Origin of the sequence: Paenibacillus sp. 7541 (assembly GCF_002276395.1) — a bacterium.
Classification (GTDB): domain Bacteria; phylum Bacillota; class Bacilli; order Paenibacillales; family Paenibacillaceae; genus Paenibacillus_AQ; species Paenibacillus_AQ campinasensis.
The window spans coordinates 115,344-173,014 of the sequence record NZ_NQLZ01000022.1; the positions used below are offsets into that span (position 1 = coordinate 115,344).

At 53.8% G+C, this 57,671-nt stretch carries 55 protein-coding genes (1 of these 55 only partly in view); 5 read left to right on the forward strand and 50 right to left on the reverse strand.

Going from position 1 to position 57,671, the window contains the following annotated elements; all coding sequences use genetic code 11:
• Positions 1 to 243: 243 nt before the first annotated feature.
• Positions 244 to 708, reverse strand: coding sequence for a low molecular weight protein-tyrosine-phosphatase (locus tag CHH75_RS14095; protein WP_095263684.1), 465 nt, complete (start codon positions 706 to 708; stop codon positions 244 to 246).
• Positions 709 to 728: 20 nt separating this feature from the next.
• Positions 729 to 1,376: a trimeric intracellular cation channel family protein gene (locus tag CHH75_RS14100; RefSeq protein ID WP_095263766.1), complete on the reverse strand. Its 648-nt coding sequence runs from the start codon at positions 1,374 to 1,376 to the stop codon at positions 729 to 731.
• A 141-nt stretch (positions 1,377 to 1,517) separates the two neighbouring features.
• Here CHH75_RS14100 and CHH75_RS14105 point away from each other — a divergent pair, with 141 nt between their 5' ends.
• Both CHH75_RS14105 and CHH75_RS14110 read left to right on the forward strand, forming a co-directional pair.
• A complete protein-coding gene (locus CHH75_RS14105; protein ID WP_095263683.1) occupies positions 1,518 to 2,162 on the forward strand; it encodes a thiamine diphosphokinase in 645 nt (214 codons plus the stop codon).
• A gap of 269 nt (positions 2,163 to 2,431) precedes the next feature.
• On the forward strand, positions 2,432 to 2,929 hold the full coding sequence (locus CHH75_RS14110; protein ID WP_095263682.1) for a C40 family peptidase: 498 nt from the start codon (positions 2,432 to 2,434) through the stop codon (positions 2,927 to 2,929).
• A 61-nt stretch (positions 2,930 to 2,990) separates the two neighbouring features.
• Here CHH75_RS14110 and CHH75_RS14115 read toward each other — a convergent pair whose 3' ends face one another.
• The 23 genes from CHH75_RS14115 to metH all read right to left on the reverse strand — a co-directional run bounded on the left by CHH75_RS14115 (position 2,991) and on the right by metH (position 27,746).
• Positions 2,991 to 3,701 (reverse strand): response regulator transcription factor, encoded by a 711-nt coding sequence (locus CHH75_RS14115; protein WP_244908075.1) that lies wholly within the window; start codon positions 3,699 to 3,701, stop codon positions 2,991 to 2,993.
• 186 nt (positions 3,702 to 3,887) lie between these two features.
• A complete protein-coding gene (locus CHH75_RS14120; protein ID WP_095263765.1) occupies positions 3,888 to 4,952 on the reverse strand; it encodes a ThiF family adenylyltransferase in 1,065 nt (354 codons plus the stop codon).
• Between the two features lie 277 nt (positions 4,953 to 5,229).
• Complete coding sequence (locus tag CHH75_RS14125; RefSeq protein ID WP_095263680.1) at positions 5,230 to 6,795, reverse strand: ABC-F family ATP-binding cassette domain-containing protein; 1,566 nt, start codon at positions 6,793 to 6,795, stop codon at positions 5,230 to 5,232.
• Positions 6,796 to 6,928: 133 nt separating this feature from the next.
• Entirely contained in the window at positions 6,929 to 7,921 is a 993-nt protein-coding gene (locus tag CHH75_RS14130; protein WP_095263679.1) for a hypothetical protein, read from the reverse strand.
• Entirely contained in the window at positions 7,908 to 8,462 is a 555-nt protein-coding gene (locus CHH75_RS14135; protein ID WP_095263678.1) for a hypothetical protein, read from the reverse strand. Before CHH75_RS14135 ends, CHH75_RS14130 begins: the two co-directional genes overlap by 14 nt.
• A 4-nt stretch (positions 8,463 to 8,466) precedes the next feature.
• On the reverse strand, positions 8,467 to 8,862 hold the full coding sequence (locus CHH75_RS14140; protein WP_095263677.1) for a hypothetical protein: 396 nt from the start codon (positions 8,860 to 8,862) through the stop codon (positions 8,467 to 8,469).
• 27 nt (positions 8,863 to 8,889) lie between these two features.
• Complete coding sequence (locus CHH75_RS14145) at positions 8,890 to 9,348, reverse strand: ABC transporter permease (protein WP_095263676.1); 459 nt, start codon at positions 9,346 to 9,348, stop codon at positions 8,890 to 8,892.
• Positions 9,349 to 9,400: 52 nt separating this feature from the next.
• Positions 9,401 to 11,476 (reverse strand): hypothetical protein, encoded by a 2,076-nt coding sequence (locus CHH75_RS14150; RefSeq protein ID WP_095398496.1) that lies wholly within the window; start codon positions 11,474 to 11,476, stop codon positions 9,401 to 9,403.
• Entirely contained in the window at positions 11,473 to 13,347 is a 1,875-nt protein-coding gene (locus CHH75_RS14155; RefSeq protein WP_095398497.1) for an ATPase, T2SS/T4P/T4SS family, read from the reverse strand. The genes CHH75_RS14150 and CHH75_RS14155 overlap by 4 nt, the downstream gene beginning before the upstream one ends.
• Complete coding sequence (locus CHH75_RS14160; protein WP_095398498.1) at positions 13,334 to 14,185, reverse strand: CpaE/TadZ family protein; 852 nt, start codon at positions 14,183 to 14,185, stop codon at positions 13,334 to 13,336. The genes CHH75_RS14155 and CHH75_RS14160 overlap by 14 nt, the downstream gene beginning before the upstream one ends.
• The gene (locus tag CHH75_RS14165) at positions 14,182 to 14,889 is read right to left on the reverse strand and encodes a hypothetical protein (RefSeq protein ID WP_095398499.1); all 708 of its coding nucleotides are present in this window, start codon (positions 14,887 to 14,889) and stop codon (positions 14,182 to 14,184) included. Before CHH75_RS14165 ends, CHH75_RS14160 begins: the two co-directional genes overlap by 4 nt.
• Before the next feature lie 62 nt (positions 14,890 to 14,951).
• Positions 14,952 to 16,073, reverse strand: coding sequence for an SAF domain-containing protein (locus CHH75_RS14170; protein WP_095263671.1), 1,122 nt, complete (start codon positions 16,071 to 16,073; stop codon positions 14,952 to 14,954).
• A 31-nt stretch (positions 16,074 to 16,104) separates the two neighbouring features.
• Entirely contained in the window at positions 16,105 to 17,580 is a 1,476-nt protein-coding gene (locus tag CHH75_RS14175; protein WP_095263670.1) for a serine/threonine protein kinase, read from the reverse strand.
• A 161-nt stretch (positions 17,581 to 17,741) separates the two neighbouring features.
• Positions 17,742 to 18,809, reverse strand: coding sequence for an SAM-dependent methyltransferase (locus tag CHH75_RS14180; RefSeq protein WP_155617818.1), 1,068 nt, complete (start codon positions 18,807 to 18,809; stop codon positions 17,742 to 17,744).
• Positions 18,810 to 18,814: 5 nt separating this feature from the next.
• Entirely contained in the window at positions 18,815 to 19,588 is a 774-nt protein-coding gene (locus tag CHH75_RS14185; protein ID WP_095263668.1) for an ABC transporter ATP-binding protein, read from the reverse strand.
• Positions 19,585 to 19,932 (reverse strand): thioredoxin family protein, encoded by a 348-nt coding sequence (locus tag CHH75_RS14190; protein WP_095263667.1) that lies wholly within the window; start codon positions 19,930 to 19,932, stop codon positions 19,585 to 19,587. Before CHH75_RS14190 ends, CHH75_RS14185 begins: the two co-directional genes overlap by 4 nt.
• Positions 19,929 to 20,267 carry a cyclic-phosphate processing receiver domain-containing protein gene (locus CHH75_RS14195; protein ID WP_095263666.1) on the reverse strand — a complete coding sequence of 113 codons (339 nt, stop codon included), beginning with the start codon at positions 20,265 to 20,267 and terminating at the stop codon, positions 19,929 to 19,931. Before CHH75_RS14195 ends, CHH75_RS14190 begins: the two co-directional genes overlap by 4 nt.
• A gap of 4 nt (positions 20,268 to 20,271) precedes the next feature.
• Positions 20,272 to 21,135 (reverse strand): deoxyribonuclease IV, encoded by an 864-nt coding sequence (locus tag CHH75_RS14200; RefSeq protein ID WP_095263665.1) that lies wholly within the window; start codon positions 21,133 to 21,135, stop codon positions 20,272 to 20,274.
• Positions 21,125 to 21,943, reverse strand: a complete 819-nt coding sequence (locus CHH75_RS14205; RefSeq protein WP_095263664.1) for an Fpg/Nei family DNA glycosylase — start codon at positions 21,941 to 21,943, stop codon at positions 21,125 to 21,127. Before CHH75_RS14205 ends, CHH75_RS14200 begins: the two co-directional genes overlap by 11 nt.
• Before the next feature lie 54 nt (positions 21,944 to 21,997).
• Positions 21,998 to 22,813, reverse strand: a complete 816-nt coding sequence (locus CHH75_RS14210) for a TIGR01457 family HAD-type hydrolase (protein ID WP_095263663.1) — start codon at positions 22,811 to 22,813, stop codon at positions 21,998 to 22,000.
• A 28-nt stretch (positions 22,814 to 22,841) separates the two neighbouring features.
• Positions 22,842 to 23,066, reverse strand: coding sequence for a hypothetical protein (locus CHH75_RS24655; RefSeq protein ID WP_141235846.1), 225 nt, complete (start codon positions 23,064 to 23,066; stop codon positions 22,842 to 22,844).
• 203 nt (positions 23,067 to 23,269) lie between these two features.
• Positions 23,270 to 24,217, reverse strand: coding sequence for a ribonuclease Z (gene rnz, locus CHH75_RS14215; RefSeq protein WP_095398500.1), 948 nt, complete (start codon positions 24,215 to 24,217; stop codon positions 23,270 to 23,272).
• Positions 24,218 to 24,305: 88 nt separating this feature from the next.
• The gene (metH, locus tag CHH75_RS14220) at positions 24,306 to 27,746 is read right to left on the reverse strand and encodes a methionine synthase (RefSeq protein ID WP_095398501.1); all 3,441 of its coding nucleotides are present in this window, start codon (positions 27,744 to 27,746) and stop codon (positions 24,306 to 24,308) included.
• Between the two features lie 179 nt (positions 27,747 to 27,925).
• On the opposite strand from metH, the gene CHH75_RS14225 reads away from it, so the two are divergent.
• On the forward strand, positions 27,926 to 28,462 hold the full coding sequence (locus CHH75_RS14225; protein WP_095263662.1) for a 1,2-dihydroxy-3-keto-5-methylthiopentene dioxygenase: 537 nt from the start codon (positions 27,926 to 27,928) through the stop codon (positions 28,460 to 28,462).
• A gap of 123 nt (positions 28,463 to 28,585) precedes the next feature.
• Here the strand turns inward: CHH75_RS14225 and CHH75_RS14230 are convergent, their stop codons facing one another.
• From CHH75_RS14230 to CHH75_RS14250, 5 genes are all read right to left on the reverse strand, one after another.
• Positions 28,586 to 29,002, reverse strand: a complete 417-nt coding sequence (locus tag CHH75_RS14230) for a FixH family protein (protein ID WP_095263656.1) — start codon at positions 29,000 to 29,002, stop codon at positions 28,586 to 28,588.
• A 252-nt stretch (positions 29,003 to 29,254) separates the two neighbouring features.
• A complete protein-coding gene (locus CHH75_RS14235) occupies positions 29,255 to 30,046 on the reverse strand; it encodes an HAD family hydrolase (protein ID WP_095263655.1) in 792 nt (263 codons plus the stop codon).
• Between the two features lie 43 nt (positions 30,047 to 30,089).
• Positions 30,090 to 30,611 carry a hypothetical protein gene (locus CHH75_RS14240; RefSeq protein ID WP_095398502.1) on the reverse strand — a complete coding sequence of 174 codons (522 nt, stop codon included), beginning with the start codon at positions 30,609 to 30,611 and terminating at the stop codon, positions 30,090 to 30,092.
• A 163-nt stretch (positions 30,612 to 30,774) separates the two neighbouring features.
• Positions 30,775 to 30,981 (reverse strand): DUF896 domain-containing protein, encoded by a 207-nt coding sequence (locus CHH75_RS14245; RefSeq protein WP_095263653.1) that lies wholly within the window; start codon positions 30,979 to 30,981, stop codon positions 30,775 to 30,777.
• A 293-nt stretch (positions 30,982 to 31,274) separates the two neighbouring features.
• On the reverse strand, positions 31,275 to 31,646 hold the full coding sequence (locus CHH75_RS14250) for a LysM peptidoglycan-binding domain-containing protein (RefSeq protein WP_095263652.1): 372 nt from the start codon (positions 31,644 to 31,646) through the stop codon (positions 31,275 to 31,277).
• 178 nt (positions 31,647 to 31,824) lie between these two features.
• Between CHH75_RS14250 and lexA the strand changes: the two genes are divergently transcribed.
• Positions 31,825 to 32,451, forward strand: a complete 627-nt coding sequence (gene lexA / locus CHH75_RS14255; protein WP_095263651.1) for a transcriptional repressor LexA — start codon at positions 31,825 to 31,827, stop codon at positions 32,449 to 32,451.
• Between the two features lie 312 nt (positions 32,452 to 32,763).
• On the opposite strand, the gene glnA is transcribed toward lexA, so the two are convergent.
• The 20 genes from glnA to CHH75_RS14355 all read right to left on the reverse strand — a co-directional run bounded on the left by glnA (position 32,764) and on the right by CHH75_RS14355 (position 57,318).
• The gene (gene glnA, locus CHH75_RS14260; protein WP_095263650.1) at positions 32,764 to 34,092 is read right to left on the reverse strand and encodes a type I glutamate--ammonia ligase; all 1,329 of its coding nucleotides are present in this window, start codon (positions 34,090 to 34,092) and stop codon (positions 32,764 to 32,766) included.
• 54 nt (positions 34,093 to 34,146) lie between these two features.
• Positions 34,147 to 34,557, reverse strand: coding sequence for a MerR family transcriptional regulator (locus CHH75_RS14265; RefSeq protein WP_095263649.1), 411 nt, complete (start codon positions 34,555 to 34,557; stop codon positions 34,147 to 34,149).
• Between the two features lie 82 nt (positions 34,558 to 34,639).
• A complete protein-coding gene (locus CHH75_RS14270; protein WP_095263648.1) occupies positions 34,640 to 35,893 on the reverse strand; it encodes a methionine gamma-lyase family protein in 1,254 nt (417 codons plus the stop codon).
• A 98-nt stretch (positions 35,894 to 35,991) separates the two neighbouring features.
• Entirely contained in the window at positions 35,992 to 37,278 is a 1,287-nt protein-coding gene (gene hflX / locus CHH75_RS14275; RefSeq protein ID WP_095398503.1) for a GTPase HflX, read from the reverse strand.
• Positions 37,279 to 37,444: 166 nt separating this feature from the next.
• On the reverse strand, positions 37,445 to 38,428 hold the full coding sequence (locus CHH75_RS14280; RefSeq protein ID WP_095398504.1) for an AAA family ATPase: 984 nt from the start codon (positions 38,426 to 38,428) through the stop codon (positions 37,445 to 37,447).
• An 80-nt stretch (positions 38,429 to 38,508) separates the two neighbouring features.
• Entirely contained in the window at positions 38,509 to 39,192 is a 684-nt protein-coding gene (locus CHH75_RS14285; protein ID WP_095398505.1) for a YdcF family protein, read from the reverse strand.
• Entirely contained in the window at positions 39,192 to 39,749 is a 558-nt protein-coding gene (locus tag CHH75_RS14290) for a ribonuclease FAU-1 family protein (protein ID WP_095398506.1), read from the reverse strand. The genes CHH75_RS14285 and CHH75_RS14290 overlap by 1 nt, the downstream gene beginning before the upstream one ends.
• 187 nt (positions 39,750 to 39,936) lie before the next feature.
• Positions 39,937 to 42,582 (reverse strand): transglycosylase domain-containing protein, encoded by a 2,646-nt coding sequence (locus CHH75_RS14295; RefSeq protein ID WP_095398507.1) that lies wholly within the window; start codon positions 42,580 to 42,582, stop codon positions 39,937 to 39,939.
• Positions 42,583 to 42,775: 193 nt separating this feature from the next.
• The gene (gene hfq / locus CHH75_RS14300; protein WP_095263642.1) at positions 42,776 to 43,015 is read right to left on the reverse strand and encodes an RNA chaperone Hfq; all 240 of its coding nucleotides are present in this window, start codon (positions 43,013 to 43,015) and stop codon (positions 42,776 to 42,778) included.
• A gap of 19 nt (positions 43,016 to 43,034) precedes the next feature.
• Entirely contained in the window at positions 43,035 to 44,015 is a 981-nt protein-coding gene (gene miaA, locus CHH75_RS14305; protein WP_095263641.1) for a tRNA (adenosine(37)-N6)-dimethylallyltransferase MiaA, read from the reverse strand.
• Positions 44,005 to 44,784, reverse strand: a complete 780-nt coding sequence (locus CHH75_RS14310) for a class I SAM-dependent methyltransferase (protein ID WP_095263640.1) — start codon at positions 44,782 to 44,784, stop codon at positions 44,005 to 44,007. The genes miaA and CHH75_RS14310 overlap by 11 nt, the downstream gene beginning before the upstream one ends.
• A gap of 18 nt (positions 44,785 to 44,802) precedes the next feature.
• Positions 44,803 to 46,824 (reverse strand): DNA mismatch repair endonuclease MutL, encoded by a 2,022-nt coding sequence (mutL, locus tag CHH75_RS14315; protein WP_095263639.1) that lies wholly within the window; start codon positions 46,822 to 46,824, stop codon positions 44,803 to 44,805.
• Between the two features lie 61 nt (positions 46,825 to 46,885).
• Entirely contained in the window at positions 46,886 to 49,699 is a 2,814-nt protein-coding gene (gene mutS, locus CHH75_RS14320; protein WP_095398508.1) for a DNA mismatch repair protein MutS, read from the reverse strand.
• Between the two features lie 60 nt (positions 49,700 to 49,759).
• On the reverse strand, positions 49,760 to 51,013 hold the full coding sequence (locus CHH75_RS14325) for a putative amidoligase domain-containing protein (protein WP_095263637.1): 1,254 nt from the start codon (positions 51,011 to 51,013) through the stop codon (positions 49,760 to 49,762).
• A 101-nt stretch (positions 51,014 to 51,114) separates the two neighbouring features.
• On the reverse strand, positions 51,115 to 51,681 hold the full coding sequence (locus CHH75_RS14330) for an outer spore coat protein CotE (RefSeq protein WP_095263636.1): 567 nt from the start codon (positions 51,679 to 51,681) through the stop codon (positions 51,115 to 51,117).
• 128 nt (positions 51,682 to 51,809) lie between these two features.
• Positions 51,810 to 52,790, reverse strand: coding sequence for an aromatic acid exporter family protein (locus CHH75_RS14335; protein ID WP_095263635.1), 981 nt, complete (start codon positions 52,788 to 52,790; stop codon positions 51,810 to 51,812).
• 89 nt (positions 52,791 to 52,879) lie between these two features.
• Positions 52,880 to 53,644, reverse strand: a complete 765-nt coding sequence (locus CHH75_RS14340) for an ABC transporter permease (protein WP_425320428.1) — start codon at positions 53,642 to 53,644, stop codon at positions 52,880 to 52,882.
• A 94-nt stretch (positions 53,645 to 53,738) separates the two neighbouring features.
• On the reverse strand, positions 53,739 to 54,521 hold the full coding sequence (locus tag CHH75_RS14345; protein ID WP_095263633.1) for an ABC transporter ATP-binding protein: 783 nt from the start codon (positions 54,519 to 54,521) through the stop codon (positions 53,739 to 53,741).
• Between the two features lie 38 nt (positions 54,522 to 54,559).
• A complete protein-coding gene (locus CHH75_RS14350; RefSeq protein WP_095263632.1) occupies positions 54,560 to 55,576 on the reverse strand; it encodes an ABC transporter substrate-binding protein in 1,017 nt (338 codons plus the stop codon).
• Positions 55,577 to 55,800: 224 nt separating this feature from the next.
• A complete protein-coding gene (locus CHH75_RS14355; RefSeq protein WP_095263661.1) occupies positions 55,801 to 57,318 on the reverse strand; it encodes a carboxypeptidase M32 in 1,518 nt (505 codons plus the stop codon).
• A gap of 128 nt (positions 57,319 to 57,446) precedes the next feature.
• Here CHH75_RS14355 and CHH75_RS14360 point away from each other — a divergent pair, with 128 nt between their 5' ends.
• Positions 57,447 to 57,671 carry the 5' portion of an iron-sulfur cluster biosynthesis family protein gene (locus CHH75_RS14360; protein ID WP_095263631.1) on the forward strand. 105 nt of this gene lie beyond the right edge of the window, so the window shows 225 of its 330 coding nt (coding positions 1-225); the start codon lies at positions 57,447 to 57,449; its stop codon lies off the right edge, out of view.

The window sequence follows — 57,671 nt, forward strand, 5'->3', positions numbered from 1 at the left end:
CCCTGTCTCATACCTGACCGAGAAGCCTCCCATATGATCACAAGACTTGTCCGCTCCAATGGTTCGCCCCTATGGATAGAACTTGCCCCCTTCGGAAGAACCGCCAGCTACATAGGATAAGCGCTTACAATTTGCTGTGATGAAAAAAGCTTGTCCTCTGCTCCTGCATAGAGCAGCCCAGCTTTCTTCATACCCGATTCGGGGAACGAGTCCCTTTAAGCATACATCTTATATTCGAAACGATTATAGCTTTTCCGCAACGATTTTGTCCAGCAGGATGTCACATCCGGCATCAATCAGTCGATACACCTCATCAAAATTGCCGGTGAAATACGGATCGGGCACCTCGCGCAGCCGTTCCTCCGGAAGCAAATCCATGAATTTCATAATTTCCGCCTCCGCTCCGCCAGTCAGCTTGCGCAGGTTACTGATGTTGGAATCATCCATCCCGATAATATAGTCGAAATCGACCAAGTCCGACTCCTTCACTTTTCTGGCGACCATGCCTTCATAGCTGATTCCCCAGCGATCGAGCAGCTTTCGCGTACCCTCATGAGGCACATTGCCGATATGCCAATCGCCGGTCCCGGCCGAATCCACCTTCACCGCCCCCGACAGTCCCCGCTGTTCAATTTTGTGCCTCAACACCGCTTCAGCCATCGGCGACCGACATATATTCCCCAGACATACAAACAATACCGACACCAATTCCCTCTCTCCTTTCAGCATTACAGATTCAATTTACTGTTGGCGCTATCCGTCACGCTTCCCTGAGCCTGAAGGGACCGCCGCGGAAGCCTCCATTTATAATGAACCGACAGCATCCGAAACATAATGACCACGATAAAAAGCGTCAGCAGCTGCCATGTGGAGCTCGCGATTCCAAGTCCGATAACAGCGCCGCCGAGCATCGCCCATACCGCATAGATTTCATCCCGAAGCACCAGCGGTTTACGCCCAGCCAGCAGATCACGGACGATTCCCCCGCCGCTTCCCGTCAGGACAGCCGCCACAAGGACAGCGCTGAGCGGATGATTCATCTGGGCCGCATACAGCGCCCCCTGGATCGCAAACGCCGACAAGCCGATCGCGTCAAACAGCACCTCGGTTTTCTTCCAGTGCTGAATCCAGGCCAGCGGAAGGATAAAAGCAACCATAACAGAAACTAGCGCCAGCAGGATCAGATTCCCCTGACTCCATAAAGTTGTAACCGGAACGCCGATCAGCACATTGCGGATAATTCCTCCGCCAAAAGCGGTCACCATCCCGAGCACGATAACGCCCAGAATGTCATACTCTTCTTCCATGGCAACGAATGCCCCGGACATGGCAAACGCAATCGTGCCGATGATGCTGAAAAGGTCAAACACATGCAAGTCCAAAATTGATAGTTCCTTTCACTGCATAAAGATATACTTCTACCATTTTAGCCGCGCCTGCTGAAATTGTGCAAGCGTAGAATCTCTACTATACTATAGTACAATGGCAATTCCTACAACAAAGGAGGAATTCTAATCATGGACTGCACACGTGTTCTTATATTTACCGGTGGAGAATTGTCACCAACGTTTATTGATGAGATTAAACCCGATGATTACATCATCGGTGCCGACCGAGGCGCCCTGTTTCTTATTGAACACGGGGTGACGCCGCATCTGGCCGTCGGCGACTTTGATTCCATTACCCCCGAGCAGCTTGAGCTGGTCCGCAAGCAGAGCGGACAGGTGATCGAATGCGATCCGGTGGATAAAAACTCGTCCGATACGGAGATGGCCTTCGACCATGCGCTCGACCAATCTCCCGAATCGATTCTGATTCTGGGCGGGACAGGCTCAAGGCTCGATCATACCCTTGTCAACATTCATATGCTGATCCGAGGGCTTCAGCATCATGTGAAATGTTCCATATTGGACAGCTCCAATTATATTACCCTGACCGGCTCCAGCTGTATCGTGAAAGAGAGAGGCTATACTTATGTGTCGCTGCTGCCGCTCACACCCGAAGTGACCGGCATCGAACTGACCGGCTTTGAATACCCGCTGCACAACGCTACGCTGCGAATGGGACAGTCCCTTGGCGTCAGCAACCGGCTGCTCGGCGATGAAGGAACGGTTCAGATCGAAGGCGGATTGCTGCTCATTATTCAGAGTAAAGACAAGTAATCATTACTTTTTTGTCATCAAAAAATCCGCTCGTATCCACAGCTCTATTCATGACCAAAACCCTTGGCTCCCAAGGGTTTTTCTATTTTCATCAAATCTGAAAATGAACGAATTCTTAATATTTTGTAACTTTTAATGAGATTTTAATATTCCGCTTTCATTCCTTGCCGCCCAAGGGTTTGCGCGTTTTATCCAAATTATAGATGATTTCAAATCTGATATACTCGGTTCAGCGCAAAAGAAAACAACCAATATGGAGGTATTACATCATGACTCGACACAATTGGGCGAAGAAAGCTGTAGTCATCAGCCTGAGCGCAGCAATGGGATTCGGAGCCCTGCTGACCGTGGCTCCGGCAACCCCGGTAGAAGCCGCATCAACTAGCAAAGGAAGCCAAGTTGTTAACTTTGGCAAAAAATATATGGGAACGCCGTACAAATTCGGTGCGTCCACCAGCACAACCAAAGTGTTTGACTGCTCTTCATTCATGAAGCATATCTTTAAAAAATACGGTGTGGATCTACCCCGTACATCTGCGGCACAATCCAAAGTCGGCAAAGCCGTATCCAGAAGCAATCTTAGAACGGGCGACCTGGTGTTCTTCTCCAGCGGCAGCCGTTCAAACGGATCGAACGTCACACACGTGGCCGTATACATGGGCAATGGCAAAATTCTGCATACCTATGGCAAACCGGGCGTAACGATTTCCAACCTGAACTCGGGCACCTGGAACAAAACGTACGTGAAAGCACGCCGCGTACTGTAAGTCAAAGTCAGCAAAGACCGTCTTCCTGTTAGGAGGGCGGCCTTTTTCATGTTTCTTTCGATTATGTTCCGGCCTGCGCATCGGATGGCAGCGGTGTTTTCAACATATAACCCGCTCCGCGAACCGTGCTGAGCAGCTTCGTTTTATGACCTTTATCCAGCTTCTCCCGCAAATGCAAGATGTACACATCCACCACATTCGTTCCGGTATGAAAATCAAAATCCCACACATGCTTCAGTATTTCCTCCCGGGTGCAGACTTGATTCGCCCGCTTGGCCAAATAGAGCAGCAGCTTATATTCCCTCTGGGTCAGATGAATAAGCTCACCGCTCCGCACAACCTCGCGGCTTGACGGATCAATCCTTAAATCACCGATCTGGATCGTCCGCTCCTGTTCCTTCTGCCGCGCGTAAAAAAGCTTGAACACATTGGCAACCCGGGCCAGAAATTCGCGTTTATCCCCATGATCGGGAATATAATCATTGGCTCCCGCCTCCAAGGCATGGACCGCTTCGTCTGCGCCGTCATGACCGATGACGACGACCGGAAGCTGCTCCGCCCGGGCCTCCAGTCTGCGAACAAGGTCAAAATCGTTCATCCCCGGCAGGCCGCTGTCAATCAGCAGCAGCTCGGCCCCGCCGCTTTCGAGCAGCGTCAGCACCTCCGTCTGGTCGTAAGCCGTCACAACGCTGTATCCCGCTTCTGCCAATTCCTTGACATACCTGTCCGTTTTTTCACCTTGACCTGCAGCTACCATAATTCGTCTTTCCACAGGTCTTCGCCCCGCTTTCACCCTGATGTAGTACCGCTATAATACAGCTCTGGACTGTTTCATTGATCTAAGGTTGCACTTTTCTTGATTCCAACCCTTAGATTGCCGCAATACGAAAACATCCATTCCTCATAAATGAGAAATGGATGTGTTATACGGATGTGTACAGGCCCACCCTTTTGTCAGCTATCCTCCAATATACCGGTGGTAGATCGTGCGCGCCTCTGCGAGATCGGAAGTGCCGTGTATCAGCGCCCGGCCATCAGCAAAAACAACGATCCGCTTGTCTCCCAGTGAATACATGACCATGAACGGATTGGCGGCCGCCTTCCCTTCCCCCAGCGCGTTCAATCGTTCGGACAGCTGGCTCAGGTTCAGCGCTACCCGGCGTGCCGGGCGGATCTGCACCGTATCGCGTCCGCAGAGCACTTCGCTCTTCTCTGTATTGACCGCCATCAGGTATGGATGGCTCGGATTGTCACCACAAGTCGGGCAGTCCTCCTTCCTCGCTTGCTCCACCCCGAACACCAGGGTTTCATTCCGCCACAGATCGAATGATACCATCTTGCCTCGTAACGTTTCCGGATGACCAGACAACAGCTTCATCGCCTCCATCGTCTGGTGGGCGGCTACCATCTGTACCGCTTGCGGCAAAATGCCAGCCGTATCGCATGTGTCCCCCCCGAACGGGACAGCCCCCAGCAGACAGTTCAGACACGGGGTTGCTCCAGGGCGAAAGGTGAAACTCATGCCGGTGCTGCCGACACAGCCGCCGTAGATCCAGGGGATGCTCTGCTGATAGCAATAATCATTGATGATCAGCCGAGTGTCAAAATTATCGGTCGCATCCAGAATGACGTCCACACCACGAGCCAGCTCTGTCAGCTCTCCTGCCCGCACATCCAGCACCCTGGCTTCAACTGTAACCTCGGAGTTAATCATGCAAAGTCTGCGCTTCGCGGCAACCGCCTTCGGTAACCGCTCCCCGGCATCCTGTTCGGTGAACAGCTGCTGCCGCTGCAGATTGCTCCACTCCACATAATCCCGATCCGCCAGCGTCACCTTGCCTACCCCGGCCCGGACCAGCGTCTCTGCGATCGCGCTTCCGAGCGCTCCGGCGCCGACAATGAGCGCATGGCTCTGCTTTAACCGCTGCTGCCCCTCCTTGCCAAACGGAGCGAAGCGCTCTTGTCTGGAATAACGGTTCAAGCGCTCTTCATCGCTGGGACCATAGGCTCGCGAATATAGCATTTGCTGCTGTTCATCACCATTTGCAAAAGGTTTGCTTTCGTCACGGTTTTCGTCATGGCTTTCGATTTGCATTCGTTTCGTTCCCTTCTCCCAGGCTTCCTTATATCCTATTAGGATACCACAGTTGCAACAGCGGTCACACCGTGCTTGCGCATAGACATGAATTGCCCTCTCTGTCAGCACATCGCTAACGGAGAGGGCAATCTTCAGTTATTGCTTATGGGATGTAAGGTGCGTGTCCGGACGATTCCCCCCTGACCTTGCACCGGTTAACCCGTTACTCTGTTTTCACCTGTTTGCTCGTAGACCAGTCTTCCACATTCCAGGTTTTTGTCACCCAATCCTCATAAAAATCAGGTTCATGGGATACGAGCAAAATGGTGCCTTTGTATTCCTTAAGTGCCCGTTTCAGCTCTTCCTTGGCCACAACATCAAGGTGGTTGGTAGGCTCGTCAAACAGAATCCAGTTGCTTTCACGCATCAGCAGCTTGCACAGGCGCACCTTCGCCTGCTCACCACCGCTCAGCGCTTTAAGCGGACGGGTAATATGTTCGTTCTTCAAGCCGCAGCGGGCCAGATGAGCACGCACCTCATGCTGGTTCAGATGCGGGAACTCATTCCACACATCGTCAATCGGCGTAATATTTCCAGGTCTGACCTCCTGCTCGAAATAAGCAGGGAACAGGAAATCCCCTTGATACACCTTGCCGCTTATCGGCGGGATTTTGCCGAGAATCGTCTTCAGCAGCGTCGATTTACCCACACCGTTGCAGCCGACAATGGCAATCTTCTCGCCGCGCTCAATCGTCATGCTCATCTTCGGCAGAAGCGGCCGATCGTAACCAATCTCAAAGTCAATCCCTTCAAACACCGTCTTGCCGCTGGCACGGGATTCCTTGAAATTAAACACCGGCTTGGCTGCTTCTTCCGGACGATCGATCCGCTCCAGACGCTCAAGCTGCTTCTCGCGGCTTTTGGCCCGGCCGGAGGTGGAATAGCGCGCCTTGTTTCGCTGGATGAAATCCTCCTGCTTCTTGATGAACTCCTGCTGCTTCTCGTAAGCTTCGATATGCTGGTTCTTGTTGATATCGGCCATCTCCAGAAACTTCTCATAGTTGGCCGTATACCGGGTCAGCTTGGCAAACTCGAGGTGATAGATAATATCGACCACCTGATTCATAAACTCCGTATCATGGGAGATCAGAATGAACGCATACGGATAAGACTTCAAATATTGCGTCAGCCACTCGATATGCTCCACGTCCAAATAGTTCGTAGGCTCGTCAAGCAGCAGCACGTTCGGCTTCTCCAGCAGCAGCTTGGCCAGCAGCACCTTGGTCCGCTGTCCCCCGCTCAAGGTTGCAACATCCCGGTCAAGACCGATGACAGACAATCCGAGACCGTTGGCCATCTCTTCAACCTTCACGTCAATGAGATAGAAGTCACCGATCTCCAGCTGCTCCTGAATTTCACCCATCTGCTCCAGCAGCAGCTCCAGCTCTTCCGGAGAAGCATCGGCCATTTTCTCGGTAATCTCCATCATTTCCTTCTCCAGCTCCAGCAACGGCAGGAACGCATCTTTCAAGACGTCGCGCACCGTTTTACCAGGCGTCAGCTTGGTGTGCTGGTCCAGATAGCCGTAGCGGACCTTGGGCGTCCACTCCACCTTACCGCTGTCCTTCAGCTGCTGTCCGGTCAGAATATTCATCAATGTCGACTTGCCGACACCGTTTGCTCCGACCAGCCCGACATGCTCGCCAGCCAGAAGGCGGAAGGAAACATTCTTAAATAGAACGCGATCCCCGAAGTTATGGGATACGTTCTCTACTGTCAATAAACTCATGGCGTATGATAGCTCCTTATATAAAATAAACTCATGATGTATTCATGATGTTTCTGCTTGACACATACACATTCACACTCAAGAGTTTATTGTAGCATAGAAAGAACCGTCGCCGAAACTACCATTTTTCGAGTTATATCACCCCGGGATTCGAACAGCTTCTTTCCATGTAGCCTGCGGCAGCTGCCGCTTTCGGTCCCGGGAACACCTCCATCGCTTCGAACGTATATGGACAAAAGCTGCGATAGTAATATTTCAGCCCGCTGACCGGATCAACGCCGCCGACATAGACAGGCGACTTCACCAGCCTTCCGCCACCCAATGCATAGTTATTGTAGTGCTGTTCTCCTATCGGCAGCCCTTGGATGAAAGCCATCATCCCCACATCATCCACCGTATTCATCCACTCTTCCTGCGGTATGACAGGCAGCGCAAACCGGTACGAAACGCCGTTTCGCAGCGCCAGCTCATTATGGCGGCTAATATAGTACGCAAGGTCTTCCTGCACGGCATTTACAATCGCCCTTCTCCGCACCTGATCAAACCTATCCTTATCACCGAGCAGCGTAACAGATGTATCGTGTGCAAGCTCTGACCTGAAACCCGAAAGCCATCTTCCCGAGCCGGACTCGTACACCTCTACATATTCGTCCAGCGAAAAATGAACGCTGCTTCCCTCGCCATCCGTCCAGGCAAACGGGATTTTCGGTGTCCATTGATGCTGAAGCAGCGATTCCCCGCCGGGGCCCTCGTAATCCTGAAGCGCATAGACATAATACCCGTCATAATCGATAACCGCTACTGCCGGAATGTACCACCACAATGCTTCCTGGGCCACGGGATCCTCCCCGATGCCCATATTGTGATACAGCGTTCGAGAGAATGCCTCCAGCGCCTGTTCTTTATCAACTCTCGTGTATTTAAGCGAAGCATAGGCAGCCTCATACTGCTGCGCCTCGTTCACATTCAGCACCGCCGCCCCATCCTGGACAGCGGTTCTGAGTGCCGAGGTATACGTCATCTCCACGTACCGAACCTGCTCCAGACTGTCTGATCGCATGCCAAGAATGAGAAACACAGGGAAAAAAATCGCTGTAAACGCAATGGCCAGATCAGTAATCTTCATTGAGCACCAGCCCCCCATATGGAAAAACGATCGCTGCCTTGTCACCGGAATAGGAGCCTGTCAGAGCGTCCATAAAAATTTTGCCCGGCGTGCGATTGATGCTGCGGACCTGGATTTGAAACATATCGCCCGCCGTCAGATGGTACACCCTGCTGCTGTCATCCAGCGGCGCGGTGGATTCGGGAAACAGATAACGGATCAGGTCAGCATGATAGTAATGATCATACACCACCATATAGCTGTTCCGGAACGAGCCCGGATTGGCTGGATCATCATACACCGGATGATACTTCTTGTGCTGATGCTCCATCTCGATGTCATATACATTCCCCGTGGCTTCAAGCTCCCTTAGAAAGTCATTGTACATCGTCGGCGTAATATACCCCTTCGTGCGGACGCTGTCCACAAATTTGGTTGTCGACTGATACACCACCATTCGGGACAAATCATCCTGTCGCCTGGCCAGCTCTGCCGAGGGCACCACATACATCAGAAGCAGCGCCAAAAAAGCGGCGAACAGTTTCGATACGCTATTGGACATGCCTTTACCTCACTTTTTCGAAACGAATACTCTCGATAAGACCATCTGCTCCCAGCCTGTAGGCCGCACTGTACTCGGCAGCCATATCGATGATCGAGACGTCCGCAGTTTCCGGGTTGCTTCCGGCTGGAAACCGGACGCTCCCAACCTCGATATCGAAGTGCCCTTTCTCCACATCCCGAAGCGTGAACAATACTTCGCTTCCTCCGTAGATCATCGCTCTGCCGCGCTCCGCTCCGGGCACGGTGATGACTCCCGAATGCTGATCCTCGGTCAAGGCCAGACCTTTCTCTACACCCGAGCGGATACCCGACTGAATTTCGAGTGAGAACCAGCAGGCCGACAGGAACAGCATCGCCGAAACCGCGAACCCGATCATGCTTATCGTTTGTTCACGCATGGACATACTCCTTTACGATCAACGGTTCTACTGAACAAAGATGATGCCGCGGATCACGTTCGAATCATCCTTCACAATCGTCGCCTTGAATTTCCCGCTCGGATTGACATATTCCGGACTCTTCTCGTTCATCGTCATCGTAATATCACCCTGTCTGGAATCCGGATTGTTGACGCCGCCGCGGTCATTCAGCACGTTGCCATACCATTGTCCGTTCGGGTTTTTGCCTGTGCGGATGTAGATGCCAAACTGGTCCTTGTCTTTGTACTTCCTAAGCGCATTGGTTACCTGGGAACCGCTGATGGTTGTTCCGTCATACACCGTGAATGCAGCCTGGGAAAGCTCGGTTTGAATGTCCGAGAAATTGTTTTGTGCCGTCTTGGTCGCTTCCTGTGCCGAAATAAACAAAATAACAACAATCGTAATCAATGCAATCGTCAGAAAAATACCTGCTGCCACCTTTAATGCGGAAGATGCGTTATTCATGGATAAATGCCTCCTATACAATTCATTTGGTTATATGGGGAAATGATCTTATTTATAATCGCTGAATCTGCTCGTAATAAATGCTCATTTGCGTAAAACTCATGCCGATGAGCGGGATCACGAGGTACAGAAAAATCAATGCATACATCGGGGCGAACCCGATCATCCGACCCCACCCGGCCTTCGTGTCGATCAACGCTTCATATTCCTGCCTTCGCTGCTCAAAGCTGAACGCCATCTCGCCATCCAGATCCTCATCGAACACTTCCCGGATCGGCACTTTGTCCACCGCCAGCAGCAGCTTGTCCACCAGCCTCTGGAAGTCCGGGAACCAGACATCCTCCTTAAGCTCCGTCAAGGCCAGCTGCGCACCGTGTTCATAATGCAGCAGGCACTTCTGGATCGGCACCTTGAAGATGACGGCGAAACGGTTCAACCATTCGAGAATCCCCTCCACCGATATACGTTCCATGCCCCTTAGGATAGAGATCACCGTCATGAACTGATACACTTCATGCCGCATCTCCATGTTCCGTACCTTTCGGTGAAAATACAGCATCCACAACGGGAATGCATAGGCGATGAGACCGGCAGCGATCGCCAGCACGAGCTCCCACCATCTCAGATACTCCCCGTCAAACTGCCGCAGCTTCTCAAGGACGCGGTCGGCAGCAGCCTTAATCTGCTCTTGGGTCATCCCCTGAGCACCGTTCTCTTCAATCAGCTTCTCCGCTTGTCCTTGATCCACAGCAGGCGACATCCCCAGCTGCTCCATCCACTGCCGATCCTGTTCCGCCCGCCGCTTGGCAGCTTGAAGCTGGACTTCATTCATCTGACCGAAGAGGGACTGCTGCTCAGGTACCGGCGCGTAGAGCAGCTGATGTCTGGCCTGGACATGGAGGAACACCGCGGTCGATAGCGAAAGGGCAAATGCCAGCGTAAACAGCGTCAATCGCCGGACGACAAACCATTCCAGTTTCAAACGCGTATTGCTCTCCCTCAGCAAGCGGAGCAGTCTGGCAAATGCCGGCGTACCCTGCCGGGGAGCCATAATCAGCGCCAAATTGCGCACCATCGGAATCCGGCACAACCGCTCCTCCCATGACGGTTTGTCGAGGCCCGCCCGATAATCGGTCTCCCGATGCTGCTGCAATTTTTGAAGCAGGACGTAAGCCACGACAATGATGACATAGATGGATATTTTCGTAATGAAGCCGAGCTTGCTCGTATAAAACTGATCCATCGCCGGGAAATTCCCTCTCGCCCACCGTTCAATCGGCTTGGCAAAAAAGACCGGGGCAAGCGCAATGACATTCAAGCCCTTGAGCAAATAATCCAGCTTGTCCCTGCGCAATATCTCCAGCTGAATTTCTCTGGTGAGGCCGCTCAAACCAAGAAGATAAATGGAGCTTTTCTTTCGCGCGTAATCCCCGAATTCCATCACCAGCCTTGATATGCCGGCAAATGCCTTCAAATAGCGGTTCGGCGCCGATTCGTAATACTTCTCCAGTTCCTCCTCCGGGTCCTTGGAGACAAGCGCATGATAGATGCGGTGGGTATGAAGCGCAATTTCCGGACCGGCGGATTCCGCCCCCTCATAGATCGCCTCGTCCACCATCCCGTGCTGCTGATAGTGATGTCTAACCTGAGAGAACAGTTCCACCGACTGGATCAGCAGTTTTCGTTCCAGCCGATTGACATACATCTCAATCAGCAGATCATGAATGACGATGCAGGCCAGCATAATCAGCACTATGAACCCGATGGTTGGATTGCTCCAGATCAACAGAAGCGCGGTGATCCCCATAGTTCCGGTAATGACCGCTGCCAGCTTCATCGTCTCCAGACGAAGCGATATTTCATCGTACGGGTGTACAACGGATATCCGCTGTCTAAGGCGCATAACATACCCTTTGACAAGCGGGACATGCAGGCAGAAACGATAGGCCAGCTGCAGCCATTGCCTGTATAAATTCCGGACTGACCTCCCTTCTCCCCGGCTAATGTCCTGAAGCGGAACATACACGCCCCGGCTTCGCCGGGTCAGCCACAGATGGACTGCATAGATCAGCGCGCAGGCAAGCAGGGAGAACAGCAGCACACCAAAGAGAATCTGTCGGGTTGTCATCCGGCTGTCCCCCACCCTGATGCCAGAAACGCCTGGAATTCCAGCGCGTCCTCCGGCTGCATCTGCTCGCTCATCTCCGCAATGCTCCGCTCCGACAACCGGTGCACCGTCACATAGGCGCCATCCCGGTATTCCACTACATTGCGCGAGATGAAGGAATGTCTCTCTGCCGCGTCACGATCAGGCCATGGACCTGATCCATTCTCATCCGCTGCGTCTGGCAAACTCGCTTCCCCGGTGATCCGATGATCATCACAAGGAATACACTCGGTTATCCGTTCAATGAATCGATTGCCATAGGCGTCGCGCTTCAAATGAATATCAAAATTAATGACACTGACCACCTGCTGCTCGGCAATAAACTCCTGGCGAAACATGCCGCTCTTGAGCAAGGAATTGCGAAGGGATTGAATCAAGTCCTTGAATGTTTTGGCATGGTGAGTGAATACCGTGAACAAGCTGGCCACCTGCGACATCTGAATCATCCAGGATGCCACTTCGTCGCTGGCAACCTCGCCCAGAATGTTCACCGTGCCGTCCGTTTTCTTCTGCAAATCAAGGCCGGCCTGACCGCTAATAAACTCCGTCTCGCGAAAGCTGAGAATGTTTCTGCGGCTGTATATTTTCCGCAAATGCAGCTCAAACGCCATCTCCTGCACCCTGAGCGTATAGGATGCGTAAATGTACTCCACCATCGCCATCAGAAGCGTTGTCTTGCCCGAGCCTTGCGCGCCGGTAATAGCGGTAATCCGGCTGCCTCTCATCAAATATTTGAGCAGTTTAATGACAAGGTCTGCCCCGCTTCCGGTGATCAGCTGATTCAAGCTTGCATTCGGGAGGTCGAATTTGCGGACAAAGAATGCCCATGACTCCGCAAACGGCGGCCTGACCACCACGACCCGCGAACCGTCCTTCATCTCATTCACCTTGTAGCCGCTCGCCTCCGACAACTGTCCGGGATGATTGTATTTATAGATGTTCTGGCACACCCGCTTCAGCTCCAGCAGGCTACCGAACGAGAGGAATTCCAGATGAAGCGATATCCCTTTGTAAAAAATCCAGACACTTTCACATCCCGAAGCGGGCCGGCTGTCGGACGACGACTCCGGCAGAAGCCAATCAGGCCCGGGGGCGGGGCGACCCGCATCATCAAGCACGCCGCTGACGCCGCCGCTAACTCCGTCAATCCGCTGATCCCGGATCTCGTCAACGACGGAGAAGCCTTTATACTGCTGATATATTCGCTGCACGACAATATCGAGCTTCTCCTGAAACGCAAGCGGTCTCCACTCCGAATCAAACATGTGCTCAATATCCTCGGCCGTAACCGCATAGACAGCCCCCTGACCGTAACGCGGCAGCACCCGCGGCTGTGCAAGATCATAGGTATCTATCATGGCTGACAATGCGTCCTGCCCGTATTTCTGCTTGTACGAATACAGCAAAATTTCAAATTTATCCTGAGCTGTTAACGCTTGCGGCTGCTCAAACGGGATGGCCGACTCGATATTGCCTTCATTCAAGCCCAGATCGTTTACGAGAAGCCCCTTCATAAAATCCTTCACATAATTCTTGTCCAGCACATCCCCAGATACACAGCCCTTCAAGGCGCGTCTCAGTTCGCTTCGTTTGTTCAGCCTTCGCCGGTACTCCTCTTCATGCAGGCCCAAATCGGAAAGCTGGCTGTGGGTCAGCTGATGTAGCGTCTCCTTCATATACTCCGTCATCGAAGACAAGGAATAGGGATCAGCTGCAGGCGGCTGGTCATACTTGGGCCTTCTCGAATCGATATAGCGAAGATAGCCAAGGAGAAAGGCCAGCAGTACGATAATAAGGATCCAAGCGCTGTTCATGAAGCTACCCGTAAACATACGCGCCCCTCGCTTTCACACTACCACCGCTCGGAAGACCGAGCCGCTCGGCCGCCAAATCGGCCATCTGGCGCAATGCCCGGTAGGCGGCGTTCTCCCGGCTGCGGTTCAGCCCGCCGCGGCTGCGCTGGACATAGGCCATGACGGAGCGCATATTCCAGGCATCCGCCAGAGATGAGCAGTAAGGAATGCCGTACATTTCGGACTTTAGCCGGAAACGTCGCTTGATGTTTTTCAACGTGCAGCTGATCTCCGGATCGTATCTGCCCAGCGCGTAAACACAGTTTTTGTCCATCAGCATGTCCGGCATGCTGCTTCGCTCCCACACATCCTCCAAAGAACGGAGATTCTGATTCAAGGCGACGACGACCAGATCTGCAGTCCGGATCAGCTCCATGTCCGCTCCTTGCGGACGCCCGTTGCCTGCATCGGCAACGATGACGTCATAGCTTCGCTTCGCTGTATCGAGCACCTGACCCGCGAACTTCCCATATGCCACATCATCCAAGGCATGTCTGGCATCCCGGCTGCCTGTCAACAGGTCGAGCCTTTCCGAAAGGACCGGTATCGTGTAATCCCTGATCGTCTCCGGCAGCAATCTTCCGCTCCCGGCCATTCTCGCCAGTGCATCCATGCCATGATCCTGGAATGCCGCCATCGTATCGAGTGATTCATGCCTGAAAGTGAAAGCCTGCTCGATGCGCTCCCCGGCGTTTCCGCCATGGGTCAGCAGCGTTCTTACCCTGTATTCCATTGCCAGCACAACCGGAAGTGCAGATGCCAGCACGGTGGCGCCGCTGCCGCTTGGCAGCGGACTCCAAACTGCAATCAGCCTCATGCGTGTCTCCTTTCCGCCAATCGGAGCGCTCGACGGATGTGACGGCTCTCCAGCTCTGTCAGCCGGCGAATAAGCTCCATCAAGGAGCGTTTATAGTGTCTGGACAGCGGCTTTAACCGAAGGCGGCCAGCATGTTCATTCTCCACCTTGAGCGCATAGGCCAGCTCATCCCACGGCATCCGGATCGGCTCGTCCAGCCAGTGAACTCCGCTGTGATCCAGATAGCTTTCGATATAGGAATCATCCGTCAGATCCTCAATGACATTCATATAAATGCGATGAAATGAAGGCGGGGAATCTCCGAAAGCTTCCTCTGCGATACGCTTCAGCCATTCCGCGCCTTGAATGAGCCCCATAAGCTCGAAACCGCTCACCCATATCCGCGCGTCCGCACCATGCCAGTGTTCCGGCCTTAGATATTCGGGCTGCTCCACATCGAGAATCATATAGTCGTAGCTGGCGCCTTCCTGCTTCTCAATGTATTCCAGCAGCGAATCGTAATTCGCAAAGCGGGTCGCGATATCGAAGCCGCCAAACTCCGCCAGATCAAGCGAAGCATCCACTCTTGAGATATAATGCGTGTATTTAGCATGATGGGCGGCATCTGCAAGCAGCACTTTGCTGCCCCCGTTCGCCAATATTTTGCACAGGTACATCAGCAGATCGCTCTTGTCGCACATGCCTGCAAAGATCCAGGTTCTCAAGCTATACGCCTCCTTTTTTGTCCGTAATTCAGGTTATTTACTGGCACCTGTCCGTTTCCCTATCACGGCTGCGTGAAGATGAGCTCTGCATTCGCAGTCTCCGTATCCTCGCCTTCCATCAGCCGCTTATCACTGCTGCTTGGACCAAGAATTTGGTCAGCCTCGGAGCTTTGGTCCTGCCGAGCCGAGCTGCTCATGATCATTTCCGGCTCCAGAACGGTGCCGCTCGTTGATACGGAGCTCGGAGCTTCAACTGTGTACGGAGCGCTTGTATAGGATTCAGACCCGCTTGCATTGCCTGAAGTACTCGCTCCGAACGCACTCGCTCCAAACGTCGGACTTGCCTGATATTCGGATACATGCACCTGACCACCAGCCCTCCGTTTCCCCAAATCCTCCTCCAGCGTGCTGCGCAGGGTAATCTCCAGGTGCTTCTCCGCCTTGTTCACGATGTTCGGGTCGCGAGCGATGAGTTTAGCCACTTCTTCATTCGGCGGATAAGTCGGAACCGCCTTGTCCTGAAGCTCGGGCTCTACGTAGGTGAGCGCATACAGCGTCGCCTCATGCAGATAAGCATCCACGATCGCGCTTGAGAGCAACAGAATCTCCTTCTCATCCAGCGTGGTCCAGAATGCCGGACTTTCCAGCCTGTCAATCTTCTTCTTGGATAAGATGATGTAGTCCTGTCCTGTCGGGAACTGCACACGAATATCCACGACATCGTCCTTGCGCAGATTGCTAGGCAGCCATACCGATTTCATCTCCCGATGCCGGAGATCGGCGGGGGTTGGTTCTTCCTCGAACAGCATCGCCTGCGTGATCAGCGTTCCTTTGCGGACCTCGATCTTGGTTCCCATACCGGCGATCTGGTCTTTCCCGGGCAGATGATCCGGCGCGGCTTCCGCCGGCAGCTTCACCTCCTTGATGTCCTGTTCCCGAATGAAACTGCCCGAAGGGATGTCCCGGATCGGAACCCAGGCCGATTTCATCGCTTTCAATTCACGAATCCGCTCCTCTTCAACTTGGGCAATCCGCTCATCATACCGCTGCTGCTGCATGCTCAGCTGCTCCTTATGCCCCAGATGAATATAGAGGATCACCCCAGAGCAGATCAGCCCAACGATGCCTGCGCCTGCAAGTCCGGCATACATCAGCTTCCGGCTGCGGCTCTTGATTATCGGCATATCAACATCATCTCCTTTCTGATCATTAAATTCATTGTCTCAAGAATCTGAATCTTCGCTTGCGCGGCTCCGGCTCGGCAATGATATGCCGGAACATGTGCCGGAACGCCTGCTCGCTTGGCGAGGTCAGCTCAAAAGGGTCAAGCTGAAGCGGCAACGTATACACCTTATCGGTATCCAGCAGCTTACGCACCCGCTCCAGCGCATCCGGCCCCGCTAGCGGGAGGGCATACAGCCGGTGCGGCTGATGATGATCAGCCAGCAGCCGGGACAAGGCCAGCAGCTCGTGCTGGCGCCATTCCGCGCCCGAACCGACGATCAGCGGCACATCCGCCCTCAGAAACTCCTCCAGCCGCTCGCTGTTGCGATATACGCCCAGATCCAGCACAACTGCATCGTAGCTTCCGCCGAGCAGCGAGATCACTTCCGCCCGCCCGGTCTGACGCCAGAAGTGAATGCCGTCGATCTCAAATTTGCGGCCGCTCCCAGCCGAAGCCCGGCCCCCTTCTGCAATTTCCTGAATCCGGCTGAACGCAGAGGACTGCGAACCCATCTCCGCAACAGCCACCCTTCGGTAATGCTTGGCCAGGAAGTAGGCCAGGGCGATGCAGCTGTGCGTGGTTCCCACACCGGCGGATGCCCCTAGGGCAGCAGCTACGAGCGTTCCAGCCATCATCGACCGACTTGCAGACGGGGCCGGAAGTGCCGGCCTGGCCGCCTTGTCAACCGCCTGTCTGGCTTCCTTCGCCGACGGGTATCGATCCTCCGGCGCATACTGGAGCAGCTTGCGGATGATCGGGACCAGCCCTCGCGGCAAATCGCCGCGAATATGACGCTCCACACCGGGAATCCATTCGGTGAAGTTCCCTCCTGTGCATAAATACAAGAGCAGCGCCCCGAGACCATACAGATCGGACCTGGCATCGCTCTGCCTGCCCCCATACTGTTCCGGCGCGGCGAAACCGACCGTGCCCAGCTTGACGGTGTCCTCGCCCGACTCCTGCTTGAAACTGCGGGCGATGCCAAAATCGATCAGCCTGACCTCCAATTGCTCGGTGAGCATAATGTTCGAAGGCTTCAAATCCCTGAAGATGACCTGCGGGTCATGCTCATGCAGATAACCGAGCACCTCCAGCAGCTGATCGGCCAGCCTGACAATAAAATCAGCGCCGATCTTGGAGCGTGATGTCCTGAAATACCTCTCAAGGGTCATCCCTTCGATGTAGTCCATCACCAGATAGGTGTATCCATCCGGATCCGGCTTGAAAAAATCAACAATGCGCGGAAGACGGGGGTGGCTCAGCTTGATCAGCAGACTCGCTTCATCCTCCACCGTCCGGTGCATGCCCAGCTCCGATACGCTTTCCTTCACCGCCCATTTCTGACCCGGCAGCTTCAGGTCGCCGGCCAGATACACACAGCTCATGCCGCCTTCGCCAATTTTCCGCTCGATCACATACCGTCCTCCGAGCACGTCCCCGTATTCCATTTTGGAAGGGTGATTCATCCTGCTTCTACGCTCCTTATGTCTTCTTGCCACGACAAAAAAAGGGAAAGCCTTCCGCCTCACTGTACGACACAGTGATTGACGGGATGCTTTCCCTTTGTTATCGTTGGTTAATTTTGGAATCATTATAGAACAAGATGTGCTCTGTTGTAAAGCATTTTTTAATACTTAATCATATATAGCGTAATCTCGTCCCGGTTGTGGAACAGTTGCTTTGCACCCTGAACCTGCATTCGGGCCTCTTCAAACTGCGCGATGATCTCCTTGATCAGCGCCATCGGCTTTTTGGTGAGCAGCTTGACGGTAATGACCGCCGTCCCCCCGATTTGCAGGCTGTAGAGCAGCCCTGTCACCAGCTTGACCATCTGCTTGGGGCTCCAGCTCATATCACACACCAGCAGATCGAACTCCGACTCGCGGAAGGACACCTCTGCCGCATTTTTGCGTATGACCCGAAGTCCGGAATGGCCCGACAGCGACGGGTGCATCTTGGCCGGATCCACCGCCGTCACCTCAACCCCCCGCTCCAGCAAAAAGGAAGTCCAGCCGCCGGGAGCCGCACCGATATCGAGCGCTCTGCGATAAGAGGCAAACGGAATAGAGAACTGCTGCTCTGCTTCCAGCAGTTTGAACTTGGCCCGGGAGATTTGCCCCTCCTCCCGCTGGAACCGAATCGCACCGCCGTTCCAGTCGGACAGATTGTCCTCCGCTTTGGACACCCCTGCATACCAGATGTCATCCGTGGCGAACAGCGATATGATCCACTCCGGCTGCTGCACGGTGAACTCCAGCTCTAACGGCGCGAGATGCTGCTGCAACTGCTCGCGAAGCTCTCCAGGGCTGTGAGCCCAGGAGCTGTTGTCTGTTTTTCGAACATGAATAGCAGCCGATCTGGCTTCTTTGACTGCCTCCTGTTGAGCGAGCCATCCGGCAGCCTCGCGGATCGCCGCTTCTGCGTCAGCCCCAGCCATTTCCATCTGTACAGGGAATAGATGACGCAGAAAAATCGGAGGCTGCAAGCGGATCGCTTCCACCGCCTCTTCAGGTCCGGTCTGCAATGTCGCCACAAACACCTCACCTGGGATGAGCATCGTGCTTTTCACACTGCCGAACAGCCGCCGCAGCTCTTCCTGAGCGTAAGGGGCAAATCCGTGATTCGCGGTGCAGACCAATTTCGTATGAAGCTCCTCCCGGAGCTCTTCTTCTTTCGCTATTATCGCAATATCCAATGGGATTATCCTCCTGCCAATACTCTGATCCAGGGACGATCGTCATCCCATTTCAGTTCAACATCAATATGATAAGTCTGCTTGATAAGTTCGGGTGTAAGCACATCTTCTTTCCGTCCGGCAGCGACCAGCCGCCCCTCCCGGACAAGCGCGACGTGGGAAAACAGCGGCACAATCTCCTCGATATGATGCGTGACATACACAACCATTACATTCCGCCGCTTCAGCCGATCAACTTCGGCCAGCATCTTCTCCCGCTCATACAGATCCAGCCCGGCACATGGCTCATCCATAATGAGCAGCTTCGGATCGCCCATCAGGGCGCGGGCAAGCAGCACCTTCTTCCGCTCCCCCTGCGACACCGTTCCGAGCGGCTGCTCAGCCAGGTAATCCAGCTTCATCTCGGCCAGCAGGCTCAGCGCCCGGTCGCGGACATCCTCCGGAATCGCCTGGTAAAAGCGCAGAAAAGCGAAAGCGCCTGTAGCTACAACCTCCCACACCGGATCAATAAGCGACAATCGTTCTACCATGGATTGGCTGATATAGCCGATGCTCTTTCGAACTTCCCGGATATCGCATTGCCCGTATCGTTGACCTAGCACTTCCACTAGGCCGGAGCTTGGAAACATGTAGCCTGTCATCATCTCCAGCAGCGTTGTCTTCCCCGACCCGTTGCGGCCGAGTATGACCCAGTTTTCACCGGCGGACATGTCAAGCGAGATATCGTCCAAAATGCGCCGCTGCTCGCGTATCAGCGAAATATGCTGCATCGAGATCATGCCATCGCCCCTTTGATAAAAGATAGAATATCCTGCACCGATCCCATCCGATACAGAAATTGCGGCTGCTCCAGCCGCCCCGATACGGCCATCAGCCCGGGGACGCTGCGGACTCTGTACTTGTCCACCACATTCGGCATAAAATTGACATCCGCCTCCAGCACCGCCGTATCCGGCAACAGCTGCTCCACCACCTCCAGCATTCGGCGGGCAGCGCTGCATGTGCCGCACAGCGGCGTATACAGGAACACGATCAACGGCGAAGCCGCCTCCGAATCCCGTCCGGCCAGCCGCTCCTGCCATTCGATCCGCTCAAGCAGCTCCCTTTCCGTGACCGCAATCATCGATTTCCTGCAGCCACCTGATGCAGCACTTCCTCCGGCATAGGCCCGTTATGGACCTTGACGCCTTCCGGCATATGCGCATACAGCATTTCGTACATTTTTCTTCTCCCTGACGGGCTGGAGGTGTGAAGATAAATTTCTTTAGCCTGCAGCCGCTCAGCAACGATGGCCGCAACAACATCCCCGCCATTCATCTGACCATAACCGAGCTCGTAATCAAGCGATAATATGTCAACCTCACATTCGCGAAGCATCATCAGACACTCTTCCCCGTTTCGGGCTAGCGCGAAACCTTTCGGGCAAGCGCGCCAATCATCCAGATATAGATGAATCATCGATTTACTCTCCCTTGCTATCGGACCAGGACAGCACTTCGGCAATATCCTCCCGGTGTGTCCCGTCCTCTCCCTTTTCACTTTCCAGCACGAACATCTTCCCCGCCAATTCGGCTGACAGAACCAGGCTTCTAAGCCCTTCCTCGCCAATCATACCTTGACCGACGCGGGCATGTCGATCTTTTCTCGAACCGGCCCCATATTTGGAATCGTTCAGATGCACCGCCACGAGATGATCCCAGTATCCCAGCTCCTGCCCTTTCGCAAGCAGCTCATCGGTGCGTGCCGGATTCCAGCCACCGGCTGCATACAGATGACAAGTGTCCAGACAGAAACCGATGTGCTCCGGGTGCTCGGCCAGCTGCCTTACCTTCACGCATTCCTCCAGCGTCATTCCCATGCTGCCATGATCCCCGGCCTGATTCTCGATCAGCAGCTTGGCACTGCCCCTCCAGCCTGCCAGAACGTCGTTCAGGCACCGTATCACATTCTGATACCCCGCCAGCACATCCTCGCTTTTCAAATGTCCAAAATGAACCACGATGCCAAGCGACCCGCAAGCTTCAGCAATAACGAGATCATTAACGAGAGACTGGACGGTCAGCCGATAATGCTCATCTCCCCGTGATTGGCCGACTGCCATATTGCTCGGATACGGCGTATGGGCAATCGACTGAAGATCATGCTCCCGGCAAAAGGCAGCACACGCCTGAGCATCACGAATGTCCGGCTGCTTGATATGCAGGCTGCGCGGATTCTTCGGGAAATATTGAAAGCAGCTTCCCCCGATGTCGGCGGCGTGACGGGCAGCGGCTAGAAAACCGCCCCGGGTGCTGACATGGCTCCCGATTCGAATGTCACGCTTCATGCTGGCACTGCGGACAATAGAACAGCTTCCGTCCGGACAGCTCTGTTTTCACAATCGGTGTGCCGCAGCGAACGCAAGGCTCCCCTTCCCGATCATACACCTTGCATTCGTCATTATAAGCGCCCGTTAAGGTATCGCCTTGCCGGAACGGCAGCTCCATATACCCGCCGCCATCGGCCGCCTCTGTCAGCACCCGGATGGCGCTGTCATACAGTTGTCCCAGCTCCTCATCGGACAAATTCTGAAGTTTGGATGCCGGATGAATGCCAGCGTCAAACGCAATTTCATCCGCATAACAGTTGCCGATGCCGGCGATGACATGCTGGTTGACCAGCGTGCTTTTCAGCGAACCCCGGCGCTTGCGAAGGATGCCCACAAACCGCTCCCTGGACATTCTTCGATCCATCAGTTCCGGGCCGAGATCCTTCAGCACTTCATCTGTTTCTCTTGCTGACAACAGGTGAAGATACCCAAGTCTCAACCCGATGAAATAGAGCACATGCTCGCCAAACGTGATTTCGACCTGTGTCGATCGTGACGGCCGCGGCTCGTCGACATGCCCATAGTACAGCAAGCCGCCCAGCATCAGGTGAAGCAGCAGTCTGCCTCCGTTATGCAGATGGAAGACAAGGAATTTGCCCCTTCTCTCCACATAAATCACCCTGGCCCCTTTTAACGCCGCAGTAAATTGCTCCACAGGCACATTCACCGATTTCTCCCGGTTGACCGTTACGCCCGTCACCGGGACATCTATAATTTCGTTAGACAGCAGTTTCCTATAGTTCTCCATTTCCGGCATTTCCGGCATGATTCATCTACCCCTTCATCGATGCGTCTTATGTAATGGACAGAAGCTTCTGCCTCATAGACCCGCTGGCTCATCATCCGATGAACCGCACAGCAGATCGGCCGCCTCCATTAAATCGCGGCATACATAGTCGGGAGACACGCCTGCAGCTTCGATATGCGTCTGCATATTGTGCTCCGTTGTCACCCCGGTTAATACAAGCACTGTCCGGCATCCGGCATGGGCGCCTGCAGCGATGTCTGTCCTTATATTATCCCCGAGCACGATCGTTTCCTCCGGCGATTGTCCCAGCCGGTCTGTCGCAAACTTCATCAGGATTGAAGATGGTTTGCCGATCACAATCGGCTGTACGCCTGATGCTGCTTCAATCGCCGCCCCGATCGAGCCTGCCCCCGGCGTAAGCCCGGTATCGGAAGGCAGCTGCAAATCCGGGTTGGTCAGGACGGACTTCGCCCCGCCCTGAATCCAGCGCATCGAACGCGTCAGCGACTCATAATCAAAGGATCGATCAATGCCCTGTACAACATATTGAGGATCGTCCTCCACCAGAATCAGCCCTGCCGATTCAAGCGCATGGCGGAGCCCCTGCTCACCGATCATGGCGACGGCGGCTCCCGGCGCCTCTCCGGCGATATAATGGGCGGCCGCCAGTGAAGAGGTGCACACCTCCTCCGGCCTGGCCGGAATGCCCATCTGTTGCAAGTGATTCGCCACTTGCTCCGGTGTGCGGGATGAGTTATTCGTGACGAACAGATACGGAATCCCCTGCTTCTTCAAGCGTCCGATCAGCCTGTCCGCTCCTTCAATCCGAATGCTGCCATGGTACAACGTTCCGTCAAGATCAATCAAGATGCCTTTGGGCTGTTCCAAGTGAACACCTTCTTTGCAGTTATGTAGTTCATGTCATGAAATATTCATTATGATAAAAAAACATCGGCTTATCGCGCCGCTTGAAGGGACTGGCTGCTGACACGCAAGAAAGCTTCGTCACCACGATATATCCAGTGCGGTTCATCTGCAATGCCAGGGATGTGATGACGAGCCAAGCGCCAAGTGCCAAGCCGTGCCGGCTCATCAACAACAAGCCCTCGGGTTCCTTGAGCAGCCCTTCTATACACTCCATTCCATTGTAAAGAACAGGTCTGACACATGCAAGGAACCCGGTCACGACAGCTGCAACTCAGATGCGCCAGCTAAGCCTTATAACGCTTCGCATGCAGGGAATATAAGCATACGCCCTTCCGCTGTCGAATCACATCGAAGACTGTCCAACACTTTCTCTTCCTGATGCCTTCTTGTCATTTCCTGCGCTTTCCCGAGAAATAATTATGGATTGCCGCCTGCAGAGCATCTTCTCGGCACCGGATACAGTCCAAAATCCTCCGCCAGCTTCGTGTTCGGAAAGATCTGCTGGGCTTCCTCCAACAGCGGCTGAAGATGCTCCATATCTTTGTATCGGGAACTGAAATGAGTCAATATCAACTCCTGCACCCCCGCTTCAGCCGCTGCCTTCGCCGCCTGCTCCGCCGTGCTGTGATAATATTCGTTAGCCAGCTCGGTCAGCTCCGCAGAGAAGGTTGCTTCGTGTACGAGCAGGTCCGCGCCCTTAGCCAGCTGATGGACGCCGGTACATGGGCGGGTATCCCCCAGGATCGTTACAACGCGGCCTTTCTTCGGTGTCAGCAGCACATCGGCCGGGTGGACCCATCCGCCCCCTTCCAGCTCCACGCTCTCCCCGCGCTTCAGCCTTCCGTAAAGCGGTCCCGGCTTCAGTCCATAGGTTTCCAGACGCTTCAGGTCCAAACTTCCCGGCAGATCCTTTTCGATCACTCGGTAGCCATAGCATTCGGCGCGATGTTCCAGTTTAGCCGCCTCCACGCGGAAGCCGTCATCCTCAAACACGACCCCGCCTGTATGCTCCACAATATTCAACTCATAAGGCACGCGCGACTGGCTCAGCTCCAGCGACGTCTGAATGAACGCCTGAATCCCTGGCGGACCGTACACGGTCAGCGGAGCTGTTATCCCCTGTGCGCCGCGGCTGGACAGCAGCCCGGGGAGTCCGAAGACGTGATCGCCATGCAGATGGGTTATGTAAATGTGTTCAAGCTTGGACAGCTTGAGCGATGATTTCAATATTTGATGCTGGGTGCCTTCGCCGCAATCGAACAGCCACAGGCTTCTGCGCTCTTCAAACAGCCGCAGCGCGACACTCGTTACGTTGCGATGCAGCGTCGGAATACCCGCATTCGTTCCTAGAAAATAGAGCTCCATACCTCTTCTCCCCTTTCGGGCGTGAAACCTGAGAAATCCTCCGAAGCATCGGAGGATTTCTGCCAGTTTGCCTACGCATGTATCATCATCAAGTTTTGTCTACATTGAAATAATGGGCTTCCGGATGACTGAACACCATCGCGGATACGGACGCCTCCGGCTCCATCATGAACCCTTCGGTCAGCTGAACGCCGATATCCTCCGGCTGCATGAGCTTGAACAGAGGTCCCTGATCTTCCAGGTCCGGACACGCCGGATAGCCGAATGACACCCGGATGCCTTGATATCGCGCACCGAGCCGCTGCTTCATCGTCATATCAGCCGGATCCGGGAAGCCCCAAATGTCCCGCATCATATGGTGAACCCGTTCAGCCAGCCCTTCGGCCGTTTCCAGCGCCACAGCCTGCAGCGCATGGGAACGCAGATAGTCCCCTTTATCCTTCCACTCACTGGCCAGCCTGCTGACCCCATGGCCCGCTGTCACGACCAGGAAGCCAACGTAATCCATCACCCCGCTGTCTACGGACTTCAGGAAGTCCGCTAGGCACAGATAAGGCTCCACCTGCTGCCTTGGGAAGGTGAAGGTGTGCAGCACCCTCGTGTGATCCTCAGGATCATAAATGATGATGTCATTCCCGCGCGATTGAGCCGGGAAGAACCGATACATCGCATGGGCCTGGATAGAACCGGTCTGGACAGCTTCCTCCAATATGCTATCCACCGTCTCCTTCAGCGATACCGCCTTGGGATCATTCGCCTTCAGCAGCTGCTCCACTGAACCTTTCAAGCCGAGATGATGCCCAAGAAGCATTTGCATATTAATATACGGTAAAATATGCGAAATCGGATAGTTGCGCAGCACGTGACGATCCAGATCCGGCGGCAAGTACACCGGCGCATCCGGCGAAATGTTGGAGCGCACCGCCCGGGTCAGCTTGGGCATCGTTTTTTCCACTTTAGGCGCGGCTGCTTCCGCTTCCTGCTCCGCCAGAATCTCCTTGACGATCAGATCCCGCTGCACCGGATCGCTGATACGATTGGCCAGATCAAGGCCATCCATCGCGTCCTTGGCATACAGCACCATGCCGTCATATTCAGGGCGAATGCGGGTTTTCGTAAACTTCCGGGTCAGTGCAGCACCGCCGACAAGGATCGGAACGCTGATGCCGGCATTTTTCAAATCCTGAGCCGTCAACACCATCTGCTGCGCCGATTTGACGAGCAGGCCTGACAGGCCGATCGCATCCGGCTTCTCCCGCCGGTATGCCTCTATAATTTGCTCTGGTGGTACTTTTATACCCAGATTCACAATCTGATAACCATTGTTGGAGAGAATGATCTCCACCAGGTTTTTGCCGATATCATGCACGTCGCCCTTGACGGTGGCAAGCATGATTTTGCCCTTGACGGATGTTTCATTTTTCTCCATAAACGGTTCCAGATAGGCAACCGAAGCTTTCATCACCTCGGCGCTCTGGAGCACCTCGGCCACAATCAGCTCATTGTTGTTGAACAGCCGGCCCACCTCGGACATGCCCTCCATGAGCGGACCATTGATAATCTCCAGCGGACTGTAGATTTTGAGCGCTTCATCCAGATCGGGAATAAGTCCTTCCTTTGAGCCCTCAACAACATAGGAAGCAAGGCGCTCCTCCAGGCTCAGGTTGGAGATTTTCTCTTTCTTCTCCACCTTTTTGTTGCGGAAAGCCGCCACGAAGGCAGCAAGCGTCTCATCATTCGTATGATAGATGAGTTCCTCAGCAAGACGCCGCTCCTCTTCCGGAATGGATGCATAACGTTCCAGCTTCTCTGTGTTGACAATCGCGTAATCAAGCCCGGCCTTGGTGCATTCATACAGATATACCGAGTTCAGCACTTCACGCCCGGCCTCCGGCAGGCCGAATGATACGTTGCTGATTCCGAGAATGGTGTGCACCTTCGGCATCGCCTCTTTAATGAGCCGGATGCCTTCAATCGTTTCCTTGGCTGATCCGATATACTGTTCGTCCCCTGTTCCGACCGGGAATACAAGCGTATCAAAAATAATATCCTCCGGCGGAATGCCGTATTTGTTCACGAGCAAGTCATAGGAGCGCTTGGCCACCTTCAGCTTGTCGTCGCGGTGAATGGCCTGTCCGCTCTCGTCGATCGTACCCACCACGACAGCCGCACCGTACTTGTGAATGAGCGGGGTTACCTTTTCAAACTTCTCTTCCCCGTCTTCAAGGTTAATGGAGTTAATGATCGCCTTGCCCTGCGAATACTGCAGCGAAAGATCGATGACATTCGGATCCGTTGTATCGATCATGAGCGGCACTTTGACCTTTTTGACCACCAGCTCCAGAAACTGTCGCATATCCTCGGCTTCTTCACGGTCTGGGTCCTGTACGCACACATCGATAATATGGGCCCCGTTTTTCACCTGGGCTCTTGCAATTTCAGAGGCTTCTTCGTATTTGCCCTCGGCGATGAGGCGCTTGAATTTGCGCGATCCAAGAACATTCGTTCTCTCGCCGACCATGTACGGACGATTGGCCTGTTCGATATAGACCGGCTCAATCCCGGACAGGGCCGGAAGATGTGTGCCGGTGAGCGGCCGGGGCGCGAATTGCTGCATCGCTTCCTTCAGCGCACGGATGTGCTCCGGCGTTGTGCCGCAGCAGCCGCCCGCGATATTCAGCCATCCCTTCTCGGCAAAAGCAGCCAGCTTCTGCGCGAGGGATTCCGGTGATTCATGATACTGCCCATTCTCATCCGGCAGTCCGGCATTCGGATAACAGCTGATTGCACAGCTGGACATTTCCGCCAGAGAGCGGATATGATCCCTCATAAATTCCGGGCCTGTCGCACAGTTCAAGCCAATCGAGATCGGATTCAAATGCTCCAATGATATATAGAAAGCCTCGATATTTTGCCCGGCCAGTGTCGTTCCCATCGGTTCAATCGTACCAGAGATCATCAGAGGCAAGGTAATGCACGTTTTGTCAAAAGCTTGACGAATCCCGATGCTCCCCGCTTTCACGTTCAACGTGTCCTGGGACGTTTCCAGAAGCAGTGCATCGACGCCGCCTTCAATCAAAGCAACCGCCTGTTCTTCATAGCTCGCTACCAGCTCCGCGAATGTCACCCCGCCCGTGACGGATAACGTCTTCGTGGTCGGGCCCATGGCGCCGACAACATATCGGGGTTGCTCCGGAGTGCTGTACTTCTGTACGGCTGCGCGAGCAAGCCGTGCCGCCTCCAGGTTAATCTCGCGCGCAAGCTCGGGTATATCATATTCGGCCAGAACAACCGACGTTGCGCCGAATGTATTCGTTTCGATAAGATCGGCACCCGCCTCCAGATATTTTTCATGAATGCTCTGGATGACATCGGGGCGATGAATGACCAATGTTTCATTACACCCTTCCAGCTCTTCCCCCCCGAAATCCTGGGGAGATAGATCCTCCTGCTGAATCATGGTGCCCATCGCACCGTCAAGGATTAATATTCGTTCTTTAAGCACATCTTGCAAGCTAGGCTTATTCAAGTTGCTGACCTCCCCGGAAAACGTTAAATCTTAGTGTAGCAGAATATTTTTCAATAGAAAAGAAGCCGGTTTCGCGTGATTAGCATCACGCAAGATTAAATTGCATTATAACAGATGACAAATCATGTGACGAGAGCTATAATACTTATTAATCCAACGGGAGAAAGAGGGATATGAACATGGCAGAGATTGTAATCCGAAATACGAACGAACGCATCACAGGTGAAGATAATGTCCGGGCATTCTTGAACAGCCAAGAGGTTGTCTACGAGCACTGGAACATGGAGAAACTCCCGGCAGATCTGCGTGAGAATTTTCAGCTGACGGATGAGGACAAGAACCGCATCTTAAGCATCTATGATGAAGAGATTAAAGATCTGGCTGCACGCCGCGGCTATAAAATTTGGGACGTTATCACATTGTCTGAATCCACACCGAACTTGGAAGAGCTGCTCAAGAAATTTGAGGAGATCCATACGCACTCCGAGGATGAAATCCGCGCGATCGTTGGTGGCAAAGGGATTTTCATCATTAAAGGCTCGGACGAGGTCGGCTACTTCAACGTCGAGCTTGAGCCTGGCGATGTCATTTCCGTTCCGGAGAACACACCGCACTTTTTCACATTGATGGACAACAAGAAGATCATTGCCGTTCGTCTCTTCATTGAAAAAGACGGCTGGGTAGCTACACCTGTAGCAGATCCACAGTTCAAATAAGTCGACATTCGGCTTCACTTCACCCTGTGTCCATGAATACGGGCATATGGAACAGAAGCGTTCGCAACGAGAAAGGCAGTGCCGCCCCACCGATTCACGAAGGGTTCAGGCACTGCCTTTTGTCTATTCATCGGATGTCAATACGGTTAGCTCCTTGAGCGGCATCGAATGCTGGCCTCTGGCTGTTACATGCGAAATCACACGGTATGTACCGGGACGATCAAATGATTTGTCCATCTGGTACACCCCGTCTCCCGCATGCTGTACAGGTACGGTGACCTGCAGGCCGCCGCCCTGCATCGCAAACTCGAACTCTACCTTGTCCGCATCTTCAACCGGAGCTCCGCCATGCGTAACCTTGGCCTGAATTGCCACTGTCTCGCCGACCTGGATTGTATCCGGACTTAGGGTAAGATCAACGAGAATCGGCTCCAGCATCATCTCGTCATCGACGCCTTTGGCATCGCCATCACTGCAAGCCGAAAGCGCGACTGCCATCAACACCATCGCAGCAAATAAAGCCATCTTCTTCCTCGACATACACGTCCACCTCGTTATATCATCCGCCAAATCGTCGCCGACACCCCATGCCGACATCTTAGCGCTAATTTTACTTCGTTCTCCTTATTATATTGTAATCTCCTTTTTTTTCTATCTCATTCCCCTTACAATTGTGTGACGAACATCACAGAGCTATATAAAAAAGCCCGTAAAGCAGCTTTACAGCCGCTCCACGAGCTTCCCTATTTCCATTTCGGTGTTTCATCATATCCCCGAGCCATCCATGCTATTCTATACTTCGGACAGAATCGCATACAGCTCGGTCAAATGTTTGATTTCATAATCAGGGGTAATCTCCGGGTCATGAGGGCGGCCGGTTCGATTGATCCAGACCGTAGTCATTCCCGCTGCGTTCCCGCCTTTAATGTCGGTAGTCAGCTTGTCCCCGACCATCACAGCATCCTGGGGCTCAATCCCGAGCAGCCCTAAAGCGTGAGTGAAGATGGAAACATCCGGCTTCCCTTTGCCGAAGCTGCCCGAAATGACAATGTGATCAAAATAAGGGGAAAGCTCCGGCACGCCATCCAGCTTCTCTTGCTGCAAGTCCGGACTGCCGTTGGTCAACAGCAGCAGCTTCACTTTGCCTTGCAAATATTTCAGCACTTCATAGGTCTCCTCATATACATAAGGGCGTGCTCTGCGCTCAGCGCCGAACTGGTCCGCCAAGGAAGCTGCCAATGTCTCGTCATCGATCCCGCAGCGCAGCAGCCCCCTGCGCCAGGACTCTTTCCGGTAGACCGGCGCCAATTGCTGAAGCTGCCGAAACTCCGGCTGTTCGCCAGCGGTGAAATTTGCCCACAGACCTTCAAACGGATTAATGCCGATCATTTTGGTAAATGCATAGGTATCGTATGACTCATATAACGCTCTGGCCTCTTCACGGACCGAAGCCAACAGTTCCGATGCATTCACACCGGTATGCTCGGCCGCTGTCCGGCAGGTCGCCTCAAACGCCTCTTCCACACTGCGCTCATCCCACAACAACGTATCGTCCAGATCAAACACTACCGCCAGTTTCCCCATTATCTCTCCCCCTCATTAACACCCTAGTAGCCTGTAACGGATATCAGCTGCGTTCAACCGGAATATGATGTACCTTGGCAAACTCCTCAAGTCTTTCGCCCATCGCCTTCGTATCATATCGGTTAATCAAGCGAGAAAACACCCAGTTGCCGCCGCGTCCCTTGCCTTGAATAACCACGGAACCGTCAGCAATCAGAATTTTCTCAATTTCCGAGACGTTTAGACGACGCTCACGGTTGAATTTAAAGGTGGAAACTGCCGCTTTCTCAACCTTGAGATACGGCTTGCGCAGAAAGATCATAACAGCAAGCAGTATATACAAGCTGACGCCAACCCAGTTGAGCACGCTGTTGCTTTGGCCCTCTTCCGTTGTAAAAGTGCCGAGCAACGCATACAATGCGGCTAATGCCAGCAAGATGATCGGAAGCACATACTTGCGTCCTCTGAAAATATCCGCTGATCCTGCCGTACCCGAGCCTTGATAACCTGACAGCCCCTGCTTTTTCCGCTGCTTGTTAAGCTGCGCCATATTTTTGTTCACTTTTCTTTCCCACGACCGTGACATACATGACCTCCCAAAAATAATGTCCAATGTTAAGCGATGATCATTCTTCAGGATTGTGACTGCCTCCTGAACAGGCATCTTCCATATAATAAAGAACCTAACCATCTCAAGACGCCACCGCTATGAATATCGGGACCGGGATGAATCAGGCTGTATATAACATTTAATGCTTCAATCTAGGGCCACCTTTTTGGTCGTTGTCATCTACCCACTCGATGGACTCCAGCTGTTGCCTGAAGTTTTTGCGAATATTGTTAAGATAAATTTCCCGAAGCTCTGCTCTTTCCTTCAGCTCTTCTTCGGTCAAGCCCTCGTTTTTTTGTTTACGGGCTAAAACATTAATGCGTTCAACCAATGTATCGATATCCATAACTTCTCCTCCATTCCCAATATCATTATAACTTAAACATGACGAATAGAGCTTGTCAAGGCGCGCAGCCCGAACAAGCTCTGGAACAACATCATGGAGGAAAAGACGTGATGTCCGGTACAATATAGAAACCGCTCTGTATCAGCATATAATCATAAATTAAAGCATCATAAAAGGAATGACGCTTTAATTGAGCGATCAGCGTGTACTGATGAATCGCCCCGTCTCGATCACAACAAGGATATCATCTCTCTAATCGACAAGGAGCAACCAAATAAAACAGGTCACGAGCCTTACCATACAGGCAGCTTCAACACTTCCCCTGCTTGAATCTCCGTTCCCTTCAGCCCATTGTAACGCCGTATATGTTCAAGATACACTCGTGTATCTGTATTCTTCGGTTTCTGACTAGAAGCGATGCTCCACAGTGAGTCTCCAGGTTGGACAATAAACTCGACCGCTTGAACCGGCTTGTCCGCGCCGCCCGCAAACACCGTATAAGCGCCTGTCCATCCCGATACAATAATAAGAAGAAGCAAAACGATCTTGATCGCCGGAATCGTCGACATATGCTGTCTTGCGCGCTTCATCCATCTCTCTGCTACGCTCTCCTGCTGTGCAGGAACCGTATCATAAATGCTCCGGTATGTACTGTATCTCAACATGAAAACATCATCTCCCCAAACAGGTGTTCTCTTATGCTCTTAATATAACACGAACACCTGTTTGATTCAATAGGTTCAAGGAACATTTGTTCTATTATTTTTTTAGAACTTATGTTTGTACGAACGGAGGTTCTATGTTATAATTTTACCAAACGTTACTAAGTGGGGTTGATACGGCATGTCGAAAATATCCAGCCGCCAACTGGCGATACTAGAGTTTATCCGCAATGAGGTTCGCAGCAAAGGTTACCCTCCATCCGTCCGGGAAATCGGGGAAGCTGTCGGACTGGCTTCCAGTTCTACCGTTCACGGGCATCTGGACCGCCTGGAGAAGAAGGGCTTAATCCGCCGTGACCCGACGAAACCAAGAGCAATCGAGCTGCTGGGGCAAGAGGAATCCGAGACCAGCCATATGTTCACCCATACGATCGCCAGAGTTCCTGTTGTCGGGAAAGTAACCGCAGGTGTGCCGATCACGGCTACCGAGAACATTGAAGACTACTTCCCTCTCCCTCAGCATTATGTAGGTGATGATAAAGTGTTCATGCTGTCGGTTGTCGGGGACAGTATGATTGATGCAGGTATCTATAATGGTGACTATGTCATCGTCCGGCAGCAACAGACCGCTGATAACGGAGACATCGTCGTAGCGATGACCGAGGACGATGAAGCGACTGTTAAGACCTTCTACAAAGAAAAGGATCACATTCGCCTCCAACCGGAGAATCCAACCTATGAGCCGCTGCGCTTGAATCATGTTACCATTCTTGGCAAGGTCATTGGACTGTTCAGAGACGTACACTAATTTAATCGAAAGCCACTGAACATGAAATCGAGGCTGCTTCCCGCTAACCTGCGGGGAACAGCCTCGTTTTTTTGTACTGCTAAATAAAATTGTCCATAGTCAAGCCCCGGCGTCCATTTCCCACGTTTCTTCCTTCATAACTTATCGTCCCTTCCTCTAGCATGCTTGTTTGGTTAGGAATTGGCCGGCCCTTGCCCCGTTTCAGCGACGACCCATCGGGTACTGTCCGGCTCGCCAACCATTTGCTAATCCGTGTAGCCATACAAAAACCCCTTGCACCACCGGCGCAAGGGGTTTGGGCACATGTTGAAATTAATACATCGTAATGTACTGATCGCGTTCCCATTGATGTACTTGGGTACGGTACATATCCCATTCAATCTCTTTCAGCTCATAGAAGTAAGCCAGTGCGTGATCGCCCAGCGCTTCAGAAATCACTTCGCTGCGGATCAGCTCGCTCAGCGCTTCCTTCAGGCTTGCAGGCAAGCTAGGGATGCCTTCTTCAATGCGCTCTTCTTCGGTCATCACATAGATGTTCCGGTCGATCGGAGCCGGAAGCGACAGCTCGCGCTTAATGCCGTCCAGTCCAGCTCTCAGCATAACAGCCAAAGCCAGGTAAGGGTTCGCAGCCGGATCTGGGTTGCGCACCTCAATCCGAGTGCTCAGGCCACGGGATGCCGGAATCCGGATCATCGGACTGCGGTTACTCGCGGACCAGGCAACGTAGCAAGGCGCTTCATATCCAGGAACCAGACGCTTGTAAGAGTTGACCGTCGGGTTCGTGATCGCTGCAAAAGCACGCGCATGCTTCAGAATTCCCGCCATGTAATAACGCGCTGTTGCACTCAGGCCGAGCGGATCATTCTCATCGACAAAGGCGTTCTGGTCGCCTTTAAATAGAGACAAGTTGCAGTGCATGCCCGATCCGTTCATTCCGAACAGCGGTTTAGGCATGAACGTTGCAATCAGACCATGCTTGCGAGCAATCGTCTTAACAACGAGTTTGAATGTTTGAATCTGGTCTGCCGCTTTGATGGCATCCGCATATTTAAAGTCAATTTCGTGTTGGCCAGGAGCTACCTCATGGTGGGACGCCTCGATCTCAAAGCCCATCTCTTCCAGTGTCAGCACGATATCGCGACGGCAGTTCTCGCCAAGGTCCGTAGGAGCCAGGTCGAAGTATCCGCCTTGGTCATTCAACTCGGTGGTCGGATTACCCTTCTCGTCGGTCTTGAACAGGAAGAATTCCGGTTCCGGTCCCACGTTCATCGAAGTGAAACCCATCTCCTCCGCTTCCTTCAGGCATCTCTTCAGAATTCCGCGAGGATCGCCTGCAAACGGCGTTCCGTCCGGCATGTACACGTCACAGATCAGACGCGCTACACGAACTTCCGACACCCAAGGGAAGATCATCCATGTATCCAGGTCCGGATACAGGTACATATCCGATTCCTCGATCCGCACGTAGCCTTCGATGGACGAACCGTCAAACATCATTTTATTGTCAAGCGCTTTAGGCAGCTGGCTAATCGGAATCTCAACGTTCTTGATCGTTCCCAGCAAATCGGTAAATTGCAAACGGATAAACCGAACATTTTCCTCTTTGGCAATGCGCAAAATGTCCTCTTTAGTGTAGCTCACTGTATCCTCTCCCTTATAAAAATGACAATTTTACTACCCATAAGCATCGAATCCTTATTTATTAAAGAACCGGGATAGCTCACCTTGAATCAACGAAACCTGACCCGGCCGCTTGCCTGTAACCAATTCCTGCTTGAGCAAACGGCGTAGCTGGGACTCCGACATCTCACGGCGTTTATTCTCAGTATCTGCCGTAATGACCGTAGCCTCCTCCGACTCTTTCGTTACAGGATTCATCACCTGCTTGATCCCGGCGATATTGACACCCTTCTCGATTAAAGCCTTAATCTCCAGCAGGCGCTCAACATCATTAAAGGAAAACAGGCGTTGGTTGCCCGAAGTACGGGCAGGGACAATCAAGTTGTGCTGTTCATAATAACGAATTTGTCTGGCGGATAGATCCGTTAGCTTCATTACGATGCCGATTGGAAATAGCGCCATATTCCTGCGAATCTCATCACCCATATCTCATCAACCTTCCAAGTGGTCTATTCTGATCTTATTGTACATTTCCTAATCAGACACGTCAACCACATGTAAGCTTAACTCACAGAAGTTTATAATCTTTCATACTCTGAAGTGCCATAAGTACCCCATATTTAACATGGGAATACGTTAAACCTCCCTGCATATAGCCGATATACGGAGCTCTGATCGGGGCATCGGCAGACAGCTCGAGGCTTCCGCCCTGAATGAATGTTCCAGCTGCCATAATAACCGGATGCTCGTAACCCGGCATATCCCATGGTTCCGGAACGACATGACTGTCGACCGCAGCCGCCTTCTGAATGCCCTGGACAAATGAGATCAGCTGATCTGCACTGGCAAATGAGACAGCTTGAATCAGATCCGTCCGCGATTCCTGCCAGCTTGGCTTCGTCTGAAATCCCACCTCCTCAAACATCGCCGCAGCAAAAATACTTCCTTTAATAGCTTGTCCAACCGTGGACGGTGCCATAAACAACCCCTGATAGATGCCTCGGGTCGTCCCGAGCATCGCTCCAACCTCGCGCCCGATACCCGGCGCTGTCAGACGATAGGCCGCCTGATCCACATAACGCGCCTTGCCGCAAATATAACCGCCGGTCTCGGCCAGCCCGCCCCCCGGATTTTTAATAAGCGAGCCCGCCATCAGGTCAACACCGACTTGGGTAGGCTCCAATTCCTCGGTAAACTCCCCATAGCAATTGTCCACAAACACGATCAGATCGGAACGGATCGCCCGAATACGCTCTACCATTTCGCCGATCTGTTGAACGGTAAAGGAAGCCCGCCAGTCATATCCGCGAGAACGCTGAATCCCGATCACCTTCGTAGCCGGGCTGACCGCTGCCTCAACAGCCTCCCAATCCACTTCTCCATCCGCTGTTAGCGCAACTTCGCCATAACCGATGCCAAAGTCACGCAGCGATCCCGTTCCATCTCCAGGTTGTCCGATCACCTTGTGCAGGGTGTCGTAAGGACGCCCCGTAATGTAGATCAGCTCATCGCCGGGCCTTAGCACCCCGAACAGCGCGGTGGATATCGTATGCGTTCCCGACGCAAAATGAGGACGCACCAGAGCCGATTCGGCCCCGAATACGTCCGCGTATACTTCATCCAGCACTTCGCGGCCACGGTCATTATAAGCATAACCCGTGGAACCGGAAAAATGAAAATCGCTGACCTGACGGCGCTGAAACGCCTCGATCACCTTCCATTGATTCGTATCTACGATGTGATCGATCTCCCGCACTTTCCCGGCGATCTTCTCTTCTACAGTGCGGCCCAGTTGCAATAATTCCTCCGAAAATGTTGCCATAACCAGCTGTTCTCTCCCCCGTCAGCACGTGAAATAATAATGAATGCCGCCCTGCTCCTAAGCTTCCGCCAGCAGGGCGGCTTGATGCTTACAATCCCTTACTTCTCGATAAAATCTTCAAGCAGATAACCGGTTTTCTCGTAATCCGCTGTATTGATCCGCACTTCATAGATCAGGTCATTCTCGTCGAATGACTGTTCCAGCACGTCCCCGACACGATAGACGACAGCATGCAGGTCACCGCGGTCAGCCGGAATCCGGAACCTGACATTGCCTCCGGACAGCCGGTCCTGAATCACTTCCCGGACCGTATTCAGATCGGCTTCATCATAAGCGCTAATCTTCAAGTATCCATCCCCCGATGGCAACATCTCCAGTTGTTCAGGTTGGCACGCATCCTTTTTGTTAAACAGAACGATCTGCGGCTTCTCGGCCGCGCCAAGATCCTCCAGAATCGACTGCACAACGTCCATTTGAGATTCCCGCATCGTCGAGGATGCATCCACCACATGCAGAATCAGATCCGCTTCATTAGCCTCCTCCAGCGTCGCCCGAAAAGCTGCGATCAGGTCATGCGGCAGATTTTGAATGAAACCGACGGTATCGGTCAGCACAACTTCTTTGCCGCTCGGCAGCTCAAGCACTCTCGATGTCGGATCCAGCGTCGCAAACAGCTGATTCTCCACATAAACGTCCGATGCGGTTAAGCGGTTGAGCAGAGTAGACTTGCCTGCATTCGTGTAACCGACGAGCGCGACCTGAATCGCACCGCTCTTTTTCCGGCGCTCCCGGTGCAGCTTGCGATGGCGCGTCACCTCGTCAAGCTGACCCTTCAAATCGCTGATCCGGTCCCGGATATGCCGGCGATCGGTCTCCAGCTTGCTCTCACCAGGTCCCCGCGTCCCGATGCCTCCACCGAGACGTGATAGATTCTTCCCGTGACCTGACAGTCTTGGAAGCAAATAGGTGAGCTGTGCCAGCTCGACCTGGATAATCCCTTCCCGTGTTTTGGCCCGCTGTGCGAAAATATCCAAAATCAACTGCGTGCGGTCGATTATCTTCACATCAAGCGCTTCCTCCAGGTTGCGGACCTGGGCGCCGGAGAGCTCCTGATCAAAGATCGCCGTGGATGCGCCCAGGCCGTCGATCGCCATGCGCAGCTCTTCCACTTTGCCTTTACCGATAAACCATTTGGAATCCGGGGTCTCCCGGTTTTGAGTAATCACATCAAGCACTTCCACGCCTGCCGTCTCGGCAAGCTGCACAAGCTCCTGAAGAGACTCCTCGGGATCAATGCCCGAACGCTTCACACTATCGGTCACCAAACTGACCAGAATTGCTTTATCCTCAAGCGCTGATACGGTGTCATGTGTCTTGTTTGCCATGTATCCTGCTCCTTTTTGCCTGTAAAGTCTCTTGTAACATACCAAACCGCGGGCGCGGTTATGAATCAGCTCTCTTCTCCCTTGCAAGCTTGCAAGAGAGCCGTTGTTGCACAGAGCGGCACGCGGTATGGCGGTAAGTTTATTATCAACGCTGAATGGTCATAAATCATGGTATTTTTCCGTTAAACCTGAAGTCTTCCGGCCTGAGTGTCATCAGTTCCAGCTTCCCCGGATTCCCGGTCACGTACTGATTCAGCAAGCGCACCGATTGATTTCGGATGGATTTCTCGATTAGATTGCGGACGTAGCGGGCATTGCTGAACGAATGACTCCCGTTCTCCCGTTCATTCTGCAAATGTTCTTTCAGCTTGACGAGCGACTGCGGCATCAGAATATAATCCCGCTCCTTCGCCATCAGTTCTGAAATTTGAATCAGCTGGTCCAGATTGTAATCCGGAAAATCCATCTGAATCGGAAACCTCGAATGAAGCCCGGGGTTCGTGCTCATAAAAAAATCAATCTCTTCACTATACCCCGCCAAAATCAAAATAAATTGATTCTTATGGTCCTCCATCGCCTTTACAAGCGTGTCAATCGCTTCCTTGCCAAAATCTTTCTCCCCGCCTCTTGCCAGGCTGTAAGCCTCATCAATAAACAGGATTCCCCCCAGCGCCTTTTTTACCAACTCCCTTGTTTTTTGCGCTGTATGCCCGATATATTCGCCGACCAGATCGGCTCGTTCCACCTCGACCAGATGGCCCTTGCTGAGCACGCCCATCTTCTGAAACAGTTTGGCAACGATGCGCGCCACCGTTGTTTTGCCCGTGCCGGGATTCCCCTTGAAAATCATATGGAATACATGTCCGTCGCTGATGAGCCCGGCATCTGAGCGCATGCGGGCAATCTGAAGCAAAGCGTAAATTTCAAATACCAGCTCTTTAATCTGCTCCAGACCAACCAATTGGTCCAGTTCCTTCTGAATGTCCTGGAATAGACTGTGCTGTGAAACGGCGTTCGGGGAAGGAGCCGGTTCGCGCTCGGGAGCCGTGCTGCTGATCAGCGGCGGTTCGCTGCTGCGGAGCACGACATTGATCTGTCTCGATGGCCGTCCTTCAGACCGGCCGCCAGCGGCCGTTGCACGCCCGTTCATTGCTCTCACCTCTTTATCCAAAGGGCTGACTATCTATTCCAATGTATTCTATTGACAGCCTGCATATTAGAAGTTTCGCCTTATCGCCAGCCTAGCGCCAGAAGCGCTCTGTCCATCTTCCATTTGGTATAAGCAAGAACCTCTCTCGACTTATGCTTGGCCATCGGCAGGACGGTAGATTCCGTCAAGGATATCGTAGGCTCCTGATACCCCAGCACACGAGCAATCTCCATCGCCCTTGACCCGTGGTAGTCATGGGTCATAATCAGAGCTGTTACCCAGCCCTGCTCCTGCATGATCTGTTGGCTGAACAGCAGATTTTCATACGTGCTTGTCGCTTCATTTTCAAGATAGATCCGCTCTTCAGGCACCCCAGCCTGCACGAGATAGTTGCGCATCCCTTCCGCCTCCGTATACTTCATACCCGGGGCATCCAGACCGCCGCTGACGATGAAGCTCTCAAACCGCCCCTGGCGGTATTCCTCCAGAGCATGCTCCAGTCTCTCGCGCAAACCCGGGCTCGGCTCCTCTCCCCACATGGAAGCGCCCAGTATGATGCCGACATCGGCCTGCTCCGCTGGCGCACTAACCGCGCTTTCGATTTTCCATACGATGTAACCTGTCCACATGGCGCCCAGCAGCAGGAGGCCAATGCCGACGAATACAAGCCTGCGCCCAAGCCGGCTTCGTCCCTTGCGCCTCTTCCGCTTCTGCCCTTTCTGGATCGCGGCGCTCATGCGCCTCAGATACACATCCTGTTCCATCATTTCTTCCTCCTAAATTCCCCGTTATGAAACAGCCGATTGCGATGTTTCAGAGACATCATGAAATACGGGAATTCATGCGCATCAATCGCCCGCAGCAGCTTGCGCGCCGTCGCCTTCGCCAATTGATAATCGTCGCGGGTGATATCATTTCGCTGCAGCGCTTCCTCCAATTCATCTTCATCCAGCAGGAACACCTCGCCGTTGCTGACGACAACGACATCAAGGTACAGATCATCAAACCAGGGAACCCCTTGATCGGTCACGCCTTGTTTCTTGCATATATCGATGTACCACTGGATAATATTCCGTTTGTCATCAAACATGGCGGTCACAATATAATGACTGTCCTTCGGATAGTACTGAAGCCAGGAGTAACCTTTATCCGCTATGCGGTATGTATGGCTGCCGTAAGTTTTCCATAAAGGTTCCTTCAGTCCATATATGGTATATAAAGTGAGATATCCTGTGAATTGCTCACATTCCACATAACGGGAAGTGAAGTGCCGACGGGTGATTCGGCGCCAATTTGCCCGATCTCCGAATTTACGTTTCATGGAACTTTTCCTCCCCATATCGTATTCTCAGCTTACCACATTTGGATTGTACACTCAAAATCCGTCATTTACTCAACCGCATCAGGCCAACCGCAAGCCCTTTCTATAAATTCCTTCCTTCGCAGGCTCGCTATGAACCGAAAAAAACGCGAGCCAGAGGGGGGACACCCCGCTGCTCGCGCTTCATTCATGGATTGTCGGTCGGTTCGGTTGGCTGTTCCGGTGTCACTACCGTTCCGGGTACCGTCTCCACTTCCGGCTCCGATACGCTGTCACCAGTGTCTTCACCGGTATTGGAGTCGCCCCCGTTCTCAGAGCCGTCTGGGGATCCTCCGGCCCCGTCTCCGGCACCTGGACCATTGCTGCCGGGACCGTTCCCTTGACCGGGACCACTGCCATTGCCGCCGTTTCCATTGCCACGGCCCGGCCCTTGGTTCTGATCCGGGCTGCCTCCTTGACCTTGGTCGCCCTGATTTCCAGGATTATCGATCATGCCCGGATCTTCAATCCCGCCGGTCCCGTCGTCCGGGATGTCAGGATCGATGATCTCCTCCGAATCCGGTTCTTCCGGGTCCTCCGGCGGCAGTTCGCCGGCAGCGACAATCTGCACGATGTTGGAACGCTCGGACTCGGTATCTGTAGCTGGATCATAGGCCGTCACATAATACTCGTATGTCAGGCCTTCCAATGCGCTCATATCATCCATAGAGGTTCCGCTCACATCCAGAATCCGTCTGTATTCAGCCTCTGACGTTTCCTTGCGATAGACGCGGTACATAATGCCGTTTCCTTCAACCGGGTTCCAGCTCAGCTTGACGCTGAGGCTCTGCTCATCATACGAGCCCGTCAGACCGGTTACTGCGGCGAGCTCATGGTTTTGCTCCGGTGGAGGCGTTTCGGCTTCCATGCTCGGGAATGATTTCGCTTCATAACCCTGCACCGCCTTCTCCATAATCTTACCCCACATCGCCGCGGACATCGAACTGCTTCGCTTCAGCAGATGCTGGCGATCGGGCTGATCATAACCCATCCATATTGCTGCCGTCAGCTCCGGCGTATATCCGACGAACCACACGTCACGGTTCGAGCTGATACCTTCATAACCGCTCTGCGTGGTGCCTGTTTTACCGGCTACCGGCCTGCTGATTCGGGCATTGCGTCCAGTACCGTCCTGAACGACGCGCTGCATCATTTCCGTCATCTGAATCGCTGTTGATTCGCTCATGACGCGTTCGGCGTTGCGTCCCTTGTTCTCGTAAATGATTTTGCCTTTGCTGTCTTTAATCTGCTTAATGGCAAACGCTTCGTTCAGCTGGCCTCCATTGGCAAACGCACTGAACGCCTGGGCCATCTCAAACGTATTGGTGCCTGTACTCATCCCGCCAAGGGCAAGCGACAGGTTCATATCCTTTTCGGTCATTTGAATGCCGAGCTTCTGAGCAAAATTAACGCCGGTTTTCACACCGATATGATTCAGCAGCCACACCGCCGGAATGTTCTCCGAGTTCTGGATCGCATCCGACATACTGATCGTCTCGGAATAACCGTGTAGGTTTCTCGGACAATAGTTGCCAAAGCACTGCTGCTTGTTGCTCAGCCTGGAATCCTTGCTGAACTCCCCGCTTTCCAGCGCCGGCGCGTAAGAAACGATCGGCTTCAGGGAAGAGCCAGGCTGACGGCGGCTGTCCGTCGCCCGGTTGAATCCGCCCCGCATATAGTCTCTGCCGCCGGAAATCGCCACAATGCCGCCGGTTTCCTGGTTGATGATAACCATGGAGCCCTGCACGGGCTGATCATCCGGGCTTTCCTCAAAGTTCGCCGGATTGTTGAACTCATCTTCGACCGCACGCTGTGCGTTCATATCCATCGTTGTATAGATTTGATAGCCGCCAACGTTCAGATCATCCTCGGTTAAGTTCAGCTTCTCCTCCGCTTCTTCCATCACATAATCGATAAAGGCGGTGTAATGCTGCTTGCTTTCAGGCGGCTTGTACGTATAGTCCACCTTCTTCGCTTCCTCCGCCTCTTCTTGCGAGATGTAGCCCTGCTGCGCCATCAGCGTCAGCACAACCGCACGCCGCTCCTTGGAAAGGTCCGGGTTTTTGAGCGGATTGTAGCGGGAAGGCCCCTTCGGCATAGCCGCCAGTGTCGCCATTTCCCATAGCTCCAGATCATCCAGATTGGATTTGCCAAAATAGCGAATGGAGGCCGCTTTAATGCCATAATACGGACCCCCGAAGTTGATCCGATTCAAATACATCTCCAAAATTTCTTCCTTGGTATGATTCCGCTCAAGCGCCAAGGCGATCGACATCTCCGTCGCTTTCCGGAAGAATGTCTTGTCACGCGTGAGGAATATGTTTTTCGCCAGCTGCTGGGTGATCGTGCTGCCGCCCTCGACCATCGAGCGGGCCATAATATCCTTTACGGCCGCCCGTCCGATCGCCCAGATGTCCACCCCGTTATGCTCATTGAAGCGTTTGTCCTCTGTTGCGATAAACGCCGCCACCAGCAATTCGGGAATATCTTCATATTTAACCGGGTCGCTCTTCTGAATGGACAGTTCGCCCATAAGGACACCGTTGCGGTCATATACTTTGGAAGTTCCGTAAGCCGTCAATTTATCCTGATTTTGCTCCAGCAGCTTCTCGCCGCTGATCATGATGAACAAATAGCCGGCCAGCGCACAAAATATTGCAAATACAGCTGTGAAGAACAAAGCCCATGCAATGCGCTTCCCTCTGCCTTTTTTCTTTTTGGCTGTTTTTTTGCCAGCTGCGGGTGTTGGTTTATTTTTCTTTACCCTGGACATCTCGTTATCTTTTCCAGCCATTTGTCCCCCTCCTTGCTCCCTTGCGGGATATACTAGAACCTGTTCGCATCAGATGACGTCGGAACGAAAAGAACAACCTTTTCAGGTTGCTCTCTGCACTCCTTATACAACTAAACGAATTATAGACGAAAAAGTTTCAAATGCTTTTGTAACCGTATGTTTCGGACCCAGGGAATCAATCAGCAGATCGGGTTTATTCTTCGCTGCTGTTATCCTGCATCAGGGAAACATTGCGCTGCGGCATGAACGTGGAGATGGCATGCTTGTACACCATTTGCTGACGGCCATCGCTGTCGATCACGATCGTAAAGTTATCAAATGCCTTGATCGTTCCACGGATTTGAAAACCGTTTGTCAGGTATACCGTGGCCGGAATGTTCTCTTTGCGCAGTTGGTTCAAGAACGTATCTTGGATGTTAATGGACTTGTTCATTAGCCGTACCCCCAATGGATCAATTAGATTGTTTTGAAGTATATTCAAGATTTGAGCCGAACTTTCCTGCTATTATAGCACGGATTTTTTCATAATTAGCCGAAAAATTTGCCGGGTTCGATACATCCACCCATTCGATGTCCTTCATATGCCTGAACCATGACAGCTGGCGTTTTGCAAATCGGCGCGTATCCCGCTTGAGCAGCTCGACCGCATCTTCATAGCTGCATTGTCCTTGAAGATACGAAACGATCTCCTTATATCCGAGTCCCTGCATGGACACGAGGCTCGGTCCAAAGCCTCTGCCAAGCAGGAACGCCACCTCGTCAACGAGTCCCTCGCCCAGCATCTGATCGATACGTTCTTCAATACGTTTATATAGCATTTGCCTATCCATTGTCAAACCGATAAGGCATAGTTGATAGGGAGATTCCTTCTTTTGGGACGCCAATTGGGCTGACAGCGGGACACCTGTCAAATGATATACTTCCAGCGCCCGCACGACCCGCCGCAAGTCATTCGGATGAAGCTTTCCGGCCATCTCCGGATCAATTTGATGCAGCCGCTGATGCAGCGCTTCGGCCCCGTGCTCCTCCGCATAGCGGAGCTGCTCCTGCCGGAACGCCTCGTCGGCGCCCCCTTCCGAGAACCGGAAGCCGTAGCAGACGGATTCAATGTACAGCCCGGTGCCGCCCACAATGAACGGCAGGCGTCCCCGGTCTCCTACTTCCTGGATGATGCGGGTCGCCTGCTCCTGAAATTCGGCCGCCGAATAGGCATGTTCCGGATCATGAATATCAATCAGATGGTGGGGGATCCCCTCCATCTCATCCGGCTTGATTTTGGCGGTTCCGATATCCATCCCCCGATACACCTGCATCGAATCTCCGGATATGATCTCGCAGCCGAATGCCTTGGCGATTTCGATGCTCATTCTCGTCTTTCCGACCGCTGTCGGGCCGATCAGCACGAGCAATTTCGGTTTACTGTCAACTGTCAATGGAAATCACTCCGTACGTTATTTTCGATGTTCCCCGCTCCGGGACCGCAAAGCCCAGCCGCTCAAACTCCCCGCTGAATCTCGATTCCTTCATCACCACGGATTTTCTCGCTACCCGGACCGCTTCCCTGACACTGTCAGCATCCAGCGGCTCCCCATTGGCGTACAGCCGGAGCGGATGGATCGCAGCGGAATCCGTGAGCGGCTCGCGAAACATCGGGTCAAAATAGACGATATCCACGCTGCGGTCTGGCAAAGCGCGCAAATAGTCGAGATGATGCCCGTGCCTGACCTCAATACGCCGCATCGCGTCATCGCTGGCCTCCAGCTGGCTCTCATAGCAGCGCAGCCCCTCCTTGAGCAGCGCATACAGCGGCAGGGAGCTTTCCAGCGCGACGACCCGGCCACGAGGCCCGCTCTTGACCGAGAATACAAGCGAGTCTGAGCCGAGACCGGCCGTACAATCGATGACCGAGTCGCCTTCCTCCATCCCTGCTGCTTCCAGCATCGGGTCCGGGATGCCTTTCAGCACCCGCTTCAGTCGAATAAACCCCATGCTGGGATGAAACTCCATCACCGCACCGTCCGGCCCGCTGAGCCGGACATTGCCGCTCAGCACGACCAGAACGGTATCGTCCCCGGCTTTGGCAGCCAGCTTACGAACCGACATGCCGCAGCGCCGGACGTACCGGCAACCGGTTTCCCTGGCGAGCTGCCGTGCGCGCTCCACAATGTCAGGCGCCTCGGCTTCTCCAGTAGTTATAATCATGATACTCCTCCTTGCCGTCTACATAACACGCTTGAACATTTTCTCCAGATCGTAGGCGGAAAAGGAGACGATAATCGGTCGCCCGTGCGGGCAGGTATACGGCTGACGGCAGGCAGCGAGCCGCTCGATCAGCTTCATTGCTTCCTGCTCGGTCAGCTTCTGATTGGCCTTGATCGACGCCTTGCAGGAGCAGAGAATGGACGATTTCTCCCGCAGCTTCGCAACATCAATATTGCGCTCGCTCAACACCCATTCCGCCATTTCCTCAATCAGCTCCTTCTCATCGCCTTGAGGGAACCAGAACGGATGGGATCTGACCAGAAACGTCTGCCCGCCAAAAAACTCCAGATAAACGCCCGCCTGTTCAAACCAGTGCAGCCGCTCCTTCAGCTTCTCCGCTTCAGCTGGCGTAAACTCCAGCGTTATCGGCAGCAGCAGCTCCTGCGAAGCATCCGCCGGATTGCCAAACTTCTCGTAATAAAACTCGTAGTTGATCCGTTCATGTGCGGCATGCTGATCGATCAGATACAGGCCGCTGTCATTTTGGGCCACGATATAGGTCCCGTGGTGCTGCCCGATATAGGATAGCTCGGGAAACGCCGGTATTTCCGGCGTCGGTCCGGCTGCGCTCTGCAGCCATTCCCGGGTCACAGCAGCCACATTAGGGCTGCCAGCGGATGCAGGAGCCTTCCGGTAATCCGACTGATAACTGGAGGCTGCTGCCGTCTCTCTCATTTGCGCAGACGAGGCGGATGACCCTTGCCCTGCACGATAGGCCTGCCCATCCTGTGGCGGCCTTGTCGCGGCGCCTTGGGCGCTGCCGGCGGCGAATCCGCCTCCCCACGGCTCCGAAGGGAGCGATGCAGCGTCCCGGTCTACCCGCGCAGACGCGTTCCCGGATGACGGCGGCGAGGCTGGTGCATCCATCTCCCTTGTGTCCCGCTCAGGGGAAGCAGAAGGCGATGTCTGTCCTGGCGCAAACCGCAGCTGTTCCTGAATATACCCGCCGTCTCCTTTGCCAATCTGCTGTTTGGCCGGTCGCGGAATCAGCACCTCCTGCTGGTGCGCTCCCCGGATCTCTTCCTCGACAAACGAGTACAGCTCCGGCTCCTTGCTGAACCGGACCTCCAGCTTCGATGGATGGACGTTGACATCCACCAGCGACGGATGCATCGTCAGCTGCAGGACGGCAAGCGGAAAGCGGTTGATCGGCAGCAAGGTGTGATACCCTCTCAGAATGGCCTGGAACAGGCCATAATTCCGGATGTACCTGCCGTTGACGATGAGCGACATCCCGTTGCGGTTGGCACGCGTAAAGTCCGGACGGCTGACGTAGCCGCTCAACGTGTAGTCCATATTCTCCGCTTGCACCGCAACCATCGCCTTGGCCGCCTGGGTACCGTACACCGCCGCGATGACCTGCAGCACATCGCCATTGCCCAGCGTCTGCAGCAATGTATTGCCATTATGGCGAAGCGTGAAGGCGATATCGGGCCTGGACAGTGCCAGCCGGTACATGTAATCCGAGATGTGACCCAGTTCGGTCTGGATGGTCTTCATATATTTAAGCCTTGCCGGGGTATTGTAAAACAATTCCCTAACCAGAAAATCCGTTCCTCTTGTTGCAGCCGTCTCCTCATTCACCCGCAGATGGCCGCCCTCGATCTCAATCTTTCGTCCTTGCCCATCGCCCGTGCTGGAAGTAATAAGGCGCACCTTCGATACGGCGGCGATGGACGGCAGCGCTTCGCCGCGAAATCCGAGGCTCGTGATCCGGAACAGATCGCGCCCTTCAACAATTTTGCTGGTGGCATGCCGGTAAAATGCCGTCTCGCAATCCTCCGGATCGATTCCCGAGCCGTTATCGGTGACACGTATGCTGGCAAGACCGCCTTCTTCCACCGCTACATCGATTCTCGTGCTGCCGGCGTCAATCGCATTTTCGACCAGCTCCTTCACGACCGATGCCGGCCGCTCCACCACTTCACCCGCAGCAATCTGGTTGGCGATATGCTCGTCCAGCACATGTATTTTTCCCATGGTTCCACCTCCGTTACGGTAACGATCATCTATGATTCTTATGAATAAACGGCAAATCCGTTTACAAGTCTCTGGCTTTCTGCTTCAGCTCATTCAGCAATTGCATCGCCTGAAGCGGAGTCATATTCATGACATCCGCTCCTTTTACCGCATCGATAATGCCCTTCACCTGAGGGTCGAATGCTGCGGCCTCGGCTGCGGCCGCTGTCTGTCGCCGGGCATCCGCATGCTCTGCAGCCGCCGTATCCGCCTCGTCAAAAATCGACAGCTGGATCACCTCGCCCGGCGCTGGCCCGCGCTCTGCGGCAGCCTCAGCCGTCCCGCTAGCGATGGCGACCGCTTCATCAGCCTGCGCCTCTGGCTCGCTGCGCCGCAGCTCCTTCAGCGGGGCAGCCCCGCCAGTTTCATGCGGGCGCGGGCTGCCATCGCCAGGCAGCCCACCAGCAGCTGCGGCTGCTCCCTGACCGGCGCCAACAGCCAGCAGCGATACCTGCTCCAGTCCCTGCAGCAGCCCGTAGGCGCGCTCGATAATGCTGTGCGGAAGACCGGCCAGACGCGCACAGTAAATGCCGTAGCTGCTGTCTGCCGCGCCCGGAATAAGCTTGCGCAGAAAATGCACCTTATCCCCGCTCTCCTGCACCGCCATCGAGAAATTCCGCAGGCCAGACAAGCTCTCCTGCAGATGAGCCAGCTCGTGGAAATGCGTGGACACCAGCGCTTTGCAGCCAATATGGTCATGAACGTATTCGATGACCGCCTGGGCAATCGCCATCCCTTCGCTGGTCGACGTTCCCCGGCCCAGCTCGTCAATAATGATCAGACTGCGCGGCGTTGCCTTGTCTGTCATCACCTGAATGTCGGCCATCTCCACCATGAAGGTGCTCTGGCCGCCAATCAGGTCATCGGCTGCTCCGATCCGGGTAAAGATGCGGTCGACCATCGGGATGACCGCCCGCTCCGCCGGAACGAAGCAGCCGATCTGCGCCAGGATCGACAGCAGCGCCACCTGGCGCATATACGTGCTCTTCCCGGCCATATTCGGGCCGGTGATGAGCAGGATGGACGAGCCGTCCTTCCGCAGCTCCGTGCCGTTGGCGACGAAGGACGTGTCCTTCATGACCGCCTCCACCACCGGATGGCGGCCGCCCTCGACGATCAGATCGTACCCTTCGCTCAGCTCCGGCTTGACGAAGCGGTGCTCGGCGCTGACCGCAGCCAGCGATTGATACACATCAATTTCCGCGATTTTCTCAGCCAGCTTCTGCAGCCGGGATACTTGGGTGTTCAGCTTGTCCCGCAGTTCAGTGAACAGCGCATACTCGAGGTCCACCATCTTCTCCTGCGCCTCCAGAATCAGGCTCTCCTTCTCCTTCAGCTCCGGTGTGACGAAACGTTCCGCATTAGCCAGCGTTTGCTTGCGCTCATAGCGTCCCTCCGGCAGCGAGGACAGATTGGACTTGGTCACTTCAATGAAGTAGCCAAACACTTTGTTATAGCCGATCTTGAGCGATTTGATGCCCGTCTCCGCCCGCTCTCTGGCTTCCAGCTCCGCGATCCAGCGCTTGCCGTTCGTGCTGGCCTCGCGCAGCTCGTCAAGCCGTTCGTGGAAGCCCGGCTTGATAATGCCGCCATCGCGTACCGAGACCGGCGGATCATCGACAATGGCTTCCTCGATCAGCTCGCGCAGGTCCTCGCAGGCGTCCATCTCCGCCGCCAGGCGGCGGAGCGTCGCCGACCCGGCAGTGCCGCACATCTCCTTGATGCCCGGCACCTGTCCCAAGGACAGCTTCAACGCATTCATATCCCGGCCGTTGGCGCTGCCAAAGGCGATCCGCCCCACGAGGCGCTCCAGATCATATATCTCCTTGAGCGCCCCGCGCAGATCCTCGCGGAGTATGTACTGATGATACAAATATTCAACCGCCTCCAGCCGCTCCTCGATCCGGCTCTTGGACAGCAGCGGCTTGTCGATCCGGCGGCGCAGCAATCTCGCGCCCATCGAGGTTTCCGTCCGATCCAGCAGCCACAGCAGCGATCCTTTCTTGGAGCGCTCGCGAACCGTCTCCACCAGCTCCAGATTGCGTCTTGTGAACGGATCAAGCACCATGTATTGCCCCGGTTCATACGACGAAATCTCGGTCAACTGACCGAGCGAACGCTTCTGTGTCTCACTTAAATAAGAGATCAGCAGCGAGACGCAAATTCGGCGCTCCTCCTCCAGACGGGCCCAGGCAGCCTCGCCGAACTGGGATTTCACCAGCTCGTCCTCCCGGCGTTCCCAAGGCGTATACACCACAGCCCGGCCTCCCGGCGGCATCTGCCCGGAGATGACGTCCAGCAGGTCGGCATCGCCGATCATTTCAGACGGCTCATACAGATTGATCTCATCGCGCAGCCATTCCTCCGATGCCGGCACCGAGGTCACGTACAGCTCCCCGGTTGACAGGTCGCACGCGGCAAGCGAGTACAAGCCGCCAGTGCCGGTCACGCACACCATATAGTTGTTGGACCTGTCGCCAACCACCTTGCTGTCCATGATCGTGCCGGGTGTCACCACCCGGACGATTTCCCGTCGGACCATACCCTTGACAGCGGAGGCATCCTCCATCTGTTCGCAGATCGCCACCTTGTAGCCTTTTTCAATGAGACGTTGAATATAGCCCTCGGCGGAATGGTAAGGGACACCGCACATCGGGATGCGCTCATCCCCGCCCCCTTCCCGGCCGGTTAATGTAATTTCCAGCTCTTTCGAAGCCAGAATCGCATCATCAAAAAACATTTCATAAAAATCGCCCAAACGGAAAAAAAGAAACGCATCCTGCGCTTGTTCCTTTATCTTTAAATATTGTTCAATCATCGGCGTATATTTAGCCATGACGTACCTCCATACCTCTCAAGCTTGACCTCTATTATAACAGAAATTGTCGGCATGGACTTACGGCTTGACCGGAATGTTCCATAGCGGGCGAATATCCCGGCTCTCATTCCAAGTCCGGCTCTCCCGGATGAATGCCATCAGCCGCTCGATCTCCGATGCGTATTTCGGATATTCCGGCAAGGAAGACATATCCCGATGCCACCCCGGCATACACTCCTTTAATAAATCGACGTCACCTTCGTAAAAAGCCCGGTGGTACCGTTCCGTATTCAGCGGTCTGGCCTGCAGTCGGTCGCTGTAGCGGGCAACCAGATAGGCAATGGAGAGCGCAACCTTCGTCACAAACGGCGACACCAGAAAGCTTGGCAGCGTACGATATTCAAACCCGCCGTGGGGCTGCCTGCGAAAATCGCCGAGAAAGCCGTAACGAGGTCTTCGGCCCCTCGCCCGCGGGTCCTCCACAATCAGGAGCGGCAGCGCCAAATAATTGTCCAGCGCCTGCAGAAGATGCAGCGTTAACGGTACCCCGCTGAAATGGATATGGCCGCCAAGCGGATAATCCGGTACAGGCAGTCCTCCTGCTTTCCAGGCGAGCGAGCGGTCCGTCACAATTCGGGAGGCTTCCCGCAGCGCCTTGCGCATCTCCAGCAGCAGCGCCTCCGGGTCCGGCTGCGGATCTGGCCGCAGCTCTGCCAGCGGGTAGATCAGCTGATCCTGGTCGCGCACCGAATCGCATCCGACCGTTCCGACCCTGTCCATGAACTCGGACGCGAGCACAATCTGTCCATCCCGCACCAGCACAAACTCCGGATCCATCCCCATCAGCAATACGGCATCCTGCTGGCCCTCCATGTTTACAACTGCAGGAGACGAACCCTCGGTACGCACAGGCCCAGCGCTCATCACCGCTTTTCTGCTGCTCTCCTTCTGCCATACCTCATCCACCACGTAACCGCGTCCCGGCAGGACTGTCAGCTGCACCTCGCCTTCCTCTGCGCCGAGCGTGTAGAGCGTCCGCACCGCCGCTTTGCCTAACCGTCGATGCAGCCCGTCTGCGAACAGACCCGTATGCGGGTCCGGCTCATGCTGGAACGAGCTGCCTCCTTGCAGATGAAGCTGGATGAAGGCCGGCATCAGCTGCCTGACCCTTACCGTGTAGCTGGCGGTATAGCGATCCTGTGGCCGCTGCCGGGAAACGATTCGGGACGGAATGCCCGACCGTTCAAGCCGGGACTGGGAAGCCGATGCCGCCGCCTCGGCCACGCGGACATATTCATGACGGGATACGGGGTTGTCGAGCTGTCTAATCAATGTCAATCCACCTCCAAGAAAAAAATAAAAAAGAGGGCATCCGCCCTCCGCAAAGCTGCCCTCACCGCATATGCTGTAATACAACCGGTTCGGAGGAGAGCTTACAGTTCATCCTCCAGATTTTCAAACTCAAGGTCTTCATAATCCTCCACTTCTTCACCGAGCACGTAATCGAAATCTTTGTCTTCGTAGTCGCCGTGCTGATGCTCGCACACCTTCACCAGAACCTTCGTCTCCGCCACCAGTTCCACCGCATACTCCCGTTCTACCCGCAGAATGACACTGGTGCCATTCGAGGACACGGTAGCCTCCACGCAGCTCGGCTCCTGTGTCGCTTCTGCCGACACTTCAACCGTTGACGCACGATGCTTCGGATCCAGATAGGAAAGAGGCACGCGTTCTACATACGATACCGTTTCTTTTGCCACATCCGTCTGTGAATTTTTGTTATGCGAGTACCAGATGTTGAGATCGTAAGTACCTATAACTTCAATTCCGTCTCCGGCGGCAACCGCCTCGTATTGATGGTTTATAATCCAAGCCCCCAAAATACTGGTCGGATTATTAGGCGGAGTCACGGTATGTGTTACGGTAGAGAATTTACGACCTTTGCCACAGATCGCTTTTGTGATGATTTCTCTACATTGGTGTTTATGACTCAATGACATCTTCGAACCTCCTCCATACAATCATTCCATACATGTGTATGCAAGACATGGGCGAATGTTGAATGAAGTGGTCCAAATAAATTCATATGATGCCAAAAATATTAGAAAAAAGTTCGACCCTGCCGCATTTAATCTGCGTTTTCCGCTTTCTCCCGAGCTTTTTTCGACGTGGGCGCCTTGTATTTCTTCGAAATGTTCAGATAATACTCCAGCTCGCGGCACAGCTGCATAATCGCTGCCCGCAGTTCAAACTCCTCACGCGTCGTCGGCAGCTCCATCTCCCTGAATTTGGCCTGCAGCTCACTCAGCAGCACCTCGGTTTGGCCGGTGTACCCTTCGGATATGACATCCTTGCTCAGCTGCTCGAACAGCGCGGAGGCCAGCACCCCGTGCGGGAGCTTCTCGTAAATTTGCGAAATCTGATGCATCATGCTCTGGACGATCTCCATCTGCTCCTTGCGCATATAGAAATATATGTTCCAGCTGGCGCTCGGATGAATGATTTGATTCTCCATCGTCCGATTCGCCTCCTGGATGCCCCGCTCGATTTGGCGGCTTGCTTCAATTAGCTCGCGTCCGTCCCATACATGGGTCGGATCTTTTAATGTAAGTGAGAAATGCTTGAAGATGACCGAGAAGAGCCCGTCCACCTTGTGGCGAATTTCCGTCATGGAGCCTTGGCTGTTCGGCATGTAGATCAAATTGACCACCATCGCAGAACCGAGGCCGATGATCAGCAAGGCAATCTGGATCAGCAGGATGTCCAATCCGATCTCCTCACCGGAAAACACCCGGAACACAACGACCGAGCTGGTGATGATGCCTTCTTTGAAGTTCGCTTTGGCAATCGCCGGAAACGCCAGAAGAATATAGAGGGCCAGAACCCAATAATGAAATCCGAATGAATAGAATAAAATACTGGCCAGCAACAGTCCCAGAACAGATGCAAAAAAACGGGCGCTTACCGAGCGCACGCTCCGCTTCCGGGTGACGTCCACCCCCAGAATCGCTAATAGACCGGCGGACGTCGCGCCGGGGATGTTCAATGCGTCTGTAATTAGAATAGCCAGCAAAGATGCAACCGCTGATTTAATGACTCGAAATCCCATGTATGCCTCCGCTAGGATGATATGGTTCTCCTTCTCATCCTAGCGGATTTTCCTTCCATTCACAACTGCATCCATCACATTGGGCCGCCCTAGCGGTGGGCCAGCAGTTTTCTTTCAATATAAACTACGATTTGATACATCGCCGTCGCCACCACCGCAATAATGAGCAGACTGGAGAGCACCAGCGTGAAGTTGAACACCTGGAAGCCGTACATAATCAGGTACCCAAGTCCGGATTTCGCCACCAAAAACTCGCCGACAATGACGCCGACCCAGGCCATGCCGACATTCACCTTCAGCGTTGAGACGATCGCCGGGTAAGAAGCAGGCAGGATCACCCGCTGAAAGACCTGCGGCTTCGTTCCGCCAAAGGTGCGAACCACCTTGATCAGATTGGCATCGACTTCATTAAAGCTGTTGTAGACGACCAGCGTCGTTACGATGATGGTGATGGACAGCGTGGTGACCACAATGGCGTTGAAGCCGGCCCCGAACATGACGATGAAGATCGGACCGAGCGCCACCTTGGGCATGCTGTTGAACACAACCATGTACGGATCCAGCACCTTCGACAGGAATGGAGACCACCAGATGCATACCGCCAGCAAGGTGCCCAGCAGCGTTCCGAGCAAAAAGCCGACGACCGTCTCCCCGACGGTGATGGCCAAATGCCCCCACAGCTCACCGCTGATCATGTAATCCCATATATTCGCAAAAATACGGGTCGGATAACTGAATAGCAGCACATCAATCCATTTCCATCTGCCGGCCATTTCCCACCATACAAAAAACAGCAGCAGCAAACTGAGCTGTACTGTCAATACCCGGGCCTGCAAGCCACGCTTTTGCCTCATGTGCATCCGGTGGATGTGATCCAGCCACTCACTTGAAGATGAGCCTTGGGAAGAGGAACTTTGATCGGAAGGATTGCGATTGTTGTTCGCCATGTCAGTCCACTCCTTCACGGGTCGTCATTTGCATCTCTTGCCATATTTCCTGGAATAACTCATTGAAGCCCGGCTGGTTGCGTGCATGAAAAGGCTGTGCCTGACGAATATGGTCCGGTATGACAAACATGCGATGGATCCTGCCCGGATTCCGGTTCAGCAGCACCACCTTATCACTCATGGCAACCGCTTCGGACAAATCATGGGTGACCAGAATCGCCGTTTTCCCCCGCTCCTTGAGCGTTTGTACTATCAGGTCCTCCAGCTGCAGCTTGGTCTGGTAGTCCAATGCGGAGAATGGCTCATCCAGCAACAGCAGCGCCGGGTCCGTAGCCAGTGTCCGCACGAGGGCAACCCGCTGCCTCATCCCGCCGGACAGCTGGGCGGGATACAGTGTTCCGCTGTTCCCCAGCCCCATCTCCTGCAATAGATTCTCAATCCGGCCCCTGCTGTCCGGCGTCAGCCTCCCGGTCAGCTCCAGGCCGATCATGGCATTCTCCATAATGGTCCGCCAAGGAAACAAATAGTCCTGCTGCAGCATATACCCCACCTCAGAGGTCGGCCCGTTCACCGGCTTTCCGTGAACGAGCACTTCACCCCGGGAGGGCTTTAACAGCCCGGCAATGACGGACAGAATAGTTGTTTTCCCGCATCCGCTCGGCCCGACCAGGCTGATGAACTCCCCTTTTCGAACCTGCATATCAATTCCTTCCACAGCCAGAGAGGCTTCCCGGTCGGTGACGTACACATGGGCGATGTTTTTCATTTCCACGACAGGTACCATGGCGCACTCTCCTTTCTGATATGGCTTAGAAGTACCTCTTACTTGCTTTCCATCGCTTTTTCGGCAAAGGAGTTATCCACGATGGCCTCCGGCGCGACCCGCTCCCTGAGCTCGCCTGCCTGGTCCATTACATCCAGCAGATTGTTCCATTCCTCTTCATCCAGAATCGGATCGGTTGCGTACGTTCCTTGTTCCTTGTAGCGCTTGACGGAGGATACGACAATGTCCCGGTCTGTATCTCTGAAATACGGCAGGATCGCGTCGGCGATCTCCTCCGGCGAATGGGAATCGACCCACTGCTGCGCTTTATAGAGCGCCGTCGTAAACCGCTGGACCGTATCTTCTTTTTGGCTGATATAGCTCTGTTTGGCCATGAATGCCGTGTACGGCAGCTTGCCGCTTTCAACCCCGAAGGAAGCAACGACCTTGCCGCGCCCTTCTTTCTCGAAGATGGAAGCTTGCGGTTCAAAGAGCTGTACGAATTCCCCCGTTCCGGAAGCGTAGGCCGAAGCGATGTTGGCAAAATCGATATTTTGAATCAGCTCCAGATCCGCATGGGGATCCACCCCTTTTTTGCGTAGCGCAAATTCTCCGGCCATCTGCGGCATGCCGCCTTTACGCTGGCCGAGGAAGACACTTCCCTTCAGCATCTCCCAGTCAAATTCAGTGTCGGTGTTTCGCGCCATCAGAAACGTTCCATCCGTCTGTGTCAGCTGGCCGAAATTAATCACCGGGTCGTCTGAGCCCTGCTGGTATACATATATGGAGGTTTCCGACCCGACCAGCGCTACATCGATCGCATCGGACAGCAGGGCCGTCATTGTCTTGTCTCCGCCCGGTGTCGTCTGCAGCTCTACATCAAGTCCTTCCGCCTCGAAAAAACCTTTTTCCAGCGCAACATATTGCGGAGCATAGAAGATCGACCGCGTAACTTCACCGATCCTCACTTTGGTCTTGTCACCGCTCCCGCCGCAGCCGGACAGTACTGTACCGCACAATAACAGCAAGGCCAGCGTCAGCCCAAGCCATGCGTGACCCTTCTTATGAAGCTTCATCGTACGTCCCCCTCCATTCCTTGACCCTGCATTTCTATCAGCATATGCACAGTCTCGGTCAAAGGTTAAACAGCCTGGATACCGCAAGGGCCCGATAGGCAAGGAGGGTGCGGATGAGACAAAAAAAACGCCGAAGACCGCAGCCATACATAGGCCGCAATCTTCAGCATTTTCGCAAATATTCCCTATTCCTCAATCCCGTCAAGCCGGAATAAAGATACGAACTACAGCTTGTAAATCTCCGTATATTTGGCTTCCAGATAGTCTGCCAGATAATCCGGGTTCAATTCCTCGCCGGTGACACGTTTAATAATCTCAGCCGGCTTCTCGCTTTTGCCGTACTTGTAGATTTTGTCGGTCAGCCATTCCTTGATCGGTGCCAGCTTGCCCTCTTCAATGAGATTATCCAGGTTCGGAATCTCTTGGCGCATCGTGTTCAGAATCTGGGCCGCATACATATTGCCCAGGGAGTACGAGGCAAAATAGCCGAAGTCTCCCCCGGACCAATGAACATCCTGAAGGACGCCGACGCCGTCATTCGGAGGTGTAAGCCCGAGGTAGTCCTGATACTTGGCGTTCCAGGTGGCCGGCAGCTCCTTGACGCTCAGCCCTTCGTTGAAAATCATCTTCTCGATTTCATAGCGGATAATGATGTGCAGATTATAAGTCAGCTCATCCGCTTCGATCCGGATCAAAGAATTCTCTACCCGATTGGCTGCCAGGAACAGCTGCTCAGCTGTAACGTCCTTCAGCTGTTCCGGGAAATGCTGCTGCAAATCGGTAAAATACCGGTTCCAGAACGGACGGCTGCGGCCGATCATATTTTCCCACAGGCGGGATTGGGACTCATGGATCCCCATGGACGTTCCGCCCGCAAGCGGCGTGCCTGCCAGCTCGATGTCCACATTTTGCTCATACAGGGCGTGCCCGCCTTCATGCAACGAGCTGTAGATGGCGCTAAGCACGTCGTCCTGATGGAACTTGGTTGTAATCCGCACATCGCGCGGATTCAGGCCTGTTGCGAACGGATGGACGCTCTCATCCAGACGCCCCGCTTCAAAGTCGTAGCCCATCTGCTCCAGCAGGAACAGGCTGAGCTTCTTCTGCTGCTCTTTCGGGAACAGCTGCTTCAGGAAGCCGGTCTCCGGCTCGAATGTGGATTTCTGGATGGCCTGTACCAGCGGAACGAGACGGGCTTTCAGCCGGTCAAAGATCGCGTCCAGCTTCTCCACCGTCATCTCCGGCTCATACATATCCAGCAAAGTATCGTACCGGGTATCCTTTACCCCCCAGTAATCAATAAATTCTTGCTTGAGGGCAACGATTCTGGACAGATACGGCTCGAATCCGGCAAAGTCGCTATTCTCCTTCGCTTCCTCCCATTTCACTTCCGACTGCGAAGACAGGATCGTGTACTCCTGGAATTTCTCCGGCGGGATGGATTGGCTCTGCTCATAGTTTTTGCGAACCTCGGCGACCATACGGCGGCTGCGTTCATCCAGCTGCTGTTCATTTTGTGGCTCGGCAAAAATCGCCAGCAGCTGTCCCATCTCCTCAGACACCTGCAGCTTAAAGCCTTCCGTTGACAAAATGCCGATCGTTTCCGAACGGATATCCGTCCCTTTGCGCGGTGCGCCTGTTCGCAGATCCCAATACAGCAAACCAAGGGCTTCGTTATAGCTTATAATTTTGCGAACGAGCTGCTGAAACTGCTCCCAATGTTTATGTAACTGTGCATCCATCCATATCACCTGCTTATACAATTTATAGGATTCGCCCCTACTCTATTGATGATACTTTTTACTAGGTATATAATCAACTTTCAGAAAGCATAAATTCATACTTACATACAAAGGAGTGTCATGGGCCCATGAAATTACAGTTAACCCCTTTAGCGGAACGAAGGTTGAAAGAGAAGATCGGGACCGCTGCCGGCGGCGTCAGGCTGGTCTATGACACCGATGGCTGCGGTTGTGCCGTCAATGGTGTTCCCGCACTGCAGATCATTCACAAGGCTTCCGAAGACGATATCGCTATGGAAACCGACAGCCCGATCCCGTTTTATATGAACAGCAGGCAGGCCGTCTTTTTCGAA

Excerpts from the sequence above, each read along its gene's own strand:
- CHH75_RS14150 (WP_095398496.1), bottom strand. The coding sequence starts at position 11,476 with ATGACAACCCGACAGATTCTCTTTGGTGTGCTGCTGTTCTCCCTGCTT.
- CHH75_RS14135 (WP_095263678.1), bottom strand. The coding sequence starts at position 8,462 with ATGTCCAATAGCGTATCGAAACTGTTCGCCGCTTTTTTGGCGCTGCTT.
- CHH75_RS14250 (WP_095263652.1), bottom strand. The coding sequence starts at position 31,646 with ATGTTGAGATACAGTACATACCGGAGCATTTATGATACGGTTCCTGCA.
- CHH75_RS14160 (WP_095398498.1), bottom strand. The coding sequence starts at position 14,185 with ATGAGGCTGATTGCAGTTTGGAGTCCGCTGCCAAGCGGCAGCGGCGCC.
- lexA (WP_095263651.1), top strand. The coding sequence starts at position 31,825 with ATGTCGAAAATATCCAGCCGCCAACTGGCGATACTAGAGTTTATCCGC.
- CHH75_RS14205 (WP_095263664.1), bottom strand. The coding sequence starts at position 21,943 with ATGCCGGAAATGCCGGAAATGGAGAACTATAGGAAACTGCTGTCTAAC.
- CHH75_RS14230 (WP_095263656.1), bottom strand. The coding sequence starts at position 29,002 with ATGTCGAGGAAGAAGATGGCTTTATTTGCTGCGATGGTGTTGATGGCA.
- CHH75_RS14345 (WP_095263633.1), bottom strand. The coding sequence starts at position 54,521 with ATGGTACCTGTCGTGGAAATGAAAAACATCGCCCATGTGTACGTCACC.
- CHH75_RS14245 (WP_095263653.1), bottom strand. The coding sequence starts at position 30,981 with ATGGATATCGATACATTGGTTGAACGCATTAATGTTTTAGCCCGTAAA.
- CHH75_RS14285 (WP_095398505.1), bottom strand. The coding sequence starts at position 39,192 with ATGGAACAGGATGTGTATCTGAGGCGCATGAGCGCCGCGATCCAGAAA.
- CHH75_RS14110 (WP_095263682.1), top strand. The coding sequence starts at position 2,432 with ATGACTCGACACAATTGGGCGAAGAAAGCTGTAGTCATCAGCCTGAGC.
- mutL (WP_095263639.1), bottom strand. The coding sequence starts at position 46,824 with ATGGGAAAAATACATGTGCTGGACGAGCATATCGCCAACCAGATTGCT.
- CHH75_RS14145 (WP_095263676.1), bottom strand. The coding sequence starts at position 9,348 with ATGAATAACGCATCTTCCGCATTAAAGGTGGCAGCAGGTATTTTTCTG.
- CHH75_RS14350 (WP_095263632.1), bottom strand. The coding sequence starts at position 55,576 with ATGAAGCTTCATAAGAAGGGTCACGCATGGCTTGGGCTGACGCTGGCC.
- CHH75_RS14355 (WP_095263661.1), bottom strand. The coding sequence starts at position 57,318 with ATGGATGCACAGTTACATAAACATTGGGAGCAGTTTCAGCAGCTCGTT.
- CHH75_RS14225 (WP_095263662.1), top strand. The coding sequence starts at position 27,926 with ATGGCAGAGATTGTAATCCGAAATACGAACGAACGCATCACAGGTGAA.
- CHH75_RS14190 (WP_095263667.1), bottom strand. The coding sequence starts at position 19,932 with ATGATTGCGGTCACGGAAAGGGAGCTGCTTGAGCGGATCGAATGGCAG.
- CHH75_RS14290 (WP_095398506.1), bottom strand. The coding sequence starts at position 39,749 with ATGAAACGTAAATTCGGAGATCGGGCAAATTGGCGCCGAATCACCCGT.
- CHH75_RS14270 (WP_095263648.1), bottom strand. The coding sequence starts at position 35,893 with ATGGCAACATTTTCGGAGGAATTATTGCAACTGGGCCGCACTGTAGAA.
- CHH75_RS14105 (WP_095263683.1), top strand. The coding sequence starts at position 1,518 with ATGGACTGCACACGTGTTCTTATATTTACCGGTGGAGAATTGTCACCA.
- CHH75_RS14265 (WP_095263649.1), bottom strand. The coding sequence starts at position 34,557 with ATGGGTGATGAGATTCGCAGGAATATGGCGCTATTTCCAATCGGCATC.
- CHH75_RS14170 (WP_095263671.1), bottom strand. The coding sequence starts at position 16,073 with ATGCCGATAATCAAGAGCCGCAGCCGGAAGCTGATGTATGCCGGACTT.
- CHH75_RS14140 (WP_095263677.1), bottom strand. The coding sequence starts at position 8,862 with ATGCGTGAACAAACGATAAGCATGATCGGGTTCGCGGTTTCGGCGATG.
- hfq (WP_095263642.1), bottom strand. The coding sequence starts at position 43,015 with ATGAACAAGTCCATTAACATCCAAGATACGTTCTTGAACCAACTGCGC.
- CHH75_RS14330 (WP_095263636.1), bottom strand. The coding sequence starts at position 51,681 with ATGTCATTGAGTCATAAACACCAATGTAGAGAAATCATCACAAAAGCG.
- CHH75_RS14120 (WP_095263765.1), bottom strand. The coding sequence starts at position 4,952 with ATGCTATATTCGCGAGCCTATGGTCCCAGCGATGAAGAGCGCTTGAAC.
- CHH75_RS14130 (WP_095263679.1), bottom strand. The coding sequence starts at position 7,921 with ATGAAGATTACTGATCTGGCCATTGCGTTTACAGCGATTTTTTTCCCT.
- CHH75_RS14280 (WP_095398504.1), bottom strand. The coding sequence starts at position 38,428 with ATGAACGGGCGTGCAACGGCCGCTGGCGGCCGGTCTGAAGGACGGCCA.
- hflX (WP_095398503.1), bottom strand. The coding sequence starts at position 37,278 with ATGGCAAACAAGACACATGACACCGTATCAGCGCTTGAGGATAAAGCA.
- CHH75_RS14155 (WP_095398497.1), bottom strand. The coding sequence starts at position 13,347 with ATGTTTACGGGTAGCTTCATGAACAGCGCTTGGATCCTTATTATCGTA.
- rnz (WP_095398500.1), bottom strand. The coding sequence starts at position 24,217 with ATGGAGCTCTATTTTCTAGGAACGAATGCGGGTATTCCGACGCTGCAT.
- CHH75_RS14295 (WP_095398507.1), bottom strand. The coding sequence starts at position 42,582 with ATGGCTGGAAAAGATAACGAGATGTCCAGGGTAAAGAAAAATAAACCA.
- CHH75_RS14200 (WP_095263665.1), bottom strand. The coding sequence starts at position 21,135 with ATGAAGCGTGACATTCGAATCGGGAGCCATGTCAGCACCCGGGGCGGT.
- CHH75_RS14240 (WP_095398502.1), bottom strand. The coding sequence starts at position 30,611 with ATGTCACGGTCGTGGGAAAGAAAAGTGAACAAAAATATGGCGCAGCTT.
- CHH75_RS14195 (WP_095263666.1), bottom strand. The coding sequence starts at position 20,267 with ATGATTCATCTATATCTGGATGATTGGCGCGCTTGCCCGAAAGGTTTC.
- CHH75_RS14235 (WP_095263655.1), bottom strand. The coding sequence starts at position 30,046 with ATGGGGAAACTGGCGGTAGTGTTTGATCTGGACGATACGTTGTTGTGG.
- mutS (WP_095398508.1), bottom strand. The coding sequence starts at position 49,699 with ATGGCTAAATATACGCCGATGATTGAACAATATTTAAAGATAAAGGAA.
- CHH75_RS14175 (WP_095263670.1), bottom strand. The coding sequence starts at position 17,580 with ATGAATCACCCTTCCAAAATGGAATACGGGGACGTGCTCGGAGGACGG.
- CHH75_RS14125 (WP_095263680.1), bottom strand. The coding sequence starts at position 6,795 with ATGAGTTTATTGACAGTAGAGAACGTATCCCATAACTTCGGGGATCGC.
- CHH75_RS24655 (WP_141235846.1), bottom strand. The coding sequence starts at position 23,066 with ATGGAGTGTATAGAAGGGCTGCTCAAGGAACCCGAGGGCTTGTTGTTG.
- CHH75_RS14335 (WP_095263635.1), bottom strand. The coding sequence starts at position 52,790 with ATGGGATTTCGAGTCATTAAATCAGCGGTTGCATCTTTGCTGGCTATT.
- CHH75_RS14310 (WP_095263640.1), bottom strand. The coding sequence starts at position 44,784 with ATGATTATAACTACTGGAGAAGCCGAGGCGCCTGACATTGTGGAGCGC.
- CHH75_RS14185 (WP_095263668.1), bottom strand. The coding sequence starts at position 19,588 with ATGATCTCGATGCAGCATATTTCGCTGATACGCGAGCAGCGGCGCATT.
- CHH75_RS14340 (WP_425320428.1), bottom strand. The coding sequence starts at position 53,644 with ATGAGGCAAAAGCGTGGCTTGCAGGCCCGGGTATTGACAGTACAGCTC.